At 70.2% G+C, this 55,095-nt stretch carries 57 protein-coding genes (1 of these 57 only partly in view); 38 read left to right on the top strand and 19 right to left on the bottom strand.

What is annotated here, in order from left to right:
- The 8 genes from G5C66_RS16085 to G5C66_RS16045 form a co-directional block, all read left to right on the top strand.
- Positions 1–370: the 3' end of a cytochrome P450 gene (locus tag G5C66_RS16085; RefSeq protein ID WP_241248581.1), read on the top strand. It extends 1,001 nt beyond the left edge of the window; the window shows 370 of its 1,371 coding nt (coding positions 1,002–1,371); the start codon falls outside the window, past its left edge; it ends in the stop codon at positions 368–370.
- Complete coding sequence (locus tag G5C66_RS16080) at positions 367–561, top strand: ferredoxin (RefSeq protein ID WP_165111974.1); 195 nt, start codon at positions 367–369, stop codon at positions 559–561. Before G5C66_RS16085 ends, G5C66_RS16080 begins: the two co-directional genes overlap by 4 nt.
- Positions 562–1,170, top strand: coding sequence for a nuclear transport factor 2-like protein (locus tag G5C66_RS16075; protein ID WP_165111973.1), 609 nt, complete (start codon positions 562–564; stop codon positions 1,168–1,170).
- Entirely contained in the window at positions 1,167–2,651 is a 1,485-nt protein-coding gene (locus G5C66_RS16070) for an aldehyde dehydrogenase (protein ID WP_165111972.1), read from the top strand. Before G5C66_RS16075 ends, G5C66_RS16070 begins: the two co-directional genes overlap by 4 nt.
- Before the next feature lie 346 nt (positions 2,652–2,997).
- Complete coding sequence (locus G5C66_RS16065; RefSeq protein WP_165111971.1) at positions 2,998–3,744, top strand: SDR family oxidoreductase; 747 nt, start codon at positions 2,998–3,000, stop codon at positions 3,742–3,744.
- Positions 3,741–5,024 carry an NAD(P)-binding domain-containing protein gene (locus G5C66_RS26880; protein ID WP_338144198.1) on the top strand — a complete coding sequence of 428 codons (1,284 nt, stop codon included), beginning with the start codon at positions 3,741–3,743 and terminating at the stop codon, positions 5,022–5,024. The genes G5C66_RS16065 and G5C66_RS26880 overlap by 4 nt, the downstream gene beginning before the upstream one ends.
- Positions 5,021–6,634 carry an FAD-dependent oxidoreductase gene (locus G5C66_RS16050; RefSeq protein ID WP_165111970.1) on the top strand — a complete coding sequence of 538 codons (1,614 nt, stop codon included), beginning with the start codon at positions 5,021–5,023 and terminating at the stop codon, positions 6,632–6,634. Before G5C66_RS26880 ends, G5C66_RS16050 begins: the two co-directional genes overlap by 4 nt.
- A gap of 63 nt (positions 6,635–6,697) precedes the next feature.
- On the top strand, positions 6,698–7,123 hold the full coding sequence (locus G5C66_RS16045; protein WP_165111969.1) for a nitroreductase/quinone reductase family protein: 426 nt from the start codon (positions 6,698–6,700) through the stop codon (positions 7,121–7,123).
- 4 nt (positions 7,124–7,127) lie between these two features.
- Here the strand turns inward: G5C66_RS16045 and G5C66_RS16040 are convergent, their stop codons facing one another.
- From G5C66_RS16040 to G5C66_RS16025, 4 genes are read right to left on the bottom strand one after another with little or no spacing between them, the layout of a single operon-like run.
- Positions 7,128–8,369, bottom strand: coding sequence for a hypothetical protein (locus G5C66_RS16040; RefSeq protein ID WP_206444181.1), 1,242 nt, complete (start codon positions 8,367–8,369; stop codon positions 7,128–7,130).
- Positions 8,366–9,949 (bottom strand): succinic semialdehyde dehydrogenase, encoded by a 1,584-nt coding sequence (locus tag G5C66_RS16035; protein ID WP_165111968.1) that lies wholly within the window; start codon positions 9,947–9,949, stop codon positions 8,366–8,368. The genes G5C66_RS16040 and G5C66_RS16035 overlap by 4 nt, the downstream gene beginning before the upstream one ends.
- An 11-nt stretch (positions 9,950–9,960) precedes the next feature.
- Positions 9,961–11,580, bottom strand: a complete 1,620-nt coding sequence (locus G5C66_RS16030) for a GMC family oxidoreductase (protein ID WP_165111967.1) — start codon at positions 11,578–11,580, stop codon at positions 9,961–9,963.
- A 1-nt stretch (position 11,581) separates the two neighbouring features.
- Complete coding sequence (locus tag G5C66_RS16025) at positions 11,582–12,745, bottom strand: steroid 3-ketoacyl-CoA thiolase (RefSeq protein ID WP_165111966.1); 1,164 nt, start codon at positions 12,743–12,745, stop codon at positions 11,582–11,584.
- A 199-nt stretch (positions 12,746–12,944) separates the two neighbouring features.
- Between G5C66_RS16025 and G5C66_RS26875 the strand changes: the two genes are divergently transcribed.
- The gene (locus G5C66_RS26875; RefSeq protein ID WP_165111965.1) at positions 12,945–14,168 is read left to right on the top strand and encodes a cytochrome P450; all 1,224 of its coding nucleotides are present in this window, start codon (positions 12,945–12,947) and stop codon (positions 14,166–14,168) included.
- Here G5C66_RS26875 and G5C66_RS16015 read toward each other — a convergent pair.
- Positions 14,159–14,662, bottom strand: coding sequence for a GNAT family N-acetyltransferase (locus G5C66_RS16015; protein ID WP_165111964.1), 504 nt, complete (start codon positions 14,660–14,662; stop codon positions 14,159–14,161). The genes G5C66_RS26875 and G5C66_RS16015 overlap by 10 nt on opposite strands.
- 9 nt (positions 14,663–14,671) lie before the next feature.
- Positions 14,672–15,295: a TetR/AcrR family transcriptional regulator gene (locus G5C66_RS16010; RefSeq protein WP_165111963.1), complete on the bottom strand. Its 624-nt coding sequence runs from the start codon at positions 15,293–15,295 to the stop codon at positions 14,672–14,674.
- Between the two features lie 116 nt (positions 15,296–15,411).
- Here G5C66_RS16010 and G5C66_RS16005 point away from each other — a divergent pair, with 116 nt between their 5' ends.
- Genes G5C66_RS16005 through G5C66_RS15970 form a run of 8 tightly spaced genes read left to right on the top strand, consistent with a single transcriptional unit; the run spans position 15,412 to position 23,300 of the window.
- Positions 15,412–16,233 carry an ABC transporter permease gene (locus G5C66_RS16005; RefSeq protein ID WP_165111962.1) on the top strand — a complete coding sequence of 274 codons (822 nt, stop codon included), beginning with the start codon at positions 15,412–15,414 and terminating at the stop codon, positions 16,231–16,233.
- On the top strand, positions 16,233–17,066 hold the full coding sequence (locus G5C66_RS16000) for an ABC transporter permease (protein WP_165111961.1): 834 nt from the start codon (positions 16,233–16,235) through the stop codon (positions 17,064–17,066). The genes G5C66_RS16005 and G5C66_RS16000 overlap by 1 nt, the downstream gene beginning before the upstream one ends.
- The gene (locus tag G5C66_RS15995) at positions 17,063–18,091 is read left to right on the top strand and encodes an MCE family protein (RefSeq protein WP_165111960.1); all 1,029 of its coding nucleotides are present in this window, start codon (positions 17,063–17,065) and stop codon (positions 18,089–18,091) included. The genes G5C66_RS16000 and G5C66_RS15995 overlap by 4 nt, the downstream gene beginning before the upstream one ends.
- Positions 18,091–19,128 carry an MCE family protein gene (locus G5C66_RS15990; protein ID WP_165111959.1) on the top strand — a complete coding sequence of 346 codons (1,038 nt, stop codon included), beginning with the start codon at positions 18,091–18,093 and terminating at the stop codon, positions 19,126–19,128. Before G5C66_RS15995 ends, G5C66_RS15990 begins: the two co-directional genes overlap by 1 nt.
- Positions 19,125–20,099 carry an MCE family protein gene (locus G5C66_RS15985; protein WP_165111958.1) on the top strand — a complete coding sequence of 325 codons (975 nt, stop codon included), beginning with the start codon at positions 19,125–19,127 and terminating at the stop codon, positions 20,097–20,099. The genes G5C66_RS15990 and G5C66_RS15985 overlap by 4 nt, the downstream gene beginning before the upstream one ends.
- On the top strand, positions 20,099–21,127 hold the full coding sequence (locus tag G5C66_RS15980) for an MCE family protein (protein ID WP_165111957.1): 1,029 nt from the start codon (positions 20,099–20,101) through the stop codon (positions 21,125–21,127). Before G5C66_RS15985 ends, G5C66_RS15980 begins: the two co-directional genes overlap by 1 nt.
- A complete protein-coding gene (locus tag G5C66_RS15975; protein WP_165111956.1) occupies positions 21,124–22,200 on the top strand; it encodes an MCE family protein in 1,077 nt (358 codons plus the stop codon). Before G5C66_RS15980 ends, G5C66_RS15975 begins: the two co-directional genes overlap by 4 nt.
- Positions 22,200–23,300, top strand: a complete 1,101-nt coding sequence (locus tag G5C66_RS15970) for an MlaD family protein (protein ID WP_165111955.1) — start codon at positions 22,200–22,202, stop codon at positions 23,298–23,300. Before G5C66_RS15975 ends, G5C66_RS15970 begins: the two co-directional genes overlap by 1 nt.
- Here G5C66_RS15970 and G5C66_RS15965 read toward each other — a convergent pair.
- From G5C66_RS15965 to G5C66_RS15955, 3 genes are read right to left on the bottom strand one after another with little or no spacing between them, the layout of a single operon-like run.
- On the bottom strand, positions 23,297–24,460 hold the full coding sequence (locus G5C66_RS15965) for a thiolase domain-containing protein (RefSeq protein WP_165111954.1): 1,164 nt from the start codon (positions 24,458–24,460) through the stop codon (positions 23,297–23,299). The genes G5C66_RS15970 and G5C66_RS15965 overlap by 4 nt on opposite strands.
- Positions 24,457–25,527, bottom strand: a complete 1,071-nt coding sequence (locus G5C66_RS15960) for a thiolase domain-containing protein (RefSeq protein ID WP_165111953.1) — start codon at positions 25,525–25,527, stop codon at positions 24,457–24,459. Before G5C66_RS15960 ends, G5C66_RS15965 begins: the two co-directional genes overlap by 4 nt.
- A 19-nt stretch (positions 25,528–25,546) precedes the next feature.
- A complete protein-coding gene (locus G5C66_RS15955) occupies positions 25,547–26,509 on the bottom strand; it encodes a Zn-ribbon domain-containing OB-fold protein (RefSeq protein ID WP_165111952.1) in 963 nt (320 codons plus the stop codon).
- A gap of 67 nt (positions 26,510–26,576) precedes the next feature.
- Between G5C66_RS15955 and G5C66_RS15950 the strand changes: the two genes are divergently transcribed.
- From G5C66_RS15950 to fadD8, 5 genes are read left to right on the top strand one after another with little or no spacing between them, the layout of a single operon-like run.
- Positions 26,577–27,620 (top strand): LLM class F420-dependent oxidoreductase, encoded by a 1,044-nt coding sequence (locus tag G5C66_RS15950; protein ID WP_165111951.1) that lies wholly within the window; start codon positions 26,577–26,579, stop codon positions 27,618–27,620.
- Positions 27,617–28,477 carry an SDR family oxidoreductase gene (locus G5C66_RS15945; protein WP_338144197.1) on the top strand — a complete coding sequence of 287 codons (861 nt, stop codon included), beginning with the start codon at positions 27,617–27,619 and terminating at the stop codon, positions 28,475–28,477. Before G5C66_RS15950 ends, G5C66_RS15945 begins: the two co-directional genes overlap by 4 nt.
- Complete coding sequence (locus G5C66_RS15940) at positions 28,474–29,697, top strand: NADH:flavin oxidoreductase (protein WP_165111950.1); 1,224 nt, start codon at positions 28,474–28,476, stop codon at positions 29,695–29,697. Before G5C66_RS15945 ends, G5C66_RS15940 begins: the two co-directional genes overlap by 4 nt.
- A gap of 14 nt (positions 29,698–29,711) precedes the next feature.
- The gene (locus G5C66_RS15935; RefSeq protein ID WP_165111949.1) at positions 29,712–30,428 is read left to right on the top strand and encodes a PaaI family thioesterase; all 717 of its coding nucleotides are present in this window, start codon (positions 29,712–29,714) and stop codon (positions 30,426–30,428) included.
- Positions 30,429–30,482: 54 nt separating this feature from the next.
- The gene (gene fadD8, locus G5C66_RS15930; protein ID WP_165111948.1) at positions 30,483–32,060 is read left to right on the top strand and encodes a fatty-acid--CoA ligase FadD8; all 1,578 of its coding nucleotides are present in this window, start codon (positions 30,483–30,485) and stop codon (positions 32,058–32,060) included.
- Positions 32,061–32,066: 6 nt separating this feature from the next.
- Here the strand turns inward: fadD8 and G5C66_RS15925 are convergent, their stop codons facing one another.
- The gene (locus G5C66_RS15925; RefSeq protein WP_165111947.1) at positions 32,067–32,663 is read right to left on the bottom strand and encodes a dihydrofolate reductase family protein; all 597 of its coding nucleotides are present in this window, start codon (positions 32,661–32,663) and stop codon (positions 32,067–32,069) included.
- Between the two features lie 139 nt (positions 32,664–32,802).
- On the opposite strand from G5C66_RS15925, the gene G5C66_RS15920 reads away from it, so the two are divergent.
- Complete coding sequence (locus G5C66_RS15920; protein WP_165111946.1) at positions 32,803–33,420, top strand: cytochrome b; 618 nt, start codon at positions 32,803–32,805, stop codon at positions 33,418–33,420.
- Here the strand turns inward: G5C66_RS15920 and G5C66_RS15915 are convergent.
- Positions 33,407–34,213, bottom strand: coding sequence for a crotonase/enoyl-CoA hydratase family protein (locus G5C66_RS15915; protein ID WP_165111945.1), 807 nt, complete (start codon positions 34,211–34,213; stop codon positions 33,407–33,409). The genes G5C66_RS15920 and G5C66_RS15915 overlap by 14 nt on opposite strands.
- 48 nt (positions 34,214–34,261) lie before the next feature.
- Here G5C66_RS15915 and G5C66_RS15910 point away from each other — a divergent pair, with 48 nt between their 5' ends.
- From G5C66_RS15910 to G5C66_RS15895, 4 genes are all read left to right on the top strand, one after another.
- A complete protein-coding gene (locus G5C66_RS15910) occupies positions 34,262–35,911 on the top strand; it encodes an acyl-CoA synthetase (RefSeq protein WP_165111944.1) in 1,650 nt (549 codons plus the stop codon).
- Complete coding sequence (locus G5C66_RS15905; protein WP_206444179.1) at positions 35,908–37,017, top strand: NAD(P)H-dependent flavin oxidoreductase; 1,110 nt, start codon at positions 35,908–35,910, stop codon at positions 37,015–37,017. The genes G5C66_RS15910 and G5C66_RS15905 overlap by 4 nt, the downstream gene beginning before the upstream one ends.
- A gap of 176 nt (positions 37,018–37,193) precedes the next feature.
- Positions 37,194–38,024 (top strand): alpha/beta fold hydrolase, encoded by an 831-nt coding sequence (locus G5C66_RS15900; protein WP_165111943.1) that lies wholly within the window; start codon positions 37,194–37,196, stop codon positions 38,022–38,024.
- Positions 38,017–38,538, top strand: a complete 522-nt coding sequence (locus G5C66_RS15895) for a hypothetical protein (protein ID WP_165111942.1) — start codon at positions 38,017–38,019, stop codon at positions 38,536–38,538. Before G5C66_RS15900 ends, G5C66_RS15895 begins: the two co-directional genes overlap by 8 nt.
- Here G5C66_RS15895 and G5C66_RS15890 read toward each other — a convergent pair.
- Positions 38,480–38,992, bottom strand: a complete 513-nt coding sequence (locus tag G5C66_RS15890; protein ID WP_165111941.1) for a hypothetical protein — start codon at positions 38,990–38,992, stop codon at positions 38,480–38,482. The two genes, G5C66_RS15895 and G5C66_RS15890, sit on opposite strands and share 59 nt — an antisense overlap.
- A gap of 93 nt (positions 38,993–39,085) precedes the next feature.
- On the opposite strand from G5C66_RS15890, the gene G5C66_RS15885 reads away from it, so the two are divergent.
- Positions 39,086–39,523: a DUF6234 family protein gene (locus G5C66_RS15885; RefSeq protein WP_165111940.1), complete on the top strand. Its 438-nt coding sequence runs from the start codon at positions 39,086–39,088 to the stop codon at positions 39,521–39,523.
- 185 nt (positions 39,524–39,708) lie between these two features.
- On the opposite strand, the gene G5C66_RS15880 is transcribed toward G5C66_RS15885, so the two are convergent.
- From G5C66_RS15880 to G5C66_RS15865, 4 genes are all read right to left on the bottom strand, one after another.
- Positions 39,709–40,947 carry an HNH endonuclease signature motif containing protein gene (locus G5C66_RS15880; protein ID WP_165111939.1) on the bottom strand — a complete coding sequence of 413 codons (1,239 nt, stop codon included), beginning with the start codon at positions 40,945–40,947 and terminating at the stop codon, positions 39,709–39,711.
- 530 nt (positions 40,948–41,477) lie between these two features.
- Entirely contained in the window at positions 41,478–41,729 is a 252-nt protein-coding gene (locus G5C66_RS15875) for a hypothetical protein (RefSeq protein ID WP_165111938.1), read from the bottom strand.
- A gap of 124 nt (positions 41,730–41,853) precedes the next feature.
- Positions 41,854–42,930, bottom strand: a complete 1,077-nt coding sequence (locus G5C66_RS15870; protein ID WP_165111937.1) for an acyl-CoA dehydrogenase family protein — start codon at positions 42,928–42,930, stop codon at positions 41,854–41,856.
- A 74-nt stretch (positions 42,931–43,004) separates the two neighbouring features.
- Complete coding sequence (locus G5C66_RS15865) at positions 43,005–44,207, bottom strand: acyl-CoA dehydrogenase family protein (RefSeq protein WP_165111936.1); 1,203 nt, start codon at positions 44,205–44,207, stop codon at positions 43,005–43,007.
- Between the two features lie 72 nt (positions 44,208–44,279).
- Here G5C66_RS15865 and G5C66_RS15860 point away from each other — a divergent pair, with 72 nt between their 5' ends.
- From G5C66_RS15860 to G5C66_RS15835, 6 genes are all read left to right on the top strand, one after another.
- Positions 44,280–45,449, top strand: coding sequence for a 3-ketosteroid-9-alpha-monooxygenase, oxygenase component (locus G5C66_RS15860; RefSeq protein ID WP_165111935.1), 1,170 nt, complete (start codon positions 44,280–44,282; stop codon positions 45,447–45,449).
- Positions 45,449–45,754, top strand: a complete 306-nt coding sequence (locus tag G5C66_RS15855; RefSeq protein WP_165111934.1) for a hypothetical protein — start codon at positions 45,449–45,451, stop codon at positions 45,752–45,754. The genes G5C66_RS15860 and G5C66_RS15855 overlap by 1 nt, the downstream gene beginning before the upstream one ends.
- Positions 45,744–46,823: a ferredoxin--NADP reductase gene (locus tag G5C66_RS15850; RefSeq protein WP_165111933.1), complete on the top strand. Its 1,080-nt coding sequence runs from the start codon at positions 45,744–45,746 to the stop codon at positions 46,821–46,823. Before G5C66_RS15855 ends, G5C66_RS15850 begins: the two co-directional genes overlap by 11 nt.
- A gap of 151 nt (positions 46,824–46,974) precedes the next feature.
- Positions 46,975–47,556, top strand: coding sequence for a hypothetical protein (locus G5C66_RS15845; protein ID WP_165111932.1), 582 nt, complete (start codon positions 46,975–46,977; stop codon positions 47,554–47,556).
- Positions 47,557–47,673: 117 nt separating this feature from the next.
- Positions 47,674–48,444 carry a 3-oxoadipate enol-lactonase gene (pcaD, locus tag G5C66_RS15840; RefSeq protein WP_165111931.1) on the top strand — a complete coding sequence of 257 codons (771 nt, stop codon included), beginning with the start codon at positions 47,674–47,676 and terminating at the stop codon, positions 48,442–48,444.
- A gap of 224 nt (positions 48,445–48,668) precedes the next feature.
- Positions 48,669–49,190 carry a hypothetical protein gene (locus G5C66_RS15835; protein WP_165111930.1) on the top strand — a complete coding sequence of 174 codons (522 nt, stop codon included), beginning with the start codon at positions 48,669–48,671 and terminating at the stop codon, positions 49,188–49,190.
- A gap of 61 nt (positions 49,191–49,251) precedes the next feature.
- Here G5C66_RS15835 and G5C66_RS15830 read toward each other — a convergent pair whose 3' ends face one another.
- Positions 49,252–49,983, bottom strand: a complete 732-nt coding sequence (locus tag G5C66_RS15830) for an SDR family NAD(P)-dependent oxidoreductase (RefSeq protein ID WP_241248580.1) — start codon at positions 49,981–49,983, stop codon at positions 49,252–49,254.
- A gap of 63 nt (positions 49,984–50,046) precedes the next feature.
- Between G5C66_RS15830 and G5C66_RS15825 the strand changes: the two genes are divergently transcribed.
- Positions 50,047–50,436, top strand: a complete 390-nt coding sequence (locus G5C66_RS15825; RefSeq protein WP_165111929.1) for a winged helix-turn-helix transcriptional regulator — start codon at positions 50,047–50,049, stop codon at positions 50,434–50,436.
- On the opposite strand, the gene G5C66_RS15820 is transcribed toward G5C66_RS15825, so the two are convergent.
- Both G5C66_RS15820 and G5C66_RS15815 read right to left on the bottom strand, forming a co-directional pair.
- Positions 50,433–50,864, bottom strand: a complete 432-nt coding sequence (locus tag G5C66_RS15820; RefSeq protein ID WP_165111928.1) for a nuclear transport factor 2 family protein — start codon at positions 50,862–50,864, stop codon at positions 50,433–50,435. The genes G5C66_RS15825 and G5C66_RS15820 overlap by 4 nt on opposite strands.
- An 8-nt stretch (positions 50,865–50,872) precedes the next feature.
- Entirely contained in the window at positions 50,873–51,361 is a 489-nt protein-coding gene (locus G5C66_RS15815) for a nitroreductase/quinone reductase family protein (RefSeq protein ID WP_165111927.1), read from the bottom strand.
- Between the two features lie 46 nt (positions 51,362–51,407).
- On the opposite strand from G5C66_RS15815, the gene G5C66_RS15810 reads away from it, so the two are divergent.
- From G5C66_RS15810 to G5C66_RS15800, 3 genes are all read left to right on the top strand, one after another.
- The gene (locus G5C66_RS15810) at positions 51,408–52,292 is read left to right on the top strand and encodes a TIGR03619 family F420-dependent LLM class oxidoreductase (protein ID WP_165111926.1); all 885 of its coding nucleotides are present in this window, start codon (positions 51,408–51,410) and stop codon (positions 52,290–52,292) included.
- Positions 52,289–53,461, top strand: coding sequence for a DUF1214 domain-containing protein (locus G5C66_RS15805; protein WP_165111925.1), 1,173 nt, complete (start codon positions 52,289–52,291; stop codon positions 53,459–53,461). The genes G5C66_RS15810 and G5C66_RS15805 overlap by 4 nt, the downstream gene beginning before the upstream one ends.
- A 44-nt stretch (positions 53,462–53,505) precedes the next feature.
- Positions 53,506–55,095, top strand: a 1,590-nt coding sequence (locus G5C66_RS15800) for a serine/threonine protein kinase (protein WP_165111924.1), incomplete at its 3' end; no start/stop codon positions are given.

Here is a 55,095-nt window from a genome sequence, read left to right as displayed (position 1 = left end):
GCTGCTCGGCGAGACCATCCCGGCCGGCACCCTGCTCGCCGCCTCGCCGCGGGTCTCCAACCGGATCGAGGACGACTTCCCGAAGGCCGACCTCTTCGACCCGAGCCGCTACCTCGACCCGCGCCAGGAGGACATGCAGAACCGCTGGACCTGGATCCCGTTCGGCGCCGGCAAGCACCGCTGCGTCGGCAACGCGTTCGCGATGATGCAGATGAAGGCGATCTTCTCGGTCATCCTGCGCGACTACTCGTTCGAGGCCGCGCAGCCGCTGGACTCCTATGCCGACGACTTCACCAAGATGGTGATCCAGCTCCGGCAGCCCTGTCGCGTGCGCTATCGGAGGCGGCCCGTGGGTGGTGACAGAGCATGAAGCTCGCCGCCGACCTGGGTCTCTGCCAAGGACACCAGGAGTGCCTCGCCGAGGCGCCGGAGCTCTTCGGCTTCGACGAGGACAGCTACCAGGTCGTCGTACGCGTCCCCGACCCGTCCGACGGCCAGCTGGACGCCGCGCGGGCGGCCGTCAAGTACTGCCCTGCTTTCGCTCTCACCCTGGAGGACTGAATGGCTGACGTGGACCGTGCTGAGATCGAGAGGTTCTGGGCCCACTGGCTCAGCCTTAACCGTCAAGCAGAGGCTGAGGGTGATTGGGCGCCGCTGGCCGACGCGTACGCCGAGGATGCGACGTACGGCTGGATGTACACCCCCGACGAGCACTTCATGGCCGTCGGCCGCGACCAGATCCGAGAGTGGGCGCTCGGCACCGAGATGGCCGGCCTCGAGGGCTGGCACTACGACTACCAGGCGACGGTGATCGACGACGTCAACGCGATGGTGATCGGCTTCTGGCGCCAGCGGGCCGGGATCGTCGACGACACGACCGGCGAGGAGTACGAGATCTGTGGGATCGGCGGCTCCTGGTTCGGGGTCGCGCCGCGGCCCGACGGCGACAGGCTGGAGTTCGCCTGGCAGCGGGACTGGTTCGACCTCGGCGCCACCGCGACCACCTTCCTCGACATCGTCAAGGCCAAGAAGGCGACCGCCGGCCTGCTGGAGCGGATGTCGCTCAACGGCATCGAGCAGCCCGGCCACTACCGCCTCGCCGACCTGCCCTCGACCGTCTGGCCGCCGCCCGTCGCGGCCGGGAACTTCGTGACCCAGGAGCCCGTGTGACGACCAGGACCCCCACCAACCCGCCCGCCCAGCAGCTCGTCGACGGCAAGCTCGGCGCAGCCGCATCCGGCGAGACGTACCCGATCCTCAACCCGGCCACGGGGCAGGAGATCGGCCGCGCTCCCGACTCGACGGCCCAGGACATGGACGCCGCCACCGCCGCCGCGCGGCGGGCGTTCGACGAGACCGACTGGTCCACCGACGTCGCGTTCCGGATCAGGTGCCTGCGCCAGCTGCACCAGGCGATCCTCGACGACGCCGAGTCGCTGCGCGAGCTGACGACCGCCGAGGTCGGAGCGCCCGCCTTCCTGGTGGCCGGGCCGCAGTTCGACACCCCGGTCGACACGCTGCGGTGGACCATCGACCTGGCCGAGTCCTACGAGTGGTCGCGAGATCTGGGGGCCGGGGTCACGATGGGGGTCTCCTCGCGTCGCACCGTGCGCAAGGAGGCCGTCGGAGTGGTCGCGGCGATCACGCCGTGGAACTTCCCCAACCAGATCAACCTCGCCAAGGTCGGGCCGGCGCTGGCCGCGGGCAACACCGTGATCCTCAAGCCCGCACCGGACACCCCGTGGCTGGCCGCGGAGCTGGGTCGCCTGGCGGCCGAGCACACCGACCTCCCGCCCGGGGTGTTCAACGTCGTCACACCGCGCGACAACCGGGTGGCCGCGATGCTGGCCGAGGACCCGCGGGTCGACCTGGTCTCCTTCACCGGCTCGACGGCCACCGGCCGGGCGATCATGGCGGCCGCCGCGCCCAGCCTGAAGAAGGTCTTCCTCGAGCTCGGCGGCAAGTCCGCGGCGATCGTCCTCGACGACGCCGACGTCGCCTCCGCCGCGTCGATGGCGGCCTTCTCGGTGGCCGTGCACGCCGGTCAGGGCTGTGCCCTGACCACTCGGCTGCTGGTGCCTCGCGCGTCGTACGACGACGCGGTCGAGGCGGCCGCCGCGACCATGGCCTCGCTCGGCGCGGGCGACCCGGCCGATGCCGGCACGATCTGCGGTCCGGTGATCTCGGCGGTCCAGCGTGACCGGATCCTCGGTTATCTCGCGCTCGCGGAAGAGGAGGGTGGTCGCTTCGCCACCGGCGGCGGTGCCGCGATCCAGCCGGGCGACCTGGCGGATGGCTTCTGGGTCCAGCCCACCGTCATCGCCGGCCTGGACAACACCGCCCGCGTCGCCCGCGAGGAGATCTTCGGCCCGGTGCTCACGGTCATCGCCCACGACGGCGACGACGATGCCGTACGCATCGCCAACGACTCGCCCTACGGCCTCTCCGGCTCGGTCGAGTCAGGCTCGCTGGAGCGCGCGAAGTCCGTGGCCACGAGGATCCGCACCGGCACCATCGGCGTCAACGGCGGCCAGTGGTTCGGCCCGGACGCGCCCTTCGGCGGCTACAAGCAGTCCGGCCTCGGCCGGGAGATGGGTGTCGAAGGCTTCGAGGAGTACCTCGAGACCAAGCTGATCGCGGAGCCCGCATGAACGCGAGTCGGCTCATCTGCCCCATGAACACCAGCCCAATCGGCGCGTCTGTCCCGCCGCTAACCGCCCACTCGGCGTGTCTGTCCCGGCGGAGAGCGTCGAGTCGGCGCTTATGTCTCAGCACGCCCGCGCTGAGGGCCGCGGCTGGGACAGTTGCGCCGACTGGGCGCGGAATCTTGGGACAGATGCACCGAGTGGACGCGGGTCCGCGGGGCTGTTGTGCCGAGTGGGCGGCGAACGGCGGGACAGATGAGCCGAGTCGGCGGAGAAATTCGGGACAGACGCGCCGGGTCGGCGGTTCAGCTTGGGACAGATGCGCCGGGTCGGCGTGGGAGAGGACGGACGGATGAGGTTCGAGGGGAAGGTCGTCGTCGTCACCGGGGCGGCGCAGGGGATCGGCGAGGCGTACGCCAAGGGGCTGGCCGCCGAGGGTGCCGCCGTCGTCGTCGCCGACCTGAACGAGGAGAAGGGGCAGCGGGTCGCCAAGGAGATCGAGGCCGCCGGCGGGGCCGCCAGGTTCGTACGCTGCGACGTCTCCGACCACGCTTCGGCGGCCGCGCTGGTGGCGGAGACGACGGAGGTGTACGGCGGGATCGACGGTCTGATCAACAACGCCGCCATCTACGGCGACATGGCCTTCGACCTGCTGATCACCGTCGACTGGGACTACTTCGAGAAATTCATGAGCGTGAACCTCAACGGCGCCCTGGTGATGACCCGCGCCGTCTACCCGGCGATGCAGAAGCGTGGCGGCGGCGCGATCGTCAACCAGTCCTCGACGGCCGCCTACCTCTACTCCGGCTTCTACGGGCTGGCGAAGGTCGGCATCAACGGACTCACCCAGCAGCTCGCCCACGAGCTCGGCGGGATGAACATCCGCGTCAACGCGATCGCGCCCGGCCCGACCGACACCGAGGCGACCCGGGTGCAGGCGGGTGACGCGGCGCGAGAGATGACCAAGGGCATGGCGATCAAGCGCCTCGGCACCACCGAGGACATGGTCGGGACCGCGAAGTTCCTCCTCTCCGAGGAGTCGTCGTGGATCTCCGGACAGATCATCGCCGTCGACGGCGGAGGGACGTTCCGGCTGTGAGCACCGTGAAGGGGACACGCGCAGGTTTTGTGGGGCTCGGCAACATCGGCAAGCCGATGGCGCTCCGGCTCGCGGACACCGACGGGATCGAGCTCCGGTTCCACGACATCGCCGAGGGGCCCGTCGCGGAGCTCGGTGCCGCCGGCGCGAAGGCGGCCGCCACGGTCGGCGAGCTGGCCTCGGCCGTGGACGTGCTCAGCGTGATGGTGCGCGACGACGACCAGGTGCGCCAGATCATCTCCGAGGTGATCGCCGCCGACCGCCCGGAGCACACCCCGTTGACGGTGCTGGTGCACTCCACGGTCGCCCCGGAGACGCCCGCGGAGCTGGCCGCGACCGCCGAGCCGCACGGCGTGCGCGTGCTCGACGCCCCGGTCTCCGGCGGTCCGATGGGAGCCGCCGAGGGCACCCTGGCGATCCTCGTCGGCGGCGATCCCGAGGCGTACGCGGCCGCCGCCCCGGTCCTGGCGGCGATGGGATCGAAGGTGGTCCATGCCGGTGAGATCGGTGCCGGGACGAAGCTGAAGCTGGCCCGCAACCTGCTCCACTTCGCCTCCTTCACCGCCGCGACCGAGGCCCAGCAGCTCGCCGAGGCGGCCGGGCTGGATCTGGTCGCGCTCGGGGACGTCGTACGCCACACCGACGCGATCACCGGCGGCCCGGGCGCGATCATGCACCGCGACACCACCGCACCGATCGAGGAGACCGACTTCTGGCACGGCGTCTTCGGACACGTGGTCGCGCTGGGGGAGAAGGACCTCGGCTTCGCGGTCGCACTCGCCGACGAGCTCGGCGTCGAGGTGCCGCTGGCCCGGCTCGCGCTCGAGCGGCTGGCTCCGGGCCTGGGGATGACCTCCGGGCTGCCCTCGGGACCGGCAGAGGAGGAGAAGTTCGGCGACCTCCCCGAGCAGCGGGCCAAGGGGCTGCGGAAGATGGAGGAGGTCTACGGCTTCGACATGGCCGACGGTGAGGGCGACTTCTTCCGCTACACCGCCGACCACCTCTTCGGCGACATCTGGCAGCGCCCGGGCCTGACCACGCGCGACCGCCGGCTCCTGCTCATCGGCCTGCTCGCCGGCCAGGGTGCCGCCGACGTGCTCGGGATCCAGATCCCCGCGGCGTACGCCAACGGCGAGCTGTCCGAGGACGAGCTGCGCGAGATCGTGGTTTTCCTGTGCCACTACGCCGGCTGGCCGAACGGTGCCAGGATCAACACGGTCGTCGAGGAGACCATCGGAAAGGCTCGGAGGAGGGCTCAGAGGAAGGCTCAGCGCTCATGACGTACGTCATCACCCAGTCCTGCTGCAACGACGCCTCCTGTGTGGAGGTCTGCCCGGTGGACTGCATCCACCCCGGCCCGGACGAGCCGGGCTTCGGTGCTGCCGAGATGCTCTACATCCACCCCGACGAGTGCATCGACTGCGGGGCCTGCGAGGACGCCTGCCCGGTCAACGCGATCTTCCCCGACTACGAGGTCCCGGACGCGTTCGCGCCCTACACCGACATCAACGCTGCCTTCTTCGAGTTCACCGGCGAGCAGGAGGAGCCCGCGCCGCTGCCGCCGCCGGGCGCCAAGATCGCCGGTTCCGGTCCGCTGAAGGTCGCCGTGGTCGGCGCCGGCCCGGCCGGTTGGTACGTCGCCGAGGAGCTCGCCGCCACTCGCCGCTGCGACGTGGAGATCACCGTCATCGACAAGCTCGCGACGCCCTACGGTCTGGTCCGCTACGGCGTCGCGCCGGACCACCTGGACACCAAGGAGATCGTCTCCGGCTTCGCGAAGACCGCGCGTCACCGCCGGGTGAGGACCCGCTACAACGTCGAGATCGGTCGCGACATCACCCACGAGGAGCTTCTCGGTGCCCACCATGCGGTGGTCTACACGACCGGCGCCGGCGAGGGTCGTAGCCTCGGCCTGCCGGGGGAGGAGCTGCCGGGCTCGACCTCGGCTGCGGAGCTCGTCGGGTGGTACAACGGCCATCCCGACCGTGCCGACCTCACCTTCCCGCTCGGCCACGAGCGCGCGGTCGTCATCGGCAACGGCAACGTCGCGCTCGACCTGGCGAGGCTGCTGCTGGCTGACGAGGAGACGCTGCAGGCCTCCGACCTGGCGCCGTACGCGTTGCAAGCGCTCGCCGCCAGCGGAATCCGCGAGGTCGTCGTCACCGCCCGCCGAGGTGCGGAGCACGCCGCCTTCACCAGCCCCGAGCTGCGCGCGCTTGCCGACGATCCCGGCATCGACGTCGTGGTCGACGAGGCCGACGTGGCGGCGCTGCCGACCGAGGACGACCTGTCCGAGCGCAGCGCCGGCACCTTCGCCGAGCTCCAGAAGGCCGATCTGCTCCGTGACCTGGCCGGCCGGCCGCGTACGGACGCCGCGAAGCGGCTCGCCCTCCGCTTCGGCCTGACGCCCACCGAGATCCTCGGCGCCGACACGGTCGCCGGGGTGCGCTTCGAGACAGGTGAGGAGATCGACGCCGGCCTGGTCGTCCGGGCCACCGGCTACCGCTCCGCGGGTGTCCCCGGTGTCCCCAGCGAGGAGGCCAGCGGCCGCTTCCTGCACGAGGCCGGCCGGGTCGTCGGGGCCCGGGCGACCTACACCGCAGGCTGGGCCAAGCGCGGCCCCAGCGGCGTGATCGGCACCAACCGGGCCTGCGCGGCGGAGACCGTACGCACCCTCCTGGACGACCATGCCGCCGGATCCCTCGCCGAGCCGGCCGGCACGTCCCTGGACGACCTCCTCGCAGCACGCGGCGTGGTCGCGGTCGACCAGACCGGCTGGAACACCCTCGACACCCACGAGTGCGAGTCGGGCAAGGAGGTCGGCCGGCCACGGGTGAAGGTGACCGACCGGGAGGAGCAGGTGCGGATCGCGGCCCTTGCCCGCGTTTGACCGGTGCGCGTTGGGGATGTCTGTAAGAGTGGGTGAAAACCGATCCTCGGGGAAAGGCACTCGATGACAGGCAGCGAATACAAGGACTGGAACCAGTCGATCATCGACGAGTTCCGTGCCAACGGCGGCAACGTCACCTCGGTGCCGTTCGGGCGCGGGCTCGTGCTCGTGCACCACACCGGCGCCAAGACCGGCAGGGAACGCGTCTCGCCGGTCGCCAATCTCCATCCGGACGCCGACACCTGGCTGATCGCCGCCTCCAAGGCCGGCGCGCCGGAGAACCCGGCCTGGTACCACAACCTGCTGGCCCACCCGGAGACCAAGATCGAGACGCCCGACGAGGGCGTCGTCGAGGTCGAGGTCACCGAGCTGAAGGGCGAGGACCGCGACGCCGCCTGGGAGCGTTTCAAGGCGATGAGCCCGGGATTCGCCGACTACGAGGCGAAGACCGACCGGGTGATCCCGGTGCTGGAGCTACGGCGGCGCTGACCACTCAGACCGGTGTGATCGGCAGCGACCGGCGCGGCTCGAAGGCGAAGTCCGCGCCGGTGCTGAACCTCACCACCGCGACCTCGGATGCTTCCGGGGCGGGCTCGGGGCGACGTACGACCTCGACCCGCCAGCCGTCACCGGCCGTCGTCACCACCACGTCGAGGTGAGGGTCGAGGGCCTGCACCGCCACCTGCAGCGGAACGAACCATTCCGGCCCGATCAGGGAGACCCAGGCGCCGTCCTCGTCGGCGGCCGACGGCCCGACGACCAGTGCGTCGGCTTCGACCTCCATCGCGACGTACGCCGCGGGGTTGAGCATCGGATGGAGCGCGAGCAGCCGCAGCGCGCCGGCGGCGTCCGGTGGCAACGAGAGGGCGCGGGCGAGGCGGGCCCCGGCGATGCCGGCGACCCCGACGAGCTGCTTGCGGCGGATGTCGAGAAGCTGCTCGGGCGAGGTCGCCCGCGGCTCCAGGGCGAGCACGAAGCCGCGGTCGAGCAGTGCCATCTGCAGGCAGACCTCGTCGGCGATGCGCGCCAGCGCCGAATGCGAGAACGCGGCGAGGTCGAGGTCGGACACGAGCGGCCCGGCGTAGTCGGCCGCGCCCGCATCGGCGGGGTCGATGGGCGCGAGCTCGAGCCCCGCTGCCCGGGAGCGCTCGTTCACCGCCAGCTCCGGGATCGCCACGGCCTCCGGGTGTGCGTCGTCGATGGTGACGGTCCAGCGGCAGTGGGGCGTGCGGTCCGCAGGGGTCCGGGGCGGGCGGTGGACCGGACGCACCTGAGCGCGCGGATGGGTCGCGATGGCGGTGGCGTCGAAGGTCGGGTCCTCGATGTCGTGGCACATGCCGCGGACGTACTCCTCGCCCATCGGCTCCACGTCCATCAGTGCCCCGCAGTGGTCGAGGTGGAATTCGCCGTGGCGCGCGTCGTGGACGGTGTAGCGGAAGTCCATGAACTGCGGCGGCGCGCCGATGTCGAGCTGGAGGCCCTTGAAGATGGTCGGCACGTCACCCTGCCCCGGCACGGCCGGGGCATAGCCGAGCGCGGCCTGCATCCGCCGAGTGTAGATCGGCGAGGCGGCAGCCCACTCCACGATCGCGATCCGCAGCATCTCCTCACGCCCGAAGGCGGAGATGCACCATGCCATCCCCGCCCGGTCGATCAGCTGTCCGATCAGGAGGAGCTCGCGGACGACCTCGGCGAGCTCCTCCCGGGTCAGGTCGGCATAGCGGGAGCGGATCAACGGATATGAAGCTTCCGCATCCACCGCAGCGACGTCTGCATCTGCTTGGCGTAGTCGTCGAAGGTCTGCTTGCCCTGAGGCCCCATGACCTGCTTCTTCAGAGTCGCGACGTTCTGGGTCTCGGTGTACTTCAGCAGCCCCTGGTCACCGTGACGGGCACCGACGCCGGACTGCTTCATCCCGCCCGACGGGGTCGACTTCGAGGCGTACGCGGTGGCCAGCCCGTCGTTGATGTTGACGTTGCCGGACTCGATCCGGGCTGCGACCTGCTGGGCCCGCTTGAAGTTCGTGGTCCACACCGAGGCGTTGAGCCCGTAGTCGGTGTCGTTGGCCAGCTCGATCGCCTCGTCGAGGGTGGAGTAGCGGTGCAGCGAGACAACCGGTCCGAAGGTCTCGGTCACGCCGTGGAGCATCTCCTTGGTGGTGCCCTCGAGGATGGTCGGCTCGAAGAAGGTCGGCCCGATGTCGGGGCGCGCCTTCCCGCCGGTAAGCACGGTGGCGCCCTTGGCGACCGCGTCGTCGACGTGCGACTGCACCCGCGCCAGGTGGTCGGGGGAGACCAGCGCACCGAGATCGGGACCGAAGGCGTACGCCGCCTCGATCCGCATCCCCTCCACGGCGGCGACGAACTTGTCGCGGAACTCGTCGTACATCGCCTCCGGGACGTAGATCCGCTCGATGTGCATGCAGATCTGGCCGGTGTTGCCGAACACGGCGAACATCGAGCCGGCGACGGTCTCGTCGATGTCGGCGTCGTCGAGGACGATCATCGGGTTCTTGCCGCCGAGCTCGAGGCAGGCGCCGATCAGGTTGCGCCCGGCCTGCTCGCCGATGACCCGGCCGGTCGCGGTCGAGCCGGTGAACATCGCGTAGTCGACGTTGTCCATCAGCGTCGGGCCGACGTCGGGGCCCTCGCCGCACACGACCTGGAACAGGCCCTTGGGCAGCCCGGCCTCCTCGAGCAGTCCGATCCCGAACAGCGGGGAGAGCGCGGTCTTGTTGTCGGGCTTGAGGAGCACCGCGTTGCCGGCCATCAGCGCCGGGATCGCGTCGGAGAGACCGGTCGCGAACGGGAAGTTCCACGGCGCGATGATCCCGACCAGGCCCCGCGGCGGGTGGCGCTCGATCGAGCTCGAGAGCAGCGGCATCACGCCCGGGCGCTTCTTGTCCTTGAGCAGCTTCGGCGCCCGCTTGAGGTAGTGCGAGATCACCATCGGCGGGTCGCAGACCTCCTCGAACGCGATCCGCCGGGCCTTGCCCGACTCGGCCTGGATCAGGTCGGCGATCTTGTGCTGGTTGCGCAGGATCAGCTCGTGGGCGCGCTTGAACACGGCCAGCCGCTCGTTGAGCGGCGTCGCCGCCCACTCGTGCTGTGCTGCGCGTCCGGCCGCGGCCGCCCGCTCGACGTCCTCCGGCGAGGACTGGGGCAGCGCGACCAGCACCTCGCCGGTGTAGACCTCGGTGAGCTTCCAGGATGCCCCGGTCGAGGACGGGACCCGGGAGACCAGCTCGTTGAGCAGCTCCTCGGTGATCCAGTCGGGGCGGCGTACGGTTGCTGTCTTCGCTGTGTCAGTGCTCATGTCTGATCCGATCAGCTGTTGTCGAGGACGAAGGATGCGCAGCGGTCACCGATCATGACCGCGGGAGCGTTGGTGTTGCCGCCGATGATCGACGGCATGATCGAGGCGTCGGCGACGCGGAGGCCGTCGATGCCGCGTACGCGGAGCTGCGGGTCGACCACGGCCCGCTCGTCGACGCCCATCCGGCAGGAGCCGACACCGTGGTAGATCGAGGTGGCCCGGTTGGTGACCTCCTCCTTCATCGCCTCGGCGTCGATCGCCTTGCCGGGGTGGATCTCCGACTTGACCTGGTCGCCGAAGGCGGGGGAGGCCATGATCTCGCGGATCATCTCCACACCCTCGAGCAGGAGCCGCTTGTCGTCGGGCTCGGCGAGGTAGTTGAAGTCGATGAGCGGCTCGGCGGTCGGGTCGGCGCTGCGCAGCCGCAGCGTCCCGCGCGAGCGCGGATAGATGAGCGACGACATCACCGTCAGAGCCGCGCGCGGGTCGACCTCGTGGCGGATCGGCGCGTCCTGGTTGGGTGAGGGGTAGGCCCAGGGGAGCACGTGCAGCTGCAGGTCGGGTACGTCGGTGGCCAGCGAGGTGCGGACGAACCCGACGGTCTCGAAGACGGTGTGACCGAGGATCGACCTGCCGACGGTCTGCTCCTTGAGGACCGCCTTGCCGAAGTAGGCAGCGGTGCCGTGGTGGAGCGCAGTGGGCATCTCCCAGGTGGTCGGGACGAACATGTGGTCGTGCAGGTTGTCGCCGACCGGGAGCTCCTGGACGGTGGCGATGCCATGCTCCGCCAGGTGGGCGGAATGACCGATTCCGGAGAGCATCAGCAGCTGCGCCGAGCCGAAGACGCCCGCGGAGACGATGACCTCCTGGGTCGCCGAGATCGTCTGCGGGCCCTGTCGGGTGAGGATCTCGACACCTTTCGCGCGCCCGTTCTCGATGACGATCCTCGACACGTGCACACGGGTCAGCGTGGTCAGGCTCGGCAGCTCCTGGTCGTGGAGGTAGCCACGCGAGGCCGAGTAGCGGAGCCCGTCGATCGCGCTCTGCTGGAAGGTCGAGACGCCCTCCTGCTCGGCGGCGTTGTAGTCGTCGAGCACCTTCACGTCGAGGGTCTCCGCGGCGGCGCGCTGGAACGACAGCGAGGCCTCGGTCGGCCGCGGGTGCTTCATGACCTTGATCGGCCCGCCCGTGCCGCGGTAGTCGGAGCCGCCGCCCTCGTAGTCCTCGATCCGCCGGTACGCCTCGTTGACCGAGTCCGCGTCCCAGCCGGTGTTGCCCTCGGCGGCCCAGGCGTCGTAGTTGGCCCGGTTGCCCCGGACCCAGAGCAGGCCGTTGATGGAGGAGGAGCCGCCGAGCACCTTGCCGCGCGGCTGGGGGAGCTCGCGGTTGCGGGCGTGCTTCTGCGGGACGGTGTGGTAGCCCCAGTCGACGAGCCGCTTCAGCCGTGGCTCGGCATGCAACGGACCGATCATCCCGGGCTTGGTGACCAGGTAGTTGTGCTTGTCGTTCTTCCCTGCCTCGAGCAGGATGACCGACTTGCCGGCCGCGGCCAGTCGGCCGGCGACGGCGCAGCCGGCCGAGCCGGCGCCGACGACGACGTACTCGGCCTCGGTGACCTTCTCGCGGGCCATCTCAGATCCTCTCGATGATCGTCGCGGTGGCCTGGGCGCCCCCGGCGCACATCGAGACCAGGGCGGTGCTGGCGTCGCGGCGCTCGAGCTCGTGGAGCGCGGCGGTGAGCAGGCGGGTGCCGGTGGATCCGACCGGGTGGCCGAGCGCGATCGCGCCGCCGTTGACGTTGATCTTCTCCTCCGGGACCTGGTGCACCTTGGCCCACGACATGACCACGCCGGCAAAGGCCTCGTTGACCTCGGCGATGTCGATGTCGGCGATCGTCATGCCGGTGTCCTTCAGTGCCTTCTCGGTCGCCTGGACGGGGCCGTCGAGGTGGTAGTAGGGGTCGGATCCGACGAGGTTGGAGGTGACGATCCGGGCCCGGGGCTCCAGCCCCAGGGACGAGGCGACCGAGGAGTCCATCAGCAGCAGCGCCGAGGCGCCGTCGGAGATCTGCGAGGAGGTGCCGGCGGTGTGGGTGCCGCCCTCGAGCACCGGGCTCAGCCCGGCCAGCTTCTCCAGGGACGTGTCGCGGATGCCCTGGTCCTCGGTGACGGTGCGGAGCTCCCCGGTGGGATTGCCCTCGTCGTCGAGCATGGGGGCCTCGACGGCGAAGATCTGGCTCTTGAAGTGTCCGGCGTCGCGGGCCTGACGCGCCTTGACCTGCGACCACAGCCCGAACTCGTCGACCTCGTTGCGGGAGAACCCGCGGTCCTTGACGATCCGGTCGGCGCCCTCGAACTGGTTGGGCAGATCGATGTTCCAGTCCGCGGGACGCGGGTCGCCGGCGCCCTGGGGGACGTTGGCGCCCAGCGGGATGCGCGACATCGACTCGATGCCGCAGGCGATGCCGACCTTGATCTGGTCGGAGGCGATCATCGCGTTGATCAGGTGGGTGGCCTGCTGGGCCGAGGAGCACTGCGCGTCGATCACGGTCGAGCCGGTGTGGATCGGCAGCCCGGCGTGGAGCCATGCGCGACGGACCATGTTGTTGGACTGCTCGCCCGCCTGGGAGACGCAGCCGCCGATGACCTGATCAACCAGGTCAGGATCGACTCCGGCGCGCTTGAGCACCTCGACCTGGGCTGCGCCGAGCAGGACGGCCGGGTGCAGGCCGGCCAGCCAGCCCTTGCGCTTGCCGATGGGGGTGCGGACGGCTTCGACGATGACGGGCGTGCCCATGGAACCTCGCTCTTCGGGGGTTTCGACAAGTCGCTGGTGCACGGCCGCGCACGCTCGACTCCGGTGACGTGACACCGGTTACACTCGATTGTCCCAAATTAGAACGCGTTCTCGTTTGGCGCAACCCTTGTGTGATGCTGAGCACTGTGTGACGATAAACTAGAACGTGTTACAGAAAAGACCTCGAAGGAGCACACCCGTGACCGCTCTTCCTGTGGATTTCGATCCGACTGATCCCGTGCTCAACGAGGAGCGCGTCCCGCTGCAGGAGTTCCTCGAGCTTCGCAAGACCGCCCCGGTGTGGTGGGTCGAGCAGTCGCCGGCGGCCCGCGCCGGCTTCCTCGACACGGGGTTCTGGGCGGTGACCAAGCACGAGGACATCCTGGCCGTCTCCAAGGACAGCGAGAACTTCGGCACCAACGAGAACGGCGTGATCATCCGGTTCGCGCCCGACATGACCCGCGAGCAGGTCGAGCTTCAGCGCGCGATGCTGATCCACCATGACGCCCCCGACCACACCAAGCTGCGCCAGATCATCAGCCGCGGCTTCACCCCGCGGGCGATCAACGCCCTCAAGGAGCGTCTGGTCGAGCGGGCCAACAACATCGTCGACGACGCCCTGGCCAAGGGTGAGGGCGACTTCGTCTCCGAGGTCGCGGCCGAGCTCCCGCTCCAGGCGATCGCCGAGCTGCTCGGGGTCCCGCAGGAGGACCGCCGCAAGCTCTTCGACTGGTCCAACCAGATGCTCGCGTACGACGACCCGGAGTACGACGCCGACCCCGAGGCCGCCTCGATCGAGATCCTGTCCTACGCGATGGCGCTGGCCGCCGAGCGCAAGGCCGACCCCAAGGACGACATCATCTCCAAGCTCGTCAACGCCGAGCTGGAGGGCGGTGCCCTCGGCGACGACGAGTTCGGCTTCTTCGTCATCCTGCTCGCGGTCGCCGGCAACGAGACCACCCGAAACGCGATCACCCACGGTATGCAGGCCTTCTTCGACCACCCCGACCAGTGGGAGCTGTGGAAGAAGGAGCGTCCCGACACGATGGTCGACGAGGTGATCCGCTGGGCGACCCCGGTCACCGTGTTCCAGCGTACGGCGCTCAACGACGTCGAGGTCGGTGGCCAGCTGGTCAAGAAGGGCCAGCGCGTGGGCATCTTCTACGCCTCGGGCAACCACGACGAGGACGTCTTCGACGACCCGGACACCTTCGACATCACCCGCGAGCACAACCCCCACCTCGCCTTCGGTGGCCATGGCGCCCACTACTGCATCGGCGCCAACCTGGCTCGGATGGAGGTGCGGATCATGTTCGACGTGATCGCCGACCGGATGCCCGATCTCAAGCCCAACGGCAAGCCGCGCCGGCTGCGTCACGCGTGGATCAACGGCATCAAGGAGATGCCGGTCATCTACGCCTGAGGGATCTCGACGTTGGAGAAGTGGGGCCGGCGGAACGGGTACTCCGCCGGCACCCACTTCTTCAGCGCTTCGTAGACCACCTCGTAGAGCCCCTGCTCGTAGGCCTCGGTGGTCACCCACCAGCTGACGTCCACGTCGTACGCCGCCAGTTCCTCGCTCAGCTCCTGCCGGACGCCCAGCGGGTAGAGATAGGCGCAGCCGACGTAGCCGAGCGCGGCCGTCTCCAGGACGTAGGAGAACGACTTGTTCTCCTTCCACTCGCCCTCGTGCCAGACCAGGTCGATGTAGTCGTCCTCCTCCGACGTCGGCCCGTCCGGCCAGCCGCCGCCCCGGGTGGCGTTGATCAGGTCGCGGTCGGCGTTGATCGCGCGTACGTCGTCGGCCAGGCAGTCGCGCGACAGCGGTCGTGCGGTCAGGTCGCCGTGGGTGAGCAGCCGCGGCGCCTCGAAGCCGGCGGGGACGGCCAGCAGCTTGCTCAGCCCTGAGTAGCTCATGCCCGAAGGCTACGGTCTGCGACGCAGGGCCAGGATCCCGGCGTACGCGGCCAGCAGCCGCTCCTTCGGGTACTCGTCGGGCCTCGTCAGGAGTAGCCGGGCGAACTCCTGCACCAGCGCGACGAGCGAATGGGCGACCACCTCGACGTCGAGCTCCGTCCCGGGGTCGAGGTTGGTGCGGAGCACGTCCGCGACGAACCCCCGTACCAGGGCCAGGGTGCCCTCGGTCCGCTCGCGCACGACCGGCGGCGCTCCGTCGATCAGGCCGAGCACCGGACGCCAGGTCTCCGGGTCGCTCTGAGCCGCCCGGAGGAGCCCGTCGGCCGCCTCGAGCATCCACCGGTCCAGCTCGATCCGGACGCCGCCGGTCGGGATCAGGGCCAGCGTCGCGTCGAGGGCACGCTGCCGGGTGCGGTCGAGCAGCGCGTGCAGGAGCGGGTCGATCCCGCCGTACGCGTCGTAGACGACCGGCCGGGTGACGCCGGCCTCGGCGGCGATGGCGCTGATGGTGAGCCGGCCGTAGCCGTCGCGCACGAGCACGCGCAACGCTGCGTCGAGGAGCTCCTCCCGGCGCTCCTCGAGGGGCATCCGGGCGGCATAGGGCCGTCGCGCGGCAGGTCGGTCGGAGGGCATCAGGTAGGACTCACGGCTCGCGGACGGACGTCGGAAGGGGTGACACAGGCCACATGGTGTGCGAATCTACACCCGTGTAGTAATTGGCGGCGACCGTCGGCGAGGAGGAGTTTCGGGTGTCTGCGACCTTGGCCGAGCGGCTTGCGACCGGAGCCTGGCGCCGCGTCGCCGAGGGGCTGCGGACCGTGGGGGAGACGATCGCGCTGGGTGCGGAGGCCTGTGCCTACGCGGTCGTCGACGTCGTCACCGGACGGTTCGACTGGGCCCAGGCGGCGGATCAGGCCTGGTTCATGGCCCGGGTCTCGTTGCTGCCGACGATCCTGGTCGCGATCCCGTTCGGGGTGGTGACCTCGATCCAGGTCGGCGCGGTGGCCAACAGCATCGGCGCCTCGTCGTTCAGCGGTGCCGTGAACGGCGTCGGGGTGTTGCGCCAGGCCGCTCCGCTGGTCACCTCGCTGATCATCGCGTGCGTGGTCGGCTCGGCGATCTGCTCCGACCTGGGGATGCGCGCGATCCGCGACGAGATCGCGGCCCTGGAGGTGATGGGCACCAACCCGATCCGGCGGATGGTCGCCCCCAGGATCGTGGCCGCGGTCTTTCTCTCGGTGATGCTGACCGCGATCGTGGCGGTCGCGGCGATCGCGACCGGCTACGTGATGAACGTCGGCCGAGGCGTGGTCGGCGCCGGCACCTATCTGGACGCGTTCACCAACTTCAGCCAGAGCGCCGACCTGTGGCTGGCCGAGGGCAAGGCGGTGCTGTTCGGGCTGATCGGCACGACCGTGGCGGCCCACAAAGGGCTGGGAGCGACCGGAGGACCACAGGGCGTGGCCGACGCGGTCAACCAGACCGTGGTGCTGAACGTGATCGTGCTTGCCGTGGTGAACGCGGTGCTCACCCAGGGCTACCTGGCTCTGTCGCCGGGCGGGGGTGCGTGATGGCGGCGGTCGAGACCGACGGGCCGGCCACCGGCTGGTGGAGCCCGCTGGTCCCGTTCGGCTCCTTCCTCACCTTCAGTGCCGCTGTCGTGATGGCGGTGCCGGCCACGCTGGTGCACCACTGGCGTACGTGTCTGGAGCACTTCTCCGACATCTGCTGGGGCCGGGGCGCGATCATCGTCGGAGGCGGCACGATCGGGGTGATGGTGCTGCTCTCGGTCTCCGTCGGCACCTCGCTCGGCATCGAGGGGTTCAACGGGCTCGAGCTGGTCGGCCTGGCGCCGCTGGTCGGGTTCATCTCCGCCACCGCCAACACCCGGGAGCTCGGCCCGCTGGTCGCCGCGCTGGCGCTGGGCGCACAGGTCGGTTGCCGCTTCACCGCCCAGCTGGGCGCGATGCGGGTCAACGAGGAGGTCGACGCGCTCGAGGTCATGTCGGTGCGGCCGGTCAACTATCTGGTCGCCACCCGCCTGGTCGCCACCATGCTCGCGATCGTGCCGCTCTACGCGATCGGCCTGCTCGGCTCCTACATCGCCTCCGAGTCGACCGTGGTGATGCTCTTCGGCCAGTCGCCGGGCCAGTTCGACCACTACTTCCTGGAGTTCCTGACGATGCGCGACATCGGGTTCTCGCTGATCAAGATCCTGGTCTTCGCCGCGATCGTGGTGCTGATCCACTGCTGGTACGGGCTCGCCGTGTCGGCCGGGTCGCTCAACGTCGGCGAGGCCACCGGCCGCTCGATCCGGGCGAGCTTCGTGGTCATCGTCGTGCTCAACATGCTGCTCACCGTCGCCATGTGGGGTGGCGACCCCGGCTTCAGGATCTCCGGATGAGCCGCGCCACGAGACCCCAGACCCTGGCCGTACGCGGTGCCGCCGGTGTGCTGGCCTGCGGACTGCTCGCCGCCGGGATGATCGTGCTCTCCGGTCGCCCGTTCTCAGACGACGTCGCGACCCGAGCCGCCATGGTCGATGTCGGTGCCTCGCTGCGTACCGGGTCGGACGTGAAGATGGGCGGGGTCATCATCGGCACCGTCACCGGGATATCGCGGGCCACCGGGTCCTCGAAGGCGTCGGTCGCGATCCGGCTGGACGGCGAGGCGGCCGAGAGGCTCCCGGCCGATGTGGCGGCGCGGGCGCTGCCGGCGACCGTGTTCGGCACTGCGTACGTCGACCTGGTCTCGACGGGTGCCGCGTCGGGGAGGTGGAGAGGCGGCACGATCCCGCAGGACCTGCGCCAGGGCACCGTGGAGCTGCAACAGGCCCTGGACAGCATCGACGAGCTGGTCAAGGCGGTCAGCCCGGCCGATCTCAACGCCGCGCTGGCCGCGGTCGCCGGTGGGCTCGACGGTCGCGGCGACGACATCGCTCGGACCCTCGAGCTCGCCGCGAACGTGCTGGAGCGGGCAGAGGCCGACCTGCCCACGATCCGGTCGACCGCGTCCCTGCTGGCGGTCAACCTGGAGACGCTGGAGGCCTCGGCCGGCGACCTCTTCGCCGCCCTGGAGTCCGGCACCGCGACCGCCGAGACGATCGCCGCCAAGCGTGAGCAGCTCGTCGAGCTGCTCTCTGGCGGGCTCACCGTGACCGCGGAGGCGCAGCGGTTCCTCGACGAGCACGGCGCCGAGCTGGTCACGGCGATGGAGCAGGCGGCGGTCGTCGCCGACGCCCTCTACGACAACCGGGAGAACGCCGTGGTGGAGAGCTTCCGTGCCAACCGCGAGATCGGCCAGGAGATCCCCACGGTGATCGGCGACGGGCGGGCAGCGCTCGACCTGATCCTCCATCGGGTGGCGCCGCCCTACTACACCCGCGAGCGCGACTGCCCGACCTACGGCAACACGTCAGGGGACTGCTGATGTCCGGACTCCGCGGCTCCTCCGGCCGCCCCACCGCGACCTACCTCAAGCTCGGCGCGTTCACCCTGGTCGCCGCGCTCGCCTTCGCGCTCGTGCTCGGCACGCTGAAGGCGCCGGTCGGCGGCGAGCTGGTCACCTACACCGCCGAGTTCGCCGACGTGAACGGCCTGCACGAGGACGATGCCGTACGCATCGCCGGGGTCAGCGTCGGCAAGGTCACCGACATCGCCGTCGATGCCGCCGGGAAGGCGACGGTCGAGCTGACGGTGTCCCGGAAGCAGCAGGTGCTGGAGACGGCGCGGCTCTCGGTCCGCTACCAGAACATCGCCGGGCAGCGGTTCCTCGGCATCGAGCAGACCCGCGGGTCCGGGAAGCCACTGCCCGCGGGGGCGCGGATCCCGGCGAGCCGGACGAGTGCCGGGTTCGACCTGACCGAGCTGCTCAACGGGTTCCGGCCGCTCTTCGACGTACTCGATCCTGCGGAGGTCAACCAGCTCGCGGCCACCATCTTGAAGGTCCTTCAGGACGAGGGCGGCAGCATCCCGGTGCTGCTGGAGCAGACCGCCGAGCTGACCCGGTTCTTGGCCACCCGCGACCAGGTCTTCGAACGGGTGCTGGCCAACCTGACGCCCTTCCTGGCCGACCTGGCCGCTCAGGGGGACGAGTTCGAGTCCACGGTGCGCGAGCTGGAGAGGCTGATGAAGGGCCTGGCCGAGCAGCGCGACGCCCTCGGTGCCTCGGTCGAGGAGCTGTCGGGACTCCTGGCCACCGGCGCCGACTTCGGTACGCGGATCGAGGCTCCCGCACGCACGCTGAGCCGCAACCTGCGGATCTCGGTGACCGCCTTCGCCGCCAACCTCACCAGCTTCCAGGGCGCCGTGGTCGCCTTCGCCCGGCTGGTCGAGACGCTGGGGGGGATCACGTCCTACCGCAACGCGCTCAACATCTACGTCTGCCGCTACGACTTCTCCGTCGACGAGCTCGTGCTGGCGCTGCCGCCGAGCGACGACCGCTACTCGGAGGTGTGCTCCGGATGACTCCGCTACGAACCATGGACCCGCTCAAGATCGGGATCGTCGCCGTCGTGCTCGCCGCACTGGCGGTGGTCTTCGTCTTCCGCGCCGGGGCGCTCGGCTTCGGCGAGCGGGTGTGCGTGGCCCACTTCGAGCACACCGCCGGCCTGCGCGTGGGCGAGGACGTGACCGTGGCGGGCGCCCGGGTCGGGGAGGTGCGCTCCATCTCGCTCGGGGCCCACGACGTGATCGTCGAGTTCACGGTCGAGGACCACATCCGGCTCGGCGCCCGCACCAGGGCCGAGATCGAGGTCGCCACCCTCCTCGGCACGCATCTGCTCGCCGTCGCCCCCGCCGGCGGGGGAGAGCTGGCCGACGACACCATCCCGCTCTCGGCGACCAGCGTGCCCTACAACCTGCAGGACATCGTCGACCGCGGCAGCGCCTCCCTCGACGAGCTGGACCCTGAGCTCCTCTCCGACACGCTGGACGAGGTCGGCCGCACGATGGCGAGCGCCCAGCCCGACCTCGCCGCGGCCCTCGACGGCGTCTCCGCTGTCTCCGAGGTCGTGCTCACCCGCGCCGACCAGGCCGATGCTCTGGTGCGTGCGGCCGGCGACGTGACCCGGCGGCTCAATGCCAACAGCACCGAGATCGTCTCGCTGATGAAACAGTCCAACGCGGTCATGTCCGAGCTGCAGAGCCGGCGGGAGGCCATCCGCCGGCTGCTCGCGGACGCCCAGCGGCTCACCACGACCCTGCAACGCGTCGTCTCCGAGAACCAGCGTGACCTCGACGTCGCTCTGACGAAGCTGGCCGCGGTCATCAAGGGGCTGCGCGCCCAGGAGAAGGAGCTCAGCGCCGCCCTCGACGTACTCGGCCCGTCGGCGCGCTACCTCGCCAACGCCACTGGCAACGGCCCGTGGATCGACATCCGGCCCGACGACCGCGCGCTGCCCGACGGGCTGACGTGCGAGCTGAAGGGACTGTGCTGATGGCCCGCTACATCGCGATCGTGGTGGCCGTCGTGGCCGCCCTCGGAGCCGGTGCCGCGGCGATCCCGCTGACGAGCACCTATTCGGTGACCGTCACCTTCGCCGACACCGCGGGTCTCTTCGTCGGCAACGACGTCGGCGTGCTCGGCGTCAAGGTCGGCGAGGTCAAGCGGATCACGCCCGCGGGCGCGGGCGTCGAGGTGGACCTCGAGCTCGACCAGGGCGTCGCCGTCCCCGCCGACGCCCAGGCGCTGATCGTCTCCCGCTCGGTCGCCAACGACCGCTACGTCGAGCTCACCCCGCGCTACGACGGCGGTCCGGTCCTCGCTGACGGCGACCTGATCGCCAGCGAGCGCACTCGCACCCCGGCCGACTTCGACGCCATCCTGAACGCCTTGGACCGGTTCAGCCGCGGCCTCGCCGGGGGCGACGGGAAGAGCGTCGACCGGTTCCTCCAAGCAGGGTCGGCGACCCTGGGATCCAACGGGCAGCGGGCCGGCGCTGCGCTGGCCGACCTCGCCGCCGCACTGAACGAGATCAACGGCCACACCGACTCCGCCGTCACCGCGTTGCACGAGGCCGACGAGCTGACCAGCGCGATGGTCGCCCACGACGCGCTGATCGAGCTCTTCATCGAGAACGTCGCCGCGACCTCCGACCTGCTCGCCGAGCAGCGCACGGAGTTCACCGCGACGCTGCGTACGACCCGGGAGGCGATCGACGCCCTGGCCAGGTTCACCCAGGCGAACGACAAGGATCTCCAGGCCGCGCTGGCGCAGGTCGACGCCGTGCTCGACCTGATCCTGGCGCACACCGACGACGTCGAGGAGTTCGTCGAGGTGCTTCCGCTGGCCCTGCAGAACGTCGAGCAGGCGCGTGCGCCGGGTGGCGTGATGCTGCGCGTGCCGCTCACCGACGCGCTGAGCGAGGAGCTCGCCGGGCGGTGCCGCGAGGCGCTCGCTGAGGTGTGCGAGGTCGTGGGCACCGACCCGCTCTCGGGCCCGCTGAGCACGGGAGGCCGGCCATGAGACGGGCGATCGTGCTGTCCGCCGCTGCCGGCTTGCTGCTGACCGGGTGCGGCATCGACGCCCGTACGCTACCCCTGCCCGGCACCCGCGCCGGGGACGATACGACCACGATCGAGGCCGCTTTCGACGACGCTCTCAACCTCAGCGTCGGCTCGAAGGTGAGCGTCAACGGCGTCGACGCCGGCCGGGTCACCGCGCTGTCCACCGACGGCTTCTCGGCGCTGGCGGAGATGAGCGTGGACGAAGGCGTACGCGTCACCGACCTCTCCTCGGCGCGGCTGCGCTACGACACCCCGCTCGGCGAGGTCTATGTCGATGTGACCACCCCCGAGGGCGGTCGGGCGATCAAGGACGGGGGACGGCTCGACCCGGCCCGGTCGACGACGGCACCGACCGTGGAGGACGCGCTTGCGTCGGCCTCCCTGCTCATCAACGGCGGCGGGATCGGCGACCTGGGGCGGATCGTCGACGAGCTCAACGGGGCCGTCGGCGACGGCACCGACCTGACCGAGGTGCTCGACCGGAGCGCCACCTTCCTCACCCAGGCCAACCGCACCACCGCCGAGATCGATCGCGCCCTCACCTCGCTCGACGCGGTCTCCGCGACCCTGTCCCAGGAGCAGGACACCATCACCGACGCGCTGGCGGCGATCGGGCCGGCGGCCCGCACCGTCCGCCAGCAGACGAAGCAGATCATCGCCCTGCTCAACCGGCTGGTGAAGCTCTCCCGGGACGCCAACAACGTGCTGGACCGGATGGACGACGCCACGGTGGCCGTGGTCCGCGACGCCGGGGCGATCCTCGCCCAGGTCCGCCGGATCAGCGGAGAGCTCGGCCCCGGTCTGGACACCTTCAGCGCGGCGATCAACGAGCTGCTCGAGGTCATCCCCGCCGACCACCTGCCGATCCAGCTCCGCGTCGACATCGGCGAGTCCGTCGAGCAGGACCCGCTCAACCCGCTGCCACCGCTCCTGGGGACGCCGGGCACCTCGCAGCCGCAGACACCCTGGGACCTGGACGACCTCCTCGGTGCCCCTGGGGAACAGCTGCCCGGCCTCGGGGGTGAGGGCTGATGGCGCTGCGCGAGACCGACCGGCCCCTCTTCGTCGGCTTCGGGGCGGCGGTGGTCGTGTTCGTCGGGGCGACGGCGTACCTCCTCCTGGTCACGCTGCAGCTCCCGGTCCTGTCCCGGCCCGCCACGGTCACCGTGGACCTGGCGCAGACCGGCGGGCTCTACGAGGGCTCGTCGGTGACCTACCGCGGCGCCAAGGCCGGGGTCGTCGAGACGATCGAGCTGACGACCGACGGTGGAGCCCGGGCGCGGATCAGGCTGGATCCGGACGTCCGGATCCCTGAGGACTCACCGGCGAAGGTGCGCGGCCTGTCGCCGGTGGGGGAGCAGTACCTCGACTTCCAGCCGACCAGCGCCTCCGGTCCCTTTCTCCGCGACGGCAGCCGGGTCCGCGCCGAGGCGGTCGACGTGCCCACCACCCTGGCGAGCACCGTCATCAGTCTCGACGAGCTGATGGACCAGGTCGACCCCGACCAGCTCAGGGCCGTGGTCGCCGGCCTGCGCACGACCTTCGCCGGCCGCGAGGACGAGCTCGCCGACCTGGTCGAGGGCAGCCAGGTGCTGCTGGTCACCCTCGACCAGGAGTGGCCCACCATCTCCCGCGTGCTGGTCAACTCCGAGTCGCTCCTGCGCATCGGCGACCGGCACGCCGCCGACGTACGCGCCGCCGCGCACGACCTCCGCCTGCTCACGGCCGAGCTGGAGAAGGCCGACCCCGAGCTGCGCCGTGCCTTCGACCGCGGCCCCGAGCAGTTCGCCGACCTCGTCCGTCTGGTCGGCGTCCTGGACCGTACGCTGCCGCCGACCCTGGAGCGCACCACTGCCCTGACCGACATCCTCGTCGTACGCGACCCGCACCTGCGCGAGCTGCTGGCCGAGTATCCCGCCGCCATCCGCTCGCTGGCCGATGCGATGTACGACGGCGCGATCCATGGCGGCCTCGTCCTGCAGAACGACTACCAGTGCGAGTACGGCGGCCCGAAGTATCCGGCCACCGACACCACCCCGGAGCCGCTCTACGAGGACGGCCACTGCTCCGCGCCGCCCGACCGGGTCGTACGCGGCGCGGAGAATGCCCCCGGCCCGGCCGGACAGGACTAGTTGGAGGGCGGTTCCGACCCCACGACCCACATCGAGAAGAACTGCGACCCGCCGCCGTAGGCGTGCCCGAGCGCGCGGCGGGCACCGTCGACCTGGTGCTCGCCGGCCCGGCCCCGGACCTGCAGCGCCGCCTCGGCGAAGCGGAGCATGCCGGAGGCCCCGATGGGGTTGGAGGAGAGCACGCCGCCGCTCATGTTGACCGGCAGGCTGCCGCCGATCGCCGTCTCGCCGGCCTCGGTGAGCTTCCACCCCTCGCCCTCGGCGGCGAAGCCGAGGTTCTCGAGCCACATCGGCTCGAACCAGGCGAACGGCACGTAGATCTCGGCGCAGTCGATCTCGCGGGCCGGGTCGGTGATCCCGGTCGCCTTCCACAGCGCCGCCGCGGCCTCACGGCCGGCCTGCGGGTTGACCTGGTCGCGCTCGGCGGCCGAGGTGGGCTCCGACCGCATCGCGGTGCCCTGGATCCAGGCGGGTGCGTCGTACGTCTTCGCGATGTCCTCCGCGGCGATCACCATGGCGCAGGCGCCGTCGGAGGACGGGCAGGTCTCGTCGTAGTGGATCGGGTCCCAGAGCATCTGGGAGGCCAGCACCGACTCGACCGTGGTGCCCTCGTTGTGGAGGTGCGCGAACGGGTTCTTCAGCGCGTTGTTGCGGTCCTTGGCGGCGACGATCGCGCCGATGTGGCTGGGCGCGTTCGCGCGGCGGATGTAGGAGCGTACGTGCGGGGCGAAGTAGCCGCCCGCGCCGGCGTGCACCGGCATCACGAACGGGATCGGCACCGACAGCGCCCACATCGCGTTGGACTCCGACTGCTTCTCGAACGCGACCGTGAGCACCTTCTGGTGGACGCCTGCCTGCACCAGCGAGGAGGCGACGATCGCGGTCGAGCCGCCCACCGAGCCGGCGGTGTGCACCCGCAGCAGCGGCTTGCCGGCCGCGCCGAGCGCCTCGGCGAGGTAGAGCTCGGGCATCATCACGCCCTCGAAGAGGTCCGGCGCCTTGCCGATGACGATGGCGTCGACCTCGTCGAGGGTCAGCCCGGCGTCCTCGAGGGCCCGGTCCATCGCCTCGCGGCACAGCCCGGCCATCGAGACGTCCTCGCGCTTGGCGCGGTGGTGGGTCTGGCCGATCCCGATCACGGCCGCGGGGATCTTGCTCACTTGGCTCTCCCGTTCTCCTGAGCTTCCATCACGCACACGAGGTTCTGCTGCAGGGCCGGCCCGCTGGTCGCGTGGCCGAGCACCTTGTCGGCGCTGCCGTCCCAGATCCGCCTGGCGGCCTCGCCGATCCGAATGGCCCCGGCGCTGAACATCGGGTTGGCGGCGAGCGCTCCGCCCGAGGGGCTGATCGCGACGTCCTCACCGAGCCCGAGCGCGGAGCGCAGGACGAGCTCCTGGTGACTGAACGGCGCGTGCAGCTCGGCGACCTGGACGCCCTCGGTGCCTCCGACGGCGGCGGCCGCCCGGGCGGCCGACCCGGACACGGTCAGGTCGCGGGTGCCGAGGTGGAGACCGTCGGAGCTGTGCGCGATCCCGGTGATCCAGGCAGGGCGCTGGTTGGCCTCGCGGGCGCGGTCTCCGGCGGCCAGCACGATCGCGGCGGCGCCGTCGGTGACGGGCGCGCAGTCGTGCTTGCGCAGCGGGTCGGCGAACATCGGCCGGGCGAGCAGCTCGTCGACCGACGAGCCACCTGCCCGGACGGCGTACTCGTTCTTCTCAGCGTCGGTCAGCGACCGGTTGACGACCTCGGCCATCGCGGACTCGTCCCAGAGCCCGGCGTCGAGCCCGAGGCGCGCCTGGAGCGCGGCCAGGGACACGGTGTCGGGCCACAGCGGCGTCATCGTGTAGGGGTCGAGCTGGAGCGTCAGGGTCCGGCGCAGCACGCCTGCGGACGCCTTGCCGAAGCCGAAGACCAGCGCGGTGTCGACCTCGCCGGTCTGGATCTTGATCCAGGCCTCGTAGAGCGCCCAGGCCGCGTCCATCTCGACGTGCGACTCGTTGACGGGCGGGAGCACGCCGATGGCGTCGATCGCGCTCACGAACGAGAACGAGCGGCCGGCCAGGTAGTCCGAGGAGCCGGAGCACCAGAACCCGATGTCCTTCTTGGCCCATCCGGTCTGCTCGTAGCACTCGGCCAGGATCGGCACGAGCAGCTCGGCCATGCTCGGTGACCCGTCGAAGTCCTTCATCTGTCGCTGGGCGAACCCGACGACGGCAACGTCTCTCATACGGTCCTCTCTCCCGGGCTCAGAGGTGGTGCTTGTAGCTGTCGAAGTCCGCGTCCGGCTCACCGGTCGGCGCGAAGTGGCTGATGTTCTCGATGGTGGTGCCCCACTCGTCGCGTGGCTTCCACACCGCCTTGACCCGCATCCCCATCCGGACCTCCTCGGCCGGGATGTCCAGGATCAGGTGCTGCAGCGCGATGTCGGCGCCGTCGAGGAGGACGTACGCGGAGACGTACGGCGGCTTGATCCGCTGTCCCAGGAACGGGACGTTGACGATGCAGAAGGTGGTCACCGTCCCGACGTGGGAGAGCTCGACCTCCTCCGAGGTCGGCACGCCGTCGGTCGGGCAGGCGCCGCGCGGCGGGACGTACACCTTGCGGCACGTCGGGCAGCGCTGGCCGAGGATCCGGCCCTCGGCGAGCCCGCGGAAGAACGAGGACTCCTCCGGGGAGGCCGCGTAGTGGTAGTCGAGGCTGACCGGGGTCACGATCAGACCGACCTCATCGCTGGTCGAGCCGCCGGAGCCGCTAGGCGGAGGCGTGTCGAGACCAACAGAGTCGGGTACGAAGACCAGATCGGTGACCGACCCGGTGCGCTCCTCGGCCCACTTCGCGCGGACCTTCATCCCGGTCTCGATGTCGTCGGGGGAGGCGACCTCGACGGCGTGCAGCCAGGGCGTGTCGGCGCCGTCGACGGTGATCAGGGCGTACGCGAACGGCTTGTCGAACGGCTGGCCGGCGACGGGCTCGCTGACCCAGGTCCACGAGGTGACCGTGCCGGTGTCGGGGAGGTCGACGAACTCGGTCACGGCCTGGTGGCCGACCGGGTCGTACTCGGGTGGTGGGACGGCCACTCGACCGTCACTGAGGCGTCCGCCGACGATGGTGGCGTCCCTCAGCCCGGTGAGGAAGCGGCCGATCACGGGTCCTGTGGATCTGGTGTAGTCGAAGGCCACCGTCACGGGTGCCTGGAGAGTGCGACTCATGACAGAAAGTGAAACACGTTCTAGTATTGCCCACAACCCGTTGGCCGGACGAAGGAGTCGATCGCACGTGAAGCTGGGACTACAGCTGGGCTACTGGGGAGCACAGCCGCCGAGCGGGGTCGGCGAGCTCGTCGCCGCCGCCGAGGAGGCGGGGTTCGACGCGATCTTCACCGCCGAGGCGTGGGGGAGCGACGCGTTCACGCCGCTGGCCTGGTGGGGACGGGAGACCTCCCGGGTACGTCTCGGCACCTCGATCGTGCAGATGTCCGGACGCACCCCGACCTCGATCGCCATGCACGCACTGACGCTCGACCACCTCTCCGGCGGCCGGTTCGTCCTCGGGCTCGGCGTGAGCGGCCCGCAGGTCGTGGAGGGGTGGTACGGCCAGCCCTTCGGCAAGCCCTTGGCCCGCACCCGCGAGGTTGTCTCGATCATCCGGAAGGTGCTCGCCCGCGAGGCGCCGGTGACCAACGACGGGCCGCACTATCCGCTGCCCTTCACCGGCGAGGGCTCGGTCGGCCTCGGCAAGCCGCTCAAGCCGATCGTGCACCCGCTGCGCTCCGACATCCCGATCTGGCTCGGCGCGGAGGGCCCCAAGAACGTCGCCCAGACCGCCGAGATCGCCGACGGCTGGATCCCGATCTTCTACACGCCCCGGTCCGCCCCGATGTACGCCGACTGGCTCGCCGAGGGCTTCGCCCGCCCGGGGGCGAGGCGCACCGCCGACGACTTCGAGATCGCTGCGACCTGCCACCTCCAGATCGTCGCCGACGCGGAGGAGAAGAAGGCGGCGCTCGAGGCGATGAAGCCGTTCGCCGCCCTCTACATGGGCGGGATGGGCGCCAAGGAGCAGAACTTCCACAACCAGGTCTTCGAGCGGATGGGCTACGCCGAGCTCGCCGGCCAGGTCCAGGCGCTTTACCTCACCGGCGAGAAGGAGAAGGCCACCGCGCTCATCCCGGACGATCTCGTCGACGACCTGCACATCATCGGCACCGAGTCCGAGGTACGCGACAAGGTGGCCCAGTGGGAGGAGACCGGTGTGACCACGCTGCTGCTGAGCCTCGGCTCGGCCGCCGACGTCCACCGGATCGCCGAGGTGCTCGGGTGACGGCGGTCTACGCCGTCACCGGCTCCGCCTCGGGCATGGGGGCCGCGGTCGTCGAACGGCTCGTGGACGCCGGCCATCGGGTCGTGACCGTCGACCTGCACGACGCCGATGTCGTCGCCGACCTGTCGACGCCGGAGGGCCGGCGCGACGCCGTCGAGAAGGTGCTGGCCGCGTGCGGCACCCGCCTCGACGGCGCGGTCCTGGCAGCCGGGCTCGGTCCGGCGCCCGGACGTGAGCGTCCCGCGCTGATCACGCAGGTCAACTACCTCGGCGTCGTCGAGCTGTTGGAAGGCTGGCGCGAGGCACTCGCCGCAGCCGGGAACGCCAAGGTCGTGGTCTTCTCCAGCAACTCGACCACGACGATGCCGCTCGTCCCGAGCCGGGCGGTCGCCGCGCTGCTCGAGGGCGACGCGGAGCGGGCGCTGACGGCGTACCGGATCTTCGGGAAGGGCGCGCCGGCGATGGCCTACGGTGCCTCGAAGGTCGCCGTGACCCGCTGGGTGCGGCGCCACGCGGTCGAGCAGGAGTGGGTCGGGGCCGGGATCCGGCTCAACGCGATCGCACCGGGCGCGGTGCTGACGCCGCTGCTGGAGAGACAGCTGGCCACACCCGCGGAGGCGAAGGCGATCCGATCCTTCCCGGTCCCCGCGGGCGGCTACGGCGACCCCGGTCTGCTCGCCGACTGGGTGATCCACATGCTGAGCCCGGCGGCCGACTTCATGGTCGGCAGCGTCGTCGTGGTCGACGGCGGCACCGACGCCTGGTTCCGGGCCGACGACTGGCCGCGGCCGGTTCCCGGCCGACGGCTGCGGGGCTATCTGCGCCGGATGCGCGAGTTCAGGAGGACGCGCCGATGACCGATCACACGCCTGACCCGCTCGCCCCGGCGACCCTCGGCCCGGTGACCCTGCGCAACCGGGTCATCAAGGCGGCGACGTTCGAGGGCGCCTCGCCCGGGGCGCTGGTCTCGGACCGGCTGATCGACTACCACCTGGCCGTCGCCGAGGGCGGTGTCGGGATGACCACGGTCGCCTATCTCGCGGTGGCCCCGGAGGGACGTACGCATGCCGACTGCATCTACTGGCGACCCGAGGCTCTGCCCGGGCTGGCCAGGCTGACCGAGGAGATCCACAAGACCGGCGCCAAGGTCTCGGCCCAGATCGGGCACGCCGGGCCGGTGGCCAACGCCAAGTCCAACGGGGCGCCCTCGCTCGCGCCGGCACGGTCGTTCAACGCGCTCGGCATGGCCTTCAACCGCGCCGCGACAGCCGGCGACCTCGCCCGGGTCGTCGAGCAGCACGGGGCCGCGGCGCGGATGGCCGTCGAGACCGGCTTCGACGCGATCGAGGTCCACCTCGGCCACAACTACCTGCCCAGCTCGTTCCTCAGCCCGCGCCTGAACCCGCGCACCGACGAGTTCGGCGGTTCGCTGGCCAACCGGGCCTCGTTTCCCCGCCGCATCCTTGCGGCGGTGCGGGAGGCGGTCGGTGGGCAGGTCGCGATGCTCGCCAAGATGAACATGCGCGACGGCTACCGCGGCGGGTTCGACCTGCCGGAGTCGGTGGAGTTCGCGCGCCTGCTGGAGTCCGACGGCCACCTCGACGCGCTCGAGCTCACCGGCGGCTCCTCGTTCATGAACCCGATGTACCTCTTCCGCGGCGACGCGCCCTATCGCGAGATGGCCGCCAACATGCCGCTGCACCCGGTGATCCGGATGGGCATGCGGATGGTGGGGAAGGGCTTCTTCAAGGAGTATCCCTACAAGCCGCTCTACTTCCTCGACAACGCCCGCGAGTTCCGCCGCGCGCTGACGATGCCGCTCGTCCTCCTCGGCGGGGTCACCGACCTGACCGGGATGCGGACCGCGATGGACGAGGGCTTCGAGTACGTCGCGATGGCCCGCGCGCTGCTCCGGGAGCCCGACCTGGTCAACCGCCTGCAGGCCGACCCCACGACCGTGTCGCGGTGCATCCACTGCAACCTGTGCATGTCGACCATCTACCCGGGGACCCACTGCCACCTCGACGACCAGCACGTCTACGGTGAGGCTCATCCGATCCTGCTGCCCCCATCCTGAACGCGAGGACCCCGATGTCGATGCACTACGGACGTGCCCACCACCCGCAGGCTCCTGCGGGATACGTCCACGACGACATGACCGACGCCGAGATCAAGGAGCATGAGGCCAGCCTCGTCCCGTTGACCGACTCGGTCCGCGGGCTCGTCGACGCCGTCGTGCGCACCCAGGTCCCGGACGCGGTCCTCGACGACGTACGCCGCCGGGTCGAGGCGCTGACCGATGAGCTGCTCGCCGAGGCGCTGCCGGGCCCGCACGGGGTCCGGTTCGGGGCGGACGGTGGCTTCCGCAACTACGGCAACCCGGTGGTGGGGAAGGGCAACGCGTTCGCTCCGCCGCTGGTGGTCCAGCGCGACGGCGAGGACGTCTGGGCCGACTTCGAGCTCGGCCCGGCCTACGAAGGCCCGCCGGGACTCGTCCACGGCGGCGTCTCGGCGCTGATCCTGGACCAGCTGCTCGGCGAGGCCGCCTCCGCGGGTGGTCGGCCCGGGATGACCGGCACCCTGACGATCGTCTACAAGCAGGGCACTCCGCTGGGTCCGCTGCGCGGCGAGGCGCGGATCGCATCGACCGAGGGCGTGAAGGCGATCGTCCGCGGCCGCCTCCTGACCCGGCCGGACGATGGTTCCGAGCCGGTGCTGTGCGTCGAGGCCGAGGGGATCTTCATCCTGCCGCGGTGGGCCCGCCAGCCGGTCGACCAGAGCGACCGCGAGCACGTCGGCGACGCCTGAGACGCCTCACGCCAAGCTCTAGAACACGTTCTAGTTTCGCGGTAGGGTGCGGACATGGATACCAGCCGCATCGGTCCCCACAACGGTCATCTGATGGTCTCGGCGCTGGAGCGCCACAAGGACCGCCCGATCATCCATCTCGGAGACGTGAGCCTGACCGGGGCGGAGGTGGCCGCGCGGATCAGCCAGTACGTCCAGGCGTTCGAGGCACTCGGCGCCGGCACCGGATCGGCGACCGCGCTGCTCGCGCTCAACCGTCCCGAGGTGCTCTTCATCCTCGGCGCCGGCCAGACCCAGGGATTCCAGCGCACCTCGCTGCACCCGCTGGGCAGCGCCGAGGACCAGGCGTACGTGATCAACGACGCCGGGATCACCGGCCTGGTCATCGACCCCTACTTCGCCGACCGGGCGGTCGAGCTGCTCGAGCTGTGCCCGGGGCTGAAGCAGGTGCTCACCATCGGACCAGTGCCGCCGCAGCTGGCCGAGGTCGGCGTCGACCTCGTCGCGGCCGCGGCGACGTACCCGGTTGAGCCGCTGACCGCGCGGCTGCTCCCGCCCGACCATGTCACCTCGATCACCTACACGGGTGGGACGACCGGCAAGCCGAAGGGCGTGATCGGGCTGGCCGGGTCGTTCGCGACGATGACCCAGGTGCAGCTCTCCGAGTGGGAGTGGCCCGAGGCGCCCCGCTTCCTGATGTGCACGCCGCTCTCGCACGCCGGCGCCGCCTTCTTCGTGCCGGTCGTGATCAAGGGCGGCACCCTGTTCGTACTGCCGAAGTTCGACCCGGCCGAGGTGCTGGAGACCATCGAGCGCGAGCGGATCTCCTCGCTGATGGTGGTGCCGACGATGCTCTACGCGCTCCTGGATCACCCGGACTCCCACACCCGTGACCTGTCCTCGCTCGAGACCGTCTACTACGGCGCCTCCGCGATCAACCCGGTGCGGCTGGCCGAGGCGATCGAGCGGTTCGGGCCGATCTTCGCGCAGTACTACGGCCAGTCCGAGGCGCCGATGGCGATCACCTACTTCGCCAAGACCGACCACGTCGATGCCGAGGGCAAACCGCTCACCCACCGGCTGACCTCCTGCGGCCGGCCCTCCGCCCTGGTGCGTACGGCCCTGATCGGTCCCGACGGCACCCCGGTGGAACCCGGCGAGCCGGGCGAGATCTGCGTCGCCGGACCGCTGCTCTCCGGGGGCTACTGGCAGAAACCAGACGAGACCTCGGCGACGTTCAAAGACGACTGGATGCACACCGGTGACGTCGCCCGCGAGGACGAGGACGGCTTCTGGTACATCGTCGACCGCACCAAGGACATGATCGTCACCGGCGGCTTCAACGTCTTCCCACGTGAGGTCGAGGACGTCATTGCTCAGCACCCGGCCGTTGCTCAGGTCGCCGTCATCGGCACGCCGCACGAGAAGTTCGGCGAGGCCGTGACCGCCGTCGTCGTCGTACGTCCCGGCGCAGCCCTCACCGACGACGTCGTCGCCGAGATCCAGGCCCTGGTCAAGGAGCGGAAGGGCTCGGTCCAGGCGCCCAAGTCGGTCATCGAGATCGACGCGATCCCCATGACCGCCCTCGGGAAGCCGGACAAGAAGGCCCTGCGGGCGCGTTTCTCCGCCTGACGTGGCTCAGGAGTAGCGCACCGCGTAGCGGAGGTGGGTCACCCCGCGTCCCTCCAGGCGCCGGACCAGCTCGAGCTCGACGGGCCCGACGCCGCCATCGGGGAAGAGCCGTCGCCCCGCACCGAGCAACACCGGCACGAGATGGATCTCGATCTCGTCGAGCTGGCCGGCGGCGAGGAGCGCTTGGGCGAGGCCGGCGCCGTGGGCCATGACCGCCCTGTCGCCGGCGGCCGCGCGGGCCTCCTCGGCGCACCGGTCGACGTCGGTGAAGTAGCGGGCGCTGCCCGGCGGGTCGTCGTCGGGGTGGTGGGTGAGCACGTGGATCGGCACGCCGTCGTGGTGGTCGCCGCCCCAGCGGTCGGCGAGCTCGTAGGTGCGCCGCCCTGAGATGAGCGCTCCCGTCGCGAGGTACTCGCGGTAGACGTCGCCGTTCACGCCGGGGTCGTTCCGGTCGTCGAGCCAGTCGAAGATCCGGCCGCCGCCGCGTCCGAGCCCCTGGCCGTGGCGGTCGTCGGGCCCGGTGACGAACCCGTCCAGCGTCATGGACATCGTGAGCCGGACGGGAGTGCGTGGCGTACGTGGCCTACGTGTGGTGTCGGACATGGGATCCTCCTGGTGGTGGTCGGGCACCGGACGGCGCTCACCCATGCCACGATCGGACTACCGGCGATACGACAGATGCGGGCTCGGCGTTTCCTCGATCGGCCGTCGGGCACCCGGCGGGCTCGCTACCCTGGCTGCGATGTCAGACGCGACGGCAACGGGCTATGGGGTCGTCACCAAGACCCTGCACTGGCTGACCGTCGCCGTCTTCGCGCTGCAGTTCGTGGTTGGCTACACCATGTCGACCGACACCGACTGCGACCCGCCGGGGGAGGACCGCAGCGGTGGCGACACCTCCGACGCCGAGGACGAGCGCCTGGACCGGATCGAGGACGCCTGCGAGGCCCGCGAGGCCGACCCGCTCGACGCTGCCTGGTCCGACGTGTGGGGCGGTGGCATCGGTGTGGATGGCATCAGCCTTCCTGAGGTGCACGTCCTGCTCGGCCTGGCGATCCTGCTGCTCGGTGGCCTCCGGGTGGGTTGGCGCATGATCGCCCCGTTGCCGCCGTGGTCACCGCGCCTGTCCGGGACCGACCGCCGCGTCGCCCATGTCACCGAGCGGGCGCTGCTGACGCTGATGTTCGTCGTCCCGATCACCGGCCTGGCGTTGGTGGCGGTCTCCGACGACCTGGTCGCGCTGCACGTGGCAGCCCACATCGCGTTCTTCGTCGCACTCGGCGCCCATCTGCTGCTGGTGCTGAGTCGCGGCCTGCTTCCCCGGATGCTGCCGGGCTCGGGTGGCGTCAGCGCCCCTTGAACTCCGGCTTCCGCTTCTCCAGGAAGGCCTTCGGGCCCTCCTTGGCGTCCTCGGAGGCGAAGACCGCAGCGCCGACCTTGGCGTCGTCTGCCCAGCACTCCTCCTCGTGCTTGCCCTCGGAGTCGCGCATCGTGCGGAGGATCGCCTGGACCGCGAGCGGCCCGTTGGCCGCGATCATGTCGGCGAGCTCGTGCGCCTTCTCGAGCGCGGTGCCGTCGGGGACGACGTGGCCGATCAGGCCGAGTTCCTTGGCCTCGGGCGCCTTCAACGTACGTCCGGTCAGGAGCAGCTCGGCGGCGACGGTGTAGGGGATCTGGCGGGGGAGACGGACCGCGGAGCCGCCCATCGGGTAGAGCGACCACCGAGCCTCGGCGACGCCGAACTTGGCGGACTCGCCGGCCACTCGGATGTCGGTGCCCTGCAGGATCTCGGTTCCGCCGGCGATCGCAGGTCCCTCGACGGCCGCGATCAGCGGCTTGGTGAGCCGAAAGCCCTTGAGGAGACCCTTGATCACCGATGGGTCGAAGCCCTCCTCGAACGACTCCGAGGGCGGCTTCTCGTCTGCCTTCTTCAGGTCCATCCCGGCACAGAAGTAGCCGCCGGCACCGGTCAGGATGCAGACCCGGATCTCCGGGTCGGAGTTCACCCGGTCCCACGCGTCCTCCATGATCCGCAGCATCTCGGAGGAGAGGGCGTTGCGGCGCTCGGGACGATTCATGGTGACGACGAGCTTGTGGCCGTCCTGCTCGACGATCGCGTGCGGCGCCTCGGCAGAAGTTTCTGTGATCGGCATAACACCAGACCCTAGCGGAAAACTGAAACGTGTTCTAGTCTCGCACTCATGGCGCTGAACCTTGCTGACCTCTTCGAACACGCCGTCGACGCCGCGCCCGAGAAGGTGTCGGTCCAAGTCGGCGACCGCAAAGTGACCTACGCCGAGCTCGAGCGTGAGTCCAACAAGCTGGCCCACTACCTGGCGAGCCAGGGGATCGGGAAGGGTGATCACGTCGGGCTCTACTCCAAGAACTCCGTCGAGCACGTCATCGCTCTCCTCGCCATCCTCAAGATCCGTGCCGTCGCGATCAACGTGAACTACCGCTACGTCACCGGCGAGCTGGAGTACCTCTTCGAGAACGCCGACCTCAAGGCGCTGGTCCACGACCGCGTCTACGCGCCGCTGGTTGCCGAGGTCGCCCCCAAGCTGCCGGGGCTGACGACGTTCGTCGCGGTCCCCAACCCGCTGGAGCCCGACGACGACTCCGACCTGAGCCCGTTCGGCGGCGTCACCCTGAAGGAGGCGCAGGCCGGGCAGTCCGACGCCCGCGACTTCGGCGAGCGCAGCCCTGACGACATCCACGTCATCTACACCGGCGGCACCACCGGCTTCCCCAAGGGCGTGATGTGGCGCCACGAGGACTTCTGGCGCGTGCTCGGCGGCGGCATCGACTTCATGACCGGTGTGCCGCTCGAGGAGTACGACCAGTCCAAGCAGGCCGCGGGCGACGGGCTCATCACGCTGCCGCTCAGCCCGCTGATGCACGGCGGGGCCCAGGCCTCGCTGCTCATGCACCTCTTCGCCGGCCAGGTGACCATCCTGGAGCCCAAGTTCGACCCGGTACGCACCTGGGAGATCGTCGACCGCGAGAAGGTCCAGATGATGTTCATGACCGGCGACGCCATGGCGGTGCCGCTCATCGACGCGTACGAGGCCGGAGGATTCGACGGGCAGTCGCTGTTCGCCATCGCCTCCAGCGCCGCGATCTTCTCCAAGTCGGTCAAGGAGCGCTGGATGAAGGCGTTCCCGAACGCGGTCTTCACCGACTCCGTCGGGTCGACCGAGACCGGGTTCCAGGGCACGGGTCTGCAGGACGCCTCGGCTCTGTCGACCGACGGTCCGGTGGTCACCGCAGGCCCGCACACCGCGGTGATCGGCGACGACGGGCATCCTCTGGACCTCGCCAAGGATGTCGGCAAGATCGGCCGCACCGCTCGCAAGGGCCACGTCCCGGTCGGCTACTACAAGGACCCGGAGAAGTCGGCGAAGACCTTCGTCGAGATCGACGGCGAGCGTTACGCGATCCCGGGCGACTATGCGCGGGTCGAGACCGACAACCGGCTCACCCTCCTCGGCCGCGGCTCCAACTGCATCAACACCGGCGGGGAGAAGGTCTACCCCGAGGAGGTCGAGGCGGCGATCAAGGCGCACCCCGACGTCTACGACACGCTCGTCGTCGGGATCCCGGACGAGCGCTACGGGCAGGCCGTCGCGGCGGTCGTCCAGCCGCGACCGGGCGCGACCCTCGAGCTCGAGGGGCTGCGTACGTTCCTGCGGGCGCACCTGTCCGGCTACAAGCTGCCGCGAGCGCTGACCATCGTCGACGAGGTGCCCCGCAACGCCACGGGCAAGGCGCAGTACCCCAAGGCCAAGGAGATCGCGCTCGCCACCCAGGCGGCCGCCACCGACCCCGACGCAGAAGGAGCACCAGCATGATCCGTACGCCTTTGTGCGAGGCCTTCGGGATCGACTACCCGATCTTCGCCTTCACCCCGTCCGAGCACGTCGCCGCCGAGGTCTCCAAGGCCGGTGGGCTGGGTGTGCTGGGCTGCGTACGCTTCAACGACGCCGAGGAGCTCGACCGCACGCTCACCTGGATGGACGAGAACACCGACGGCAAGCCGTACGGCGTCGACGTCGTCATGCCGATGAAGGTGCCGACCGAGGGCACCTCGACCGACCTGTCCGCCTACATCCCGGCGGAGCACACCGAGTGGGTCGACAAGACGCTGCTCTCGCTGGGTGTGCCGCCGCTGCCGGAGGGGGAAGGGCGCGAGGGGGTGCTCGGCTGGCTGCACTCGACCGCGCGCTCACATGTCGACGTCGCGCTGCAGCACCGCCCGGTGCTGATCGCCAACGCGCTCGGCACCCCACCCAACGACGTGATCGAGAAGGCGCACGAGCACGGGATCAAGGTGGCCGCGCTCGCGGGCGCCCCGAAGCACGCGGTCTCGCACGTCTCCAACGGCGTCGACATCATCGTCGCCCAGGGCTACGAGGCCGGCGGGCACACCGGCGAGATCGCCTCGATGGTGCTCCAGCCCGACATCGTCGACGCGGTCGGGCCGGACGTACCGGTGCTGGGCGCCGGTGGGATCGGCTCCGGCCGGCAGATCGCCGCGTCCCTGGCACTCGGCGCTCAGGGCGTCTGGACAGGGTCGATCTGGCTCGGCACGTCGGAGTACCGCAACCTCAACACCCACGCCGGCTGGGAGACCGCCTTCACCCGCGCGACCTCCGCCGACACCCGCCGGATGCGGATCTACACCGGAAAGCCCGCCCGGCTCCTGAAGTCGAAGTGGACCGACGCCTGGGAGGCCGAGGAATCGCCCGCGCCGCTGCCGATGCCGCTGCAGAACCTGCTCGTCTCCGACGCCCACAACCGCATCAACGCCGCCGGTGATCCAGATGTCGTCGCGATGCCGGTGGGGCAGATCGTCGGCCGGATGAACGAGGTGCGCTCCGTCGCCGAGGTGATGGCGGACCTGATCGCCGAGTTCGAGGCCACGGTCAAGCGCCTGGACGCGATCTCTCAGGGCTGACGCCCCGCACCACCGCCGCGAGGCGCCGGCTCGGTCTTCCGAGCCGGCGCCTCGTCGCATGCCTGCATGCCGATTCGCCTTACGGCGTCGCACTATCGCACACAATGGTCGCCGGCGCCGCTAGCGCACACCGCAACCCCGCCCCTGAGAGGGGACGGCCCTGACAGGATGGGCGAGTGACGATCTCGAGCTACGTACGTGACGGCCTGACCTTCGACGTGATCGACTCGGGCCCCGCCGACGGCGACCCGGTCGTGCTCCTGCACGGCTTCCCGGAGCGGGCGACCTGCTGGCGCGAGGTGTCGCCGATCCTCCACGAGGCGGGCTTCCGGACCCTCGCCCCGGACCAGCGCGGCTACTCCCCGGGTGCCCGGCCGCGTACGCGTCTGGGCTATGGAGCCGGTACCCTGGTCGAGGACGTGGTGGCACTGATCGACGAGATCGGTCGTCCGGTGCACCTGGCCGGGCACGACTGGGGGAGTGCGGTCGGCTGGGGAGTGGCCGCCAAGCGGCCCGACCTGGTGCGCAGCTGGACCGCGATGTCGGTGCCGCACCCGGTCCCGTTCGCGCGGTCGATGAAGGGTCCGCAGCGACGTAGGTCCGCCTACATGGCCTTCTTCAACATCCCGTTCGTCCCCGAGCTCGTCGCCGGTCGCGACGGCCGGATGGAGCGGATGATGCGGGGGAGCGGCTGGAACGACGAGGACATCGAGCGGTTCCGCAAGGAGATCGTCGACTACGGCGCGCTCCCCGGAGGACTTGGCTGGTACCGCGCGCTCTTCCTCGCCCCGCGTGTCGGCCGGGTGTCCGTCCCGACGACGATGCTCTGGAGCGACCGCGACGTCGCCATCGGCCGCACCGCGCTGGAGGGCAACGAGAACTCCGTCACCGGTCCCTACGAGTTCATCGAGCTCCCCGGGGTCACCCACTGGATCCCGACCAAGGCGCCCCGGGCTGCAGCGGACGCGATCCTCTCGACGATCGCGAAGGCGGATCGGCGTGAGTGACGGCCCACGCCGGGTGGCGCGCCACGCGACAGTCGGAGGTGTCACCGCCGCGGCCGGTGCGTCGGCGGGGATCGGGCTGATGGACCTGCTGTTCTCCCCGGCGGTCACCTTCTTCGGTCGATTCATCGAGGTGGAGGAGGCAGACACCGGATCCGCGGTGGGCGACGCGCTCGCGGGCGGGTTCGGGGCGCTGGGGGCGGTGCTTGCCGCGGTCTTCTTCGCAGCCGTCGTGCTGCTCACGGTCGTGGTGGTGATGCCGTTGACGACCATGGGCCTGGCGCTCGGCGCATCCGGGTTCGAGCGCGCCTGGTTGGCAGTCCTGATCACGCTGCCGCTCTCCGTGGTCGGATTCCTCTTGATCGGTCAGCTGCTGCCGGGTTCGGTCCCGTGGTGGCTCTGGCCGGCGGTCACAGCGGTCGCGGCAGCGGTATCGGTCTGGCTCGCCGCCGCGGTCCCTACGCGGTCGCGCCGGCGGACGGCGACGTCGGCCGGGGTGCGGTGTCCCGAGCCGTGATCGCTTCGCCGACACCCTGGATCGCCCGACGGATCATGTCGCCGTACGCCCCGGGCGGAAGCCCCGCGGCACGCTCCTCGGCCTTGCCGATGTGTTCGCCGGCCGCCGCGAAGGCGCCCAGCCGACGGAGGTTGTCGGCGATGTTGAGGTGCAAACTCGGGTAGAACCCGGCAACCCGCAGGCTCGCGTCGTGCTCCTGCGCCCGCTGGTCGGTGAGGGCGTCGGCGGCGTCGAGGGCGCGTACGTCCCAGATCAGCGCCACAGCCGGGTCCGAGTAGAGGTCGGCGAGGTAGTGCGCGAGCGTGCACCGGTGGAGCGGGTCGCCGAGGACGCCGAGGTCCGTCCAGATGGCGAGCAGCTCCTCCCGCGCTCGGGCGACGTCTCCTTCGTGGCCGAGGGTCACGGCAGCCGTGATGGCGTCCATCGTCGGATCAACAGCAGGCGTTGCGGTCATGTCCGCGATCCTGGGGTTTCGACCGGCCTGAAGGTCAAGGAGTTGAGTACGCAGACTCATCACGCCGCACTCCAGGGCCGCCAGACTCGTGGCATGCTCGCTTTCCACCGCCCGATCCTGACGCTGCGGCGCATCAGTCGGGTGCCCTGGGCTCCTGCCGCCACAGTTCTCGCATCGGGCGTGGCCCTCGTCGCGATGGGGAACCTGGCATCCAACTGGCTGGACGTCTACCTGGTCTTCTTCGGCGACCAGCCGCAGGTGCTGCCGTCGAACGTGGCGGCCTACCGGGTCTGGGGCACGATCGCGATCCTCGCCCTGGCGGCAGGTGTGGTGGTCCACCTGCTCAACCGCCGACGTCGAGTGCTCACGACGATCTGGCAGGCGCTGCTGGTCGTCGGCGGAGCCGCGATCCTCGTGCTTTGCTACATCCCGGGGGCGGTCGACCTGCCGGTGCCGGAACGCGACCACGACGGCTACGGCGCTCCGCCCTGCTACTCCGGCGGCGACAACGACGAGTGCGTCGGAGGCTGACGCCTCGGCCTACGGCCCCGAGTCGGCGCAACTGCCGCACGCAAGGGGAGCGGCCAGGACACGCTTCCAGACACGCGGGACAAACGCGCCGACTCGATGCCGTGGCGTGGGGCAGACGCGCCGAATCGGCAGGGCACGTGGGTGTCGTGTGCTCGACCGTGAGGTGGGTCGTTGTGATCGGTGGTCTATGTGCGTCGGGTGAAGCGGATGTCGCCGTTGGGGAGGCGTTCGTGGGTGTAGGTGGGGTCGTGTGCGCGGTGGTGGTGATGGCTGCAGAGGAGTGCGGCGTTGTGGAGGTCGGTCGCACCTCCCTGAGCCCAGGCGATCCAGTGATGGGCCTCTGCCCAGGTGCCCGGGATGTCGCAGCCTTCGGCTTCGCAGGTGGCTGAGCGAAGGAGGAGGGCCCGGCGTTGGGCGGCGGTGAAGAGGCGTTGGTTGCGGCCGAGGTCGAGGACCTCGGAGTCGCCGCCGAGGACGGCGGGGAGGATGTTGGCGGTGCAGGCCAGCCGCCGAGCCTGGGCAGCGGTGATCGGGCTGCCGCCGATGATCTGGGCGATGCCGGCCTCTTTGCGGAGCTGGTCGAGGTCGATGGTCACGATCACCGTGGTCGCGTCCCCGCCATGGATGGGCAGCCTGCCCGGGTCGAGGGTTTCGAGCAGCTGGCACAACGCACGCCCGAGGCGTCGGTCGTAGGGCAGGTAGTCGCCGGTGTCGGTGTGGGTGCCGTCCTCGCGCCTGGGTGAGGCGAAGGCCTCCAGGTTGGTGGCCAGCCGGTCCGCTGCTGCGTCCGGGACGATCGCCGTGATGCGGGTGGTGCCATCGCCGAGGCGGTGCATGCTCAGCCGGGTCTTCCTCCGGGCGTGGGCCTCCTCGGCGGCGAGGCGTCGGGCTTCTTCGGCTTCGGCGATCTCGGGGGCGATGACGTCGAGGATCCGGCGCCCGAGCCGGCGGAGCTGGGTGGGGTCGAACTGAGCCGCATAGCCGACCAGGGTTTCCTCGGCCCGCGTCTTGATGTCGGGGTCCAGATCGGACGGGAGGTCGTCGAGGGCTGCCACGATGACGTGTGCCTGGGCGGGGTTGCAGGCACCGGTTCGCATCGCTGCGGCGACCAGGCCGTAGGTGCGGTCCAGTGCAGTCGCGAGTCGGAGGTCGGCCCGTAGGGTCTCGGGGCGCTGGTGGGTGTGGTGATGCAACCAGGCCGCCACATCCCGAGCGGCCTCCTCGGCGGCCACATCGGCAGCGCTTGCGATCACCCGGAGCTCGAGCTCGGCCAGCTGGGCTTTGGCCCTAGCGATCTCGAGCAGGGTGGCGGCTTTCTGGTCGGTGCCCATGAACGACGGGTTCGCATCCGCCACACCGTCCAGGGCGCCGGTGATCGCGACCACGGCTCCCAGCACAGGGTGGGGCTGTTGCAGCGTGGTCATCGAAACGGTCACCTCCCGACGTACGAACTCACGGGATCCACACACGCGGATCCGTTTGGTTCGCTGGTCTTGGAGGCCCGGCAGTACGGGCTATTACTTACCCTCGCAGCTCAGCGTTGACGCCCCTGGTTCCCCTGGATTACCCCACACCCGATGTGTCCCGGGTGCGGCGGCACGCCTCTTTCGAGGTGGTCGGCCTTCACGTTTACGCCTGGGCCGAGCCTACCACACCAAGCAAAATCAAACGAACCCAATCAGGTAAACCCAGTCAGGGACAGGTATCCCCAACCAAAGCCAGACCGCGCTGGAACCCGGACAAGTCAGGTGAATGGCACCCAACCCAGACACACCCAGGTGCTAAACTTCCCAACCCAGACCACGTATTGGCCCCACCCGCGCTGGAACCCAGACACGAGACAAACGGACACACATCCAGACCCCCACACGAACTGCGGCCAGCGGCGAGCTGGACGGCGCTCCAGCGGGGAAGGGAGCCCGAGCGTCACACGGCGACAGCGGTCAGGCTGGCGTCACTGTCGGTCACGGCCCGTTCGCCGATGGCCTTGGCGGTCCTTTCGTGCGTTGTGCTGTCGAGGAAGCCCTGATCGCGTTGTAGCCGAGGGGATCAGGATGAGGGCCACGATGGCGCTGCTGTGAGCGATGCTCCAGCCGGCCGAGGCCCAGGCCGCCGCGCCGTCGAGCGCGGTCTCGTCGGCGCGGGGAGCGGCCACCTCGTAGAGGACGAAGAGGACGCCGGCGATCGCGACCGCGACGGCGCACATCCGACGCTCGATAAACCGAAGCGCTATCGCACAGCCTGGTCGCTTGCCGCGATACAGCACAGAGAACCGCCACGACGAGAGGGGCTCGGGTGAAACACCCGAGCCCCTCAGGATCGCCGCAAGGTCAGGACGCCGCGAACGTACGTCCGATCTTCAGGGCCTGCTCGGTGGCCCCGCCGAAGACGAACTCGAACCGCTTGGCGGTGGTGAAGTAGCGATGCGCCTCGCCGTCCAGGTCGATCCCGACCCCGCCGTGGACGTGGACGGTCGTGTGAGCGAGGCGGTGGGCGGCGTCGGCGGCCCAGAGTTTCGCGACCGCGACCTGGTCGGCGGCGGGAAGGCCGGACGAGACCCGCCAGGCGGCCTGCCAGAGGGTGAGCCGCTGGGCGAGTACGTCGATGAACCCGTCGGCCAGCCGCTGGGAGATGGCCTGGAAGGTGCCGATGGCGCGGCCGAACTGCTCGCGGGTCTTGGCGTGGGAGGAGGTGAGCTCGAGGGCGCCCTCGGTGACGCCCAGCAGCTCGGCGGCAGCGGCGACGGTCAGCAGCTCTCCCAACCGGTCGGCGGTCGAAGCGTCGCCGATCCGGCGGGCAGGCGCGGAGGCGAACGAGACGAGCGCGGTGACATCGCCGTCGCTGGTGTGCTGGGCGTGGCGGTCGACGCCTGTGGCCGTGGCCTCGACCAGGTAGACCCCGACGGTGCCGTCAGAGGAGGAGGCCGTGACCAGGAACGCGTCGGCGATCGTCCCGGCCCTGACCAGCGTCTTCACGCCGGAGAGCGTCTCGCCAGTGGCGACGACGGTGGGGGATTCGGGCAGGTGCGAGTGCTCCTCGGCGACCGCGGCCGTCAGCACCCGGGACCCGTCGGCGGCGCCGGCCAGGGCGTCCGACGCCGTCTCGGCCAGCAGCAACCCGCACGGCCCGTGCACGGCCAGCGGCACCGGAGCGACCCGTCGCCCGGCCTCGATGAGCACGCGGCACAGCTCGACGAGCCCGAGCCCGGCGCCGTTCTGGTCGTCCGGCAGGTGGAGGCCGAGCAGGCCGGCCTCGCCGAGGGCGGTCCAGAGAGAGGTGTCGAAGCGGCCGCGGTCGCCGGCATCCGCCTCGACCGTACGCAGCCGCTCGAGCGTGGTCGCGTCGCCGATGATCTTGGCCGCGAGCTCGGCGGCGTCGTCGGATTCAGTGGTGAAGGAGAAGTCCATAGTGCTCTCGCAATCGACTGTGTTGGTCTCGACACGCTCGCTCGCGCTCGCGGCTCGACCGACGGATGGATGGGTCAGCGCTTGGCGGCGGGGAGGCCGAGGCCCACGTAGCCGATGATGTCTCGCTGGATCTCGTTGGTGCCGCCGCCGAAGGTCATCACCAGCGACGAGCGGTGGAAGCGCTCCAGGCGGCCGGCGAGCACGGCGCCGGGGGAGTCGGCGGTCAGGCCGGCGTGCGGGCCGACGATCTCCATGAGCGTCCGGTAGACCTCGGTCGCCAGCTCCGAGCCGTACACCTTGGTCGCCGACGCCTCGGCCGGCGACAGGGCGACCCCGTGGTCGGCGTCGGAGGCGAGCTTCCAGTTGACCAGTGACAGTGCCTCGATGCGGGCATGCGCCCGGCCCAGCGCGAGCTGGACCCATTCGGCGTCGATCACCCGGCCGCCGCCCGGCACCGTGGTGGCCCGCGCCCATTCCTTCACCATCCCGAGCGAGTGCACTAGTGGTGCGGCTGACGTGAGAGCGACGCGCTCGTGGTTGAGCTGGTTGGTCATCAGTGCCCAACCCCCGCCGCGCGAGGAGACGAGGTTCGAGGCGGGCACGCGTACGTCGGAGTAGTAGGTCGCCGAGGTGCCGACGCCGGCCACGGTCTGGACCGGCGTATAGGAGAACCCCTCGGAGGACGTCGGCACCAGGATCATCGACAGTCCCTTGTGGCGCGACGCCTCCGGCTCCGTCCGGCAGGCGAGCCAGATCCAGTCCGCATACTGGATCAGCGAGGTCCACATCTTCTGGCCGTTGATCACCCACTCGCCCGTGCCTTCGTCGAGGACGGCACGTGTCTGCAGCGACGCGAGGTCGGTCCCCGAGCCGGGTTCGGAGTAGCCGATCGAGAAGTGCAGCTCACCGGCAAGGATCTTCGGCAGGAAGTAGTCCTTCTGCTCCGGCGTACCGAACCGCATGATCGTCGGGCCGACCGTGTTGAGCGTGAGATAGGGGATCGGCACCCCGGCCACGGCGGCGGCATCGGTGAAGATCAGCTGCTCCACCATGGATCGGTCCTGGCCGCCGTACTCCTTCGGCCAGCCGATCCCGAGCCAGCCGTCCGCGCCGATCTGCCGGATGGTCGAGAGGTAGACCTCCTTGTCCGCCTCGTCGCCGAACTCACCCGACGCTCGCGCGAGCGCCGCGCGACGCTCGGGCGTGACCAACTGGGCGAAATAGGAGTTGAGCTCTGAGCGAAGTTGCTCCTGGGCGGGTGTCAAGGCCACATGCATGTGATAAAACTAGAACAGGTTCTTGTTTTTGAATAGGCTCAGCTTGGAAAGACCAAAGCGGAAGGTACGAAAATGGCCGACCCCACCACCCAGACCCGCACGCTCGATCACGGCTCTCAGCCGGAGCGCTTCGCGCGCGGTTGGCACTGTCTGGGCCTGGCCAGCCAGTTCAAGGACGGCAAGCCGCACGCGGTCGAGGCGTTCGGCGGCAAGCTGGTCGTCTGGGAGAACAGCAAGGGCGAGCTCGGCGTGCTCGACGGCTACTGCCGTCACATGGGCGGCGACCTCACCCAGGGCACCGTGAAGGGCGACGAGATCGGTTGCCCGTTCCACGACTGGCGCTGGGGCGCCGACGGCCGCTGCAAGCAGATCCCCTACGCCCGACGCGTCCCGCTGCGCGCCCGCACGAAGGCGTACGAGACCGTGATCCGCAACGACTCCCTGCTGATCTGGCACGACCCCGAGGGATCGAAGGCCGACTACGACATCCTGCCGCCGGAGCTGCCCGACATCGGCAACCGCGAGGTCTACACCGACTGGATCTGGAACACCGTCCCGATCAAGGGCAGCCACTGCCGTGAGCTGATCGACAACGTGGTCGACATGGCGCACTTCTACTACGTGCACTTCGCCTTCCCGACCGACTTCCGCAACGTCTTCGAGGACCACATGGCGACGCAGTACATGGCGTCCAAGGGGCGGCCTGATGTCGCCGGCGGCTACGGCGACGCTGACATGTTCCTGAAGTCCGAGGCGACCTACTACGGCCCGGCGTACATGATCAACTGGCTCGAGGTCGACTACAAGGGCTTCGTGACCGAGGTGATCCTGATCAACTGCCACATCCCGACGGGCCCGGACTCGTTCCTCCTGCAGTACGGCATCACCGTCAAGAAGCCCGAGGGACTCGACGACAAGACCGCCAACTTCATCGGGAAGAAGTACGCCGACATGTTCGGCGACGGGTTCCTCCAGGACGTACACATCTGGCAGAACAAGGTGCCGGTGCAGAACCCGCTGCTGTGCGAGGAGGACGGCCCGGTCTACCAGCTGCGCCGCTGGTACGAGCAGTTCTACGTCGACGTCGCCGACATCGAGCCCGAGATGCGGGCCCGCTTCGAGTTCGAGGTCGACACCACCAAGGCCAACGAGTACTGGCACGAGGAGGTCGCCGAGAACCTCCGCCGGATCGAGGCCGAGAAGGCCGAGAACCCTGAGTCGAGCGACGCAGGGGTCAGTTGATGGCCTCGTTCGTCCCGACGTCCCAGGACACCGTCGAGGACCAGCGGCTCTACACCCAGGCCCGTCTGGTCGAGGTGGAGTGCCTGGACTGCCTCGCGCGTGTCGGGGTGAAGAAGAACAGCGAGCACCAGACCTCCGTCCAGTGGACGGCCGAGGCGCAGGCCCAGTGTCCGGACCTCGTACGCCGCAAGGCTGCCGCCGACGGCGCACGGCTCGTCCACGCCCGCTGCCCTCGTCTGGCCGCGTCCATCGAAGCCGCCGTCGCCGACGGCCGGATCCAGATCGGAGCCGAGGATGGCTACTGACTCCTTCCTGCTGCCCGTCCGCGACGTCGTCAAGGAGACCGCCGAGGCCCACTCGATCGTCTTCGAGCTCCCCGAGGACGCGAAGCACGCCTTCCAGCCGAAGCCGGGGCAGTTCCTGACCGTCGCGGTGCCCAGCGACCGGGATGGTCTGGCGGCCCGCTGCTACTCGCTCTCGAGCGCCCCGGGCGACCCGCTCACGGTGACCGTCAAACGCACCGTCGACGGCTACGCGTCCAACTGGATCTGCGACAACCTCCGGCCCGGCGACACGCTCCGGGTGCTCCCGCCGAGCGGGATCTTCACCCCGGCCGACCTCGATGCGGACTTCCTGCTCTTCGCCGGCGGATCGGGTGTCACCCCGATCATCTCGATCGCCCGATCCGCCCTGAGGGAGGGAACAGGGCGGATCGTGGTCTTCTACGCCAACCGCGACGAGCGCTCGGTGATCTTCGCCGAGGAGTGGGCGCGGCTCGCCGCCGAGCACCCGGACCGGCTCCAGGTGGTCCACTGGCTCGAGTCCGTCCAGGGACTGCCCACCGGGGAGCAGCTCAAGGCGTTCGCCGCCGACCACCTGACGTACGACGCGTTCGTCTGTGGTCCCGCGCCGTTCATGAAGGCGACCGTCGCGGCGCTCAAGGAGCTGGAGTTCCCGCGGGCGCGGCGCCACCAGGAGAAGTTCGCGTCCCTGGGCGGCAACCCGTTCGGCGACATCGCGCCGGTCGAGGAGGCCGAGGCGGAGGTCCCTTCGACAAGCTCAGGACATCGCGTCGACGGCACCGGCGTCGCCCAGCAGCCGGTGACGCTGGAGATCGAGCTCGACGGCACCACGACGACGTACGACGACTGGGACCCGGGCACCCCGATGCTCGACTTCCTCGAGTCGAAGGGGGTCAAGGCTCCCTACTCCTGTCGCGAGGGCGAGTGCTCGGCATGCGCGTTCCGGCTGCTCGAGGGCGAGGTCAAGATGGTGCGCAACGACGTGCTCGAGCAGGAGGATCTCGACGACGGGATCCGGCTCGGTTGCCAGTCGCTGCCGACGACCGACACCGTCCGCGGCACCTACTCCTGAGGGACTCGCGAGAGACACAGATCACCAACCGGTTGCCAGGTCGAGGTGCCTGGCGCGATAGTGTCGCGCTGCCCGAACCACATCCCACCGGGTCATCCGTAGCGAACCACAACGGGTGGTCGGTGGGGCACAAGCGAGGTTTCCCCCCACCGTGTTCAATCGCAACTTCTACGCCGCGCAGGACGACCGACGGTTCGTCGTCGGCTATGCCCTCGACCTCGGTTTCCGGGTCTTCGACGCCTATTCGGCGCCCGGCCAGCCGTTGAGCGAGATCACCACGACGGCATCGGCCTCGCTGCTCGCGGCCCGGCCTGCGTTCAAGCTCTACGCTCCCAACACCGGCCCCGAGCCGGTGATCACCCGGGTCGAGCTGGACGAGTCCGAGTTCGGCCCCTCGGCCTACGAGTACCAGTGCAACGGCTGGGGCCTGATCGGCCTCAACTTCGGTGGCGTCGTCGGCCTCGGTGGCCTCGGCTGGAGCACGCTGACCACCATGGCGGAGGCCCGCGCGGCTCGCTGGCACGCCGTCGAGCCGATCGGCCCCGCCCCTTCGGAGTGGAACTGGCCCGCCGTCGACGAGGCTGCGGTCAAGATGTTCGAGGCGATCACCTCGATGGCCGGCTCCGCCGTCGGCGACAGCCCGATCCTGGCCGCCGCGGGTCAGCTCATCAAGGACAAGGGTCTGCTCTACGAGTCCGGCGGCGGTCTGCACGCGCGCCCCGGTCTCGGCTGACGCTCCGCTGGCTTGATACGCCAGGCGTATCAATGCCTGGCAGATCGATACTTCACAACCCCGCGTCGGTGATCCTAGATTCTCGGGCATGGACGCCACCTGTGAAGCCCTCCCGTCGTGAACGCGGTCGACGTCCACCACGTCGTCACCGGCCGGGCCGACGGCCCGGTGGTCGTGCTCTCCAACTCGCTGGGGTCGACCCACGCGATGTGGGACGAGAACCTGGCCAACCTCGAGCGCCACTTCCGAGTGGTCCGCTACGACACCCGCGGGCACGGCGCCTCGCCCGTGCCCGCCAGTCCCTACACGATCGACGACCTGGTCGACGACGTCGTCGCCCTCCTGGACCGCCTGGGTGTCGAGCGGGCCCACTTCGTGGGCCTCTCGCTCGGCGGCATGACCGGGATGCGGCTCGCCGCGCGCGAGCCGGAACGCGTCGACCGGCTCGTGCTCCTCTGCACCGGTGCCCATCTGGCGCCGTCCTCCGCCTGGCGCGATCGGGCGGCCACCGTGCGTGCCGATGGCACCCGGGCCGTCGCCGAGGCGGTCGTCGCGCGGTGGTTCACGCCGGGCTTCCTCGAGGCCGCCCCCGACGTGAAGGCGTCCTGCGAGGCGATGGTCGCCGCCACCCCGGCCGAGGGGTACGCCGGCTGCTGCGAGGTCATCGCCGCCATGGACCTGCGCCCCGACCTGCCCGCGATCACCGCACCGACCCTCGCCATCGCGGGGGCCGACGACCCCGCCACCCCGCCGCCTCATCTCGAGGAGATCGCCGAGGCGGTCGAGGACGGCCGTCTGCTGGTCGTCCCCGACTCGGCCCACCTGGCCAACGCCCAGCAGCCGGGGACCATCACCCGCGCCATCGTCGAGCATCTCCGGTCGACCTGACCGGAGCGGCCGTCACCGGATAACCAGGTGCGGCCCACCGCGCGACCTGTCTAGGTTCGGCTCTGATGCGAGAACCCGACGCCCATGCTTTCGCCGTGCGTGAGGTACGCGATGCCCCGACCGCCCGGGCAACGAGTACGTCTTCCTCGCCAGCGCGGAAGCCTGACGAAGACTCGCCGATGCTGCGTCCGGCTGGTTGCCGCTCAGCGGTTTAACTTTGCAGGGTGGCGAACACGAGCGAGCCGGTCACGTCTGTCGAGCGCACCGTGGCGACGCAGGACCATCGTCTGCGCGCGACACAGGCAGTCGGAGCGCTGATCCTGTTGGTCGTGTCCCTGTCAGCTCCGGTGCTGGTCAGCATCGACGACTCGACAGGGCAGGACCACCGGGACGTCAAGGCGATCTGGTCCGGGCTGGCGTACGGCAAGGTCCTCGTCAGCAACCCGGATGCCGATTTCGGAAGCCACACCTCCCATGTCGTCGTGTTCGCCGGACTGATCCTCACGGTGATCCTCTGCCTGGTGATGCTGCTGGGGGCGCTGTCCGTGCTGGTTCCGCTGTCGACGAAACCACGACGCTTCTGGTCGGCCGCGTCGATCGCGACTGCGCTCGCGCCGATGGTGACGCTCGTCGGGCTCGGCCTGTCTTCGGGCGAATCGGAGCTGGCCGCGACGTGGACGACCTTGGCCCCGACCGCACTTGGCCTCTGGGTCCTCGCCGCAACGATGGATCACTCGGCGTCCTGAGTCGGGCCTCGCGCGCCGCACTGAGAACCCGCGTACCCAGAAGACCTGTTTGGCGGTGACCTCAGCCGTGTTGCGAGAGGACGTCGAAGACGACCTCGACCTCTTCTCCGGCGGCGAGGCGCCAGACCGCGGCGGCGACCTCGTCGGGGTCGAGGGTGGCGTACGGGGCGGGCACGCCGGGTTCGGTGAGCATCTGGTGGATGTCGCCGCGCTCGATCAGGCCGCCGACGACGAGCGAGCCGACATGGATCCCGTCCTCGGCGACCGCGGCGGCCAGGGTGCGGGCGTAGGTCCGCAGGGCTCCGGAAGCCGGGGCGTAGGGGCCGAGGAACGGGAGCGGGACGAGGGCGCTGACTCCGGAGACGTACACCAGGGAGCCGCTGCCGCGGGAGCGCATCGCGGGCAGGACGAGGGAGGCGACCTCAGCGGCGGGCTCGACGGTCTCGGCGACGGCACGGCGGATGTCGGCCGGGCCGGTCTCGAGGATCCCGACCGACGGCGCGCTCAGGTCGTGGGCGCCGGAGCCGTGGTAGACGACGTCGACCGGGCCCAGCTCCGAGGTGATCTCGGTGAGGGCACGGGCGGCCTCCCCGGGGGCTCGGAGGTCGGCCGCGACCGCGACGGTGCGTACGCCGGTGGGTGCCAGGGTCTCCAGGTAGCCCGGGTGGCGATCCGAGCTGCGCGAGACCAGCCCGACGGCGTACCCCTCCTTCGCGAACCTCTGCGCCACCGACATGCCGAGGCCAGGGCCGGCGCCCAGGACCGCGATCGTGCTCATCTTCTTCTCCCTCATGGATAGGTTGCTGATGACAGCAACCCTCGCCGTCCGGCGGCGCTCGCGGAAGAAGGCACTTCAATGTCAGATGGGAACAGCGATGTGCCCCAGCACATCGTGAGCGTGGCTCTGGGACCTGGGCTGCCGGCGCTCGTCCCGGCCGAGGAGTACGAGGCATGTCCGGTCACCCAGACACTGCAGATGCTCGGCGACAAGTGGACTCTGCTGGTGATGATGATGCTCGCCGAGCGTCCGCACCGCTACAACGAGCTGCGTCGCCGGGTCGAGGGGATCAGCCAGCGCATGCTGACCCGGATCCTGCGGGTCCTCGAGGACGAGGGGATCGTGACGCGCACGGTGTTCCCGACGGTGCCGCCGGGTGTTGAGTACGCGTTGAGCGACCGCGGCCGGGAGCTGCTGGTGCCGCTCGCCGGGCTCGCGGACTGGGTGGTGCGGGGGACGGCCGCTTAGAACCCCCGGGTCCAGACGACCTGCTCGTGGAGCTTGCGGGAGCGCCAGCCGTCGGGCGTACGGACGAAGGTGTGGCGGTAGAGGCCGCCTACCTCGACGACGCGTTCGCCGCCGGCGCCGTCGGAGATGACCATGGGGTTGTCGAAGTAGGCGACGATCTCCGCCTCGTCGGCCGAGTCGGAGAAGGCGTACGAGATCTGGCCGACGGTGTGGAGCCGCTTGCTGGAGAAGGCCGGAAGCATCTCCGCCAACCAGGCTTTGACCTGCGGGTACGCGTCGACGGTGCCGCCGGACTCGGAGTAGTCGATGACGGCGTCGGGGGTGAAGACGGTGTCGAGCGCGTCCCAGTCGCCGGTGTCGACGGCGAGCGTGTAGCGGGTGAGGGCGTCGGCGATCTCGGCTCGGTCGCTCAGCTCTTGAAGGTCCACGGAATCTCCTAGGTGCGAGGTGAGAGGACGACGACCGGGATCTCCCGGTCGGTCCAGGTCTGGTACGTCTCGAAGTCCGCGTACGTCTCCAGCAGCCGCGGCCACAGGGCGGCCCGCTCCGCAGGGTCGGCGACACGAGCCCGGACGAGCCGGCGGCCCCGGCGGGGGAGGCGGACGGCGACATCGGGGTGAGCGCGCAGGTTGGCGACCCACTGGGGGTCCTTGGGCAGCCCGCCCTGGGAGCCGACGACCACGAGATCGTCGCCCGAGGTCATGAAGAGCAGGGGAGTGGTGAAGGTGCTGCCCGACTTCCGCCCGATGTGCTCCAGGAGGAGGACGGGGGCGGGCTTGCGCCAACCCGCCATCACCCGCCACCGACCGCCGACCCGGCCGTTGGTCAGCTTGAACAGCGCGGTGTTGGCGCGGGCGCCGTACTTGATGATCCTCGCCGTCAGCGGCGAGTCCAGGCCCGGAGGACGGTCAGGCGAAGGAGACATGACGAACACTCTGGCAGAAACCTAGAACACGTTCTAGTGTTGGCTCATGCGCTTCACCTATGCCGAGGCAATGACGCAGGCCGACTACTACGCACCGCTGGCCCAGGCGGCGGAGGCGGCGGGCTACACCAGCATGACCGTGGCCGACAGCCTGATCTACCCCGAGGAGTCCGACTCCACCTACCCCTACACCGACACCGGCGACCGGGAGTTCCTGCAGGGCAAGGAGTTCATCGAGGCCTTCATCCTGTGCGCCCACCTGTTCGCGGTGACCGAGACGTTGCGCCTGACGCCGTTCGTGGTGAAGCTGCCGGTGCGCCCGCCCGTGCTGGCCGCCAAGCAGGCCTCGAGCCTCGCCTTCCTCTCCGGCAACCGGCTCGGGCTCGGTGTCGGCCTGTCGCCGTGGCCGGAGGACTTCGCCGCCCTCGGCGTCGACTGGAAGCGCCGCGGCAAGCGGATGGACGAGTGCATGGACATCCTGCGCGGCCTGACCGACCCGAGCGGTGACTTCTTCGGCTACTCCGGCGAGTTCTACGAGTTCGCCCCGCTCCAGCAGCGCCCGGCGCCGACCGAGAAGATCCCGCTCCTCGTCGGCGGCCATGCCGACGCCGCCCTCCGTCGCGCGGTCCTCAAGGGCGACGGCTGGATGCACGCCGGCGGTGACGGCGAGGAGCTCGACCGCCTGCTGGTGCGCCTGGCCGAGATCCGGCGCGAGGAGGGCGACACCCGCGACGACTTCGAGGTCCACGTGATCAGCTACGACGCGTACGACCTCGACGGGATCAAGCGGCTCGAGGACAAGGGCGTGACCGACTGCATCGTCGGCTTCCGCGACCCGTATGTGAAGGGCGCCGACCCCGAGCCGCTGGAGAAGAAGATCAAGCACCTGGAGTGGTACGCGGAGAACATCATCGCCAAGGCGAACGGATGACCGCGCCGGAACCCAGCGCGGCGTACGGCCTCACCGAGCCGCTCCAGAACGCGATCGCTGAGGCGGAGGAGCTGATCGCGAACGCGCCGTTCATCCGGACGGAACAGGACCGGCTCGAGGGCTACGAGTACCTCTCCGGCCGGATCCGGATGGCGATGCAGACGGCGTTCGACTACGACCTCGAGCAGCCGCTCTTCGTGAACCCGACCCACCAGTTCTCCAAGCAGGGCCTGGACAACCCCGACGCCATCTATCTCAACGCCTACCTGCGGGAAGGTGTCGAGTACGTCATCCGCGGCCGTCGCGGGACCAGCGCCGACCTCTCCTTCCAGGTGATGGGCGGCGCCTACACCGCGGACGCCGCCGCGACCAGCCTGATGGCCTTCGACGACCGCAAGCTCCAGGTGGAGGACGACGGGTCCTTCGAGTTCACCTACACGGCCGAGCCCGGCGCGAAGACCCTGATCGTGCGCGAGGTCTTCAACGACTGGGACACCGAGACTCGCGGCACGATCACCATCGAGCGACCCGACACCCTCGGCCGGCCGCGCCGCCCGCTCACCCAGGACCTGCTCCGGAAGAAGTACGAGGTCGCCGCCCGGTCACTGACCGGTTCGATCCAGACCTGGTTCGCCTTCCCGCAGTTCTTCCAGTACCAGGAACCGGTCAACACGCTCACCGTCCCGGCCCGGACGCCCGGCGGGCTGGAGTCGCAGTTCTCCTCGATCGGTCACTACGAGCTGGCCGAGGACGAGGCGCTCGTGGTGGAGGTGCCGCGCTGCGACGACTGTTCCTACCAGGGCTTCCAGGTCGGCTCCGACTGGTACGCCTCGACCGACTACGAGACCCACCAGACCAGCCTCACCAAGGCCCAGGCGGTCACCGACCCGGACGGCGTGATGCGCTTCGTCATCTCCGAGCGCCCGCCCCTGGACGGCGAGCCGATCGCCAACTGGCTCGAGGCCACCGGCCACCGCACCGGGTCCCTGATGCTGCGCTGGCAGCGGCTCGAACGCGACCTCACCGCCGCCGACGGGCCGGTGGTCCACAAGGTGGGCCTGGACGACGTACGCGACCTGCTTCCGCACACGGAGACGCTGAGCCCCGGGGGGTATGCGGAACGGATCGCCGCACGTCAGCGGGCGGTTGCCCGCCGAATGCTGAGCTGAGGGGGAGGCGACGCGACGGCGTACGGCGCCTATGATTGCCGCCCATGGCCAGCCCCCACCACGAGCCACCGACGATCCCGGGTTTCCGGCATCGCGCGCTGATCGGCGCGGGCGGATCCTCCGAGCTCCTCCTCTACGAGTGGCAGCAGGAGAAGGTCGACGTCGCCGTCAAGGTCTGGAAGGACCGGCTCAGCGCCGAGGTCCAGGACGCACTCGCCAGGGAGACCAAGGAGGTCGCCGAGCTCTCCGCGCATCCGCACGTGCTACCGCTGCACGCCGTCGGTGTCTCCGACGACGATCGCAGCTTCGTGGTCATGGACCATCGCTCCGGCGGTGACCTGCAGAAGCGCTGGACGAGCGGGCGGCTGCCCGTCGCGGAGGCGCTGAGCATCACGATCAAGATCGCCGGTGCGCTCGACGTCGCCGCTCGCCACGGGATCCTGCACGGCGACGTGAAGCCCGCGAACATCCTCCTGACCGGTGCCGGGGAACCACAGCTGGCCGGCTTCGGGGCGCTCTCCTCGGCCGGACGTGCTGCCGGCATCGAGTCGACCTCGCTGCCGTGGATGGCGCCGGAGATGCTCGCGGAGCCGCCCGAGCCGAGTGCCTGGGCAGACATCTGGAGCCTGGCCGCGACCTGCTACACGCTGCTGGCCGGACGTACGCCGTTCGAGGGCGGTTCCGGTGGCCCTCAGGCGCTCTCGGAGCGGATCCGGGAGCACGAGCCGGTGCCCATCGACCGCGCCGACGTCCCGGCCTCGTTCGAGGCGGCGCTGCGCAAGGCGATGTTCAAGCGTCGCGCCGGGCGGCACTGGAGTGCCGCCGACTTCGCCAAGGCGCTCCAGGCGGTCGAGGAGGAGCTCGGGCTTCCGGTCACCCCGCTCGCGGAGATGCGGGAGCCGGCGGACGAGATCGTCGAGGCGCCTGGAGCTCCTGAGGTGCATGAGGTCCCCGAGGCCACCGCGGTCGCGCCCGAGCCGGTCCTAGCGGAGCCCGAGGCGCCTGGAGAGGAGGACACCGCCGAGGTGCCGATCGTCACCGGCCCTGTGATCGGCCCTGTGATCGGCCCTGTGATCGGCCCTGCCGACGGTGCCGTGAGCCAGCCCACGATCGAGCCGGCGCCGATCCCGGAGCAGACCGACGAGGACGTCCTCGGACACCGCTCCGACGTCGACCGGCTGGCCCGCCTGCTCGCCTCCGCGCACACCCAGCTCCCGATCTCGGTCGCCGTCCAAGGCCTTCCTGGCAGTGGCCGGTCGACCTTCCTGAGGAAGGTCCAGGAGCGCATCGAGTGGCTCACCGAGCACGACGAGACCTATGCCGCTCGTAGCAGGCACGTACGCATCGATGCCCGTCAGCACGCTCACGGCGACGTGGCGAGCGGAGTGCTCGACCAGGTGCACGGCACGGGCAAGAGCGAGCTGTCGCCGCTGGTCGCGAAGCACCAGGCCGCACAGCGACGGACGGCAGAGCTGCGGGCAGCGCTGGCCGGGCTGCCGGAGGAGGACGGCCACCGTGGCAAGCGGCGTACGCAGCAGCCGATGACCGCCACCATGGCGATCGCGGCCATGGACCGAGAGGTGGCCGCCTACGAGGCCGCGCTGCGGGCGGCGCCACCCGGCCCACCGCCACCC

Source organism: Nocardioides turkmenicus, assembly GCF_011045035.1.
Lineage (GTDB): Bacteria > Actinomycetota > Actinomycetes > Propionibacteriales > Nocardioidaceae > Nocardioides > Nocardioides turkmenicus.
Note: the sequence above shows the minus strand (reverse complement) of the source record. Positions and strands in the feature narration are given on the sequence as shown.

What these genes read in the sequence shown, in the direction of transcription:
- G5C66_RS15970 (WP_165111955.1), top strand. Translation starts at nt 22,200, where the DNA reads ATGGCGCTGCGCGAGACCGACCGGCCCCTCTTCGTCGGCTTCGGGGCG.
- G5C66_RS15870 (WP_165111937.1), bottom strand. Translation starts at nt 42,930, where the DNA reads ATGGACTTCTCCTTCACCACTGAATCCGACGACGCCGCCGAGCTCGCG.
- G5C66_RS16000 (WP_165111961.1), top strand. Translation starts at nt 16,233, where the DNA reads ATGGCGGCGGTCGAGACCGACGGGCCGGCCACCGGCTGGTGGAGCCCG.
- G5C66_RS15990 (WP_165111959.1), top strand. Translation starts at nt 18,091, where the DNA reads ATGTCCGGACTCCGCGGCTCCTCCGGCCGCCCCACCGCGACCTACCTC.
- G5C66_RS15855 (WP_165111934.1), top strand. Translation starts at nt 45,449, where the DNA reads ATGGCCTCGTTCGTCCCGACGTCCCAGGACACCGTCGAGGACCAGCGG.
- G5C66_RS15810 (WP_165111926.1), top strand. Translation starts at nt 51,408, where the DNA reads ATGCGCTTCACCTATGCCGAGGCAATGACGCAGGCCGACTACTACGCA.
- G5C66_RS15830 (WP_241248580.1), bottom strand. Translation starts at nt 49,983, where the DNA reads ATGAGGGAGAAGAAGATGAGCACGATCGCGGTCCTGGGCGCCGGCCCT.
- G5C66_RS15880 (WP_165111939.1), bottom strand. Translation starts at nt 40,947, where the DNA reads ATGACCACGCTGCAACAGCCCCACCCTGTGCTGGGAGCCGTGGTCGCG.
- G5C66_RS15910 (WP_165111944.1), top strand. Translation starts at nt 34,262, where the DNA reads ATGGCGCTGAACCTTGCTGACCTCTTCGAACACGCCGTCGACGCCGCG.
- G5C66_RS15815 (WP_165111927.1), bottom strand. Translation starts at nt 51,361, where the DNA reads ATGTCTCCTTCGCCTGACCGTCCTCCGGGCCTGGACTCGCCGCTGACG.
- G5C66_RS15850 (WP_165111933.1), top strand. Translation starts at nt 45,744, where the DNA reads ATGGCTACTGACTCCTTCCTGCTGCCCGTCCGCGACGTCGTCAAGGAG.
- G5C66_RS16050 (WP_165111970.1), top strand. Translation starts at nt 5,021, where the DNA reads ATGACGTACGTCATCACCCAGTCCTGCTGCAACGACGCCTCCTGTGTG.
- G5C66_RS15875 (WP_165111938.1), bottom strand. Translation starts at nt 41,729, where the DNA reads ATGTGCGCCGTCGCGGTCGCGATCGCCGGCGTCCTCTTCGTCCTCTAC.
- G5C66_RS15935 (WP_165111949.1), top strand. Translation starts at nt 29,712, where the DNA reads ATGTCGATGCACTACGGACGTGCCCACCACCCGCAGGCTCCTGCGGGA.
- G5C66_RS16010 (WP_165111963.1), bottom strand. Translation starts at nt 15,295, where the DNA reads ATGCCCTCCGACCGACCTGCCGCGCGACGGCCCTATGCCGCCCGGATG.
- G5C66_RS16080 (WP_165111974.1), top strand. Translation starts at nt 367, where the DNA reads ATGAAGCTCGCCGCCGACCTGGGTCTCTGCCAAGGACACCAGGAGTGC.
- G5C66_RS15920 (WP_165111946.1), top strand. Translation starts at nt 32,803, where the DNA reads ATGTCAGACGCGACGGCAACGGGCTATGGGGTCGTCACCAAGACCCTG.
- G5C66_RS16045 (WP_165111969.1), top strand. Translation starts at nt 6,698, where the DNA reads ATGACAGGCAGCGAATACAAGGACTGGAACCAGTCGATCATCGACGAG.
- G5C66_RS15905 (WP_206444179.1), top strand. Translation starts at nt 35,908, where the DNA reads ATGATCCGTACGCCTTTGTGCGAGGCCTTCGGGATCGACTACCCGATC.
- G5C66_RS15885 (WP_165111940.1), top strand. Translation starts at nt 39,086, where the DNA reads ATGCTCGCTTTCCACCGCCCGATCCTGACGCTGCGGCGCATCAGTCGG.
- G5C66_RS15805 (WP_165111925.1), top strand. Translation starts at nt 52,289, where the DNA reads ATGACCGCGCCGGAACCCAGCGCGGCGTACGGCCTCACCGAGCCGCTC.
- G5C66_RS15925 (WP_165111947.1), bottom strand. Translation starts at nt 32,663, where the DNA reads ATGTCCGACACCACACGTAGGCCACGTACGCCACGCACTCCCGTCCGG.
- G5C66_RS15995 (WP_165111960.1), top strand. Translation starts at nt 17,063, where the DNA reads ATGAGCCGCGCCACGAGACCCCAGACCCTGGCCGTACGCGGTGCCGCC.
- G5C66_RS16065 (WP_165111971.1), top strand. Translation starts at nt 2,998, where the DNA reads ATGAGGTTCGAGGGGAAGGTCGTCGTCGTCACCGGGGCGGCGCAGGGG.
- G5C66_RS15985 (WP_165111958.1), top strand. Translation starts at nt 19,125, where the DNA reads ATGACTCCGCTACGAACCATGGACCCGCTCAAGATCGGGATCGTCGCC.
- G5C66_RS15915 (WP_165111945.1), bottom strand. Translation starts at nt 34,213, where the DNA reads ATGCCGATCACAGAAACTTCTGCCGAGGCGCCGCACGCGATCGTCGAG.
- G5C66_RS15940 (WP_165111950.1), top strand. Translation starts at nt 28,474, where the DNA reads ATGACCGATCACACGCCTGACCCGCTCGCCCCGGCGACCCTCGGCCCG.
- G5C66_RS16035 (WP_165111968.1), bottom strand. Translation starts at nt 9,949, where the DNA reads ATGAGCACTGACACAGCGAAGACAGCAACCGTACGCCGCCCCGACTGG.
- fadD8 (WP_165111948.1), top strand. Translation starts at nt 30,483, where the DNA reads ATGGATACCAGCCGCATCGGTCCCCACAACGGTCATCTGATGGTCTCG.
- G5C66_RS15860 (WP_165111935.1), top strand. Translation starts at nt 44,280, where the DNA reads ATGGCCGACCCCACCACCCAGACCCGCACGCTCGATCACGGCTCTCAG.
- G5C66_RS15975 (WP_165111956.1), top strand. Translation starts at nt 21,124, where the DNA reads ATGAGACGGGCGATCGTGCTGTCCGCCGCTGCCGGCTTGCTGCTGACC.
- G5C66_RS15890 (WP_165111941.1), bottom strand. Translation starts at nt 38,992, where the DNA reads ATGACCGCAACGCCTGCTGTTGATCCGACGATGGACGCCATCACGGCT.
- G5C66_RS16030 (WP_165111967.1), bottom strand. Translation starts at nt 11,580, where the DNA reads ATGGCCCGCGAGAAGGTCACCGAGGCCGAGTACGTCGTCGTCGGCGCC.
- G5C66_RS16075 (WP_165111973.1), top strand. Translation starts at nt 562, where the DNA reads ATGGCTGACGTGGACCGTGCTGAGATCGAGAGGTTCTGGGCCCACTGG.
- G5C66_RS16015 (WP_165111964.1), bottom strand. Translation starts at nt 14,662, where the DNA reads ATGAGCTACTCAGGGCTGAGCAAGCTGCTGGCCGTCCCCGCCGGCTTC.
- G5C66_RS15825 (WP_165111929.1), top strand. Translation starts at nt 50,047, where the DNA reads ATGTCAGATGGGAACAGCGATGTGCCCCAGCACATCGTGAGCGTGGCT.
- G5C66_RS15865 (WP_165111936.1), bottom strand. Translation starts at nt 44,207, where the DNA reads ATGCATGTGGCCTTGACACCCGCCCAGGAGCAACTTCGCTCAGAGCTC.
- G5C66_RS15955 (WP_165111952.1), bottom strand. Translation starts at nt 26,509, where the DNA reads ATGAGTCGCACTCTCCAGGCACCCGTGACGGTGGCCTTCGACTACACC.
- G5C66_RS15960 (WP_165111953.1), bottom strand. Translation starts at nt 25,527, where the DNA reads ATGAGAGACGTTGCCGTCGTCGGGTTCGCCCAGCGACAGATGAAGGAC.
- G5C66_RS15980 (WP_165111957.1), top strand. Translation starts at nt 20,099, where the DNA reads ATGGCCCGCTACATCGCGATCGTGGTGGCCGTCGTGGCCGCCCTCGGA.
- G5C66_RS16025 (WP_165111966.1), bottom strand. Translation starts at nt 12,745, where the DNA reads ATGGGCACGCCCGTCATCGTCGAAGCCGTCCGCACCCCCATCGGCAAG.